General features: G+C 65.9%; 52 protein-coding genes (2 of these 52 cut by a window edge). 23 read left to right on the top strand and 29 right to left on the bottom strand.

Going from position 1 to position 55,278, the window contains the following annotated elements; genetic code table 11:
• Positions 1–19 carry the start of an SH3-like domain-containing protein gene (locus AC1DVR_RS14840; RefSeq protein ID WP_478001368.1) on the bottom strand. It extends 377 nt beyond the left edge of the window, so 19 of the gene's 396 nt are visible here — the first part of the coding sequence; it begins with the start codon at positions 17–19; its stop codon lies off the left edge, out of view.
• Between the two features lie 308 nt (positions 20–327).
• Between AC1DVR_RS14840 and AC1DVR_RS14835 the strand changes: the two genes are divergently transcribed.
• The gene (locus tag AC1DVR_RS14835; protein ID WP_478001367.1) at positions 328–1,302 is read left to right on the top strand and encodes an alpha/beta fold hydrolase; all 975 of its coding nucleotides are present in this window, start codon (positions 328–330) and stop codon (positions 1,300–1,302) included.
• 171 nt (positions 1,303–1,473) lie between these two features.
• On the opposite strand, the gene AC1DVR_RS14830 is transcribed toward AC1DVR_RS14835, so the two are convergent.
• The 3 genes from AC1DVR_RS14830 to AC1DVR_RS14820 are packed head-to-tail and all read right to left on the bottom strand — an operon-like array spanning position 1,474 to position 4,000.
• On the bottom strand, positions 1,474–1,947 hold the full coding sequence (locus AC1DVR_RS14830) for a DUF983 domain-containing protein (protein WP_478001366.1): 474 nt from the start codon (positions 1,945–1,947) through the stop codon (positions 1,474–1,476).
• Positions 1,944–3,140, bottom strand: coding sequence for an MFS transporter (locus AC1DVR_RS14825; RefSeq protein WP_478001365.1), 1,197 nt, complete (start codon positions 3,138–3,140; stop codon positions 1,944–1,946). The genes AC1DVR_RS14830 and AC1DVR_RS14825 overlap by 4 nt, the downstream gene beginning before the upstream one ends.
• A 35-nt stretch (positions 3,141–3,175) precedes the next feature.
• Entirely contained in the window at positions 3,176–4,000 is an 825-nt protein-coding gene (locus AC1DVR_RS14820; protein ID WP_478001364.1) for an alpha/beta fold hydrolase, read from the bottom strand.
• Positions 4,001–4,330: 330 nt separating this feature from the next.
• Between AC1DVR_RS14820 and AC1DVR_RS14815 the strand changes: the two genes are divergently transcribed.
• On the top strand, positions 4,331–5,512 hold the full coding sequence (locus tag AC1DVR_RS14815) for a PAS domain-containing sensor histidine kinase (RefSeq protein WP_478001363.1): 1,182 nt from the start codon (positions 4,331–4,333) through the stop codon (positions 5,510–5,512).
• A gap of 22 nt (positions 5,513–5,534) precedes the next feature.
• On the opposite strand, the gene AC1DVR_RS14810 is transcribed toward AC1DVR_RS14815, so the two are convergent.
• On the bottom strand, positions 5,535–5,909 hold the full coding sequence (locus tag AC1DVR_RS14810; RefSeq protein ID WP_478001362.1) for a response regulator transcription factor: 375 nt from the start codon (positions 5,907–5,909) through the stop codon (positions 5,535–5,537).
• 218 nt (positions 5,910–6,127) lie between these two features.
• On the opposite strand from AC1DVR_RS14810, the gene AC1DVR_RS14805 reads away from it, so the two are divergent.
• Positions 6,128–7,801 carry an FAD-dependent oxidoreductase gene (locus tag AC1DVR_RS14805; RefSeq protein WP_478001361.1) on the top strand — a complete coding sequence of 558 codons (1,674 nt, stop codon included), beginning with the start codon at positions 6,128–6,130 and terminating at the stop codon, positions 7,799–7,801.
• A gap of 16 nt (positions 7,802–7,817) precedes the next feature.
• Here the strand turns inward: AC1DVR_RS14805 and AC1DVR_RS14800 are convergent, their stop codons facing one another.
• From AC1DVR_RS14800 to AC1DVR_RS14780, 5 genes are all read right to left on the bottom strand, one after another.
• Positions 7,818–9,506 (bottom strand): cation:proton antiporter domain-containing protein, encoded by a 1,689-nt coding sequence (locus AC1DVR_RS14800; RefSeq protein ID WP_478001360.1) that lies wholly within the window; start codon positions 9,504–9,506, stop codon positions 7,818–7,820.
• A 58-nt stretch (positions 9,507–9,564) separates the two neighbouring features.
• Entirely contained in the window at positions 9,565–9,957 is a 393-nt protein-coding gene (locus AC1DVR_RS14795; protein WP_478001359.1) for a c-type cytochrome, read from the bottom strand.
• Positions 9,958–9,968: 11 nt separating this feature from the next.
• Positions 9,969–12,191 carry a xanthine dehydrogenase family protein molybdopterin-binding subunit gene (locus tag AC1DVR_RS14790; protein ID WP_478001358.1) on the bottom strand — a complete coding sequence of 741 codons (2,223 nt, stop codon included), beginning with the start codon at positions 12,189–12,191 and terminating at the stop codon, positions 9,969–9,971.
• A 10-nt stretch (positions 12,192–12,201) separates the two neighbouring features.
• Positions 12,202–12,651 carry a (2Fe-2S)-binding protein gene (locus tag AC1DVR_RS14785; RefSeq protein ID WP_478001357.1) on the bottom strand — a complete coding sequence of 150 codons (450 nt, stop codon included), beginning with the start codon at positions 12,649–12,651 and terminating at the stop codon, positions 12,202–12,204.
• A gap of 141 nt (positions 12,652–12,792) precedes the next feature.
• A complete protein-coding gene (locus AC1DVR_RS14780) occupies positions 12,793–14,208 on the bottom strand; it encodes an aldehyde dehydrogenase family protein (protein WP_478001356.1) in 1,416 nt (471 codons plus the stop codon).
• Between the two features lie 93 nt (positions 14,209–14,301).
• Between AC1DVR_RS14780 and AC1DVR_RS14775 the strand changes: the two genes are divergently transcribed.
• Complete coding sequence (locus AC1DVR_RS14775) at positions 14,302–15,201, top strand: LysR family transcriptional regulator (protein WP_478001355.1); 900 nt, start codon at positions 14,302–14,304, stop codon at positions 15,199–15,201.
• Between the two features lie 14 nt (positions 15,202–15,215).
• On the opposite strand, the gene AC1DVR_RS14770 is transcribed toward AC1DVR_RS14775, so the two are convergent.
• On the bottom strand, positions 15,216–16,229 hold the full coding sequence (locus AC1DVR_RS14770; RefSeq protein ID WP_478001354.1) for a zinc-binding alcohol dehydrogenase family protein: 1,014 nt from the start codon (positions 16,227–16,229) through the stop codon (positions 15,216–15,218).
• Between the two features lie 106 nt (positions 16,230–16,335).
• On the opposite strand from AC1DVR_RS14770, the gene AC1DVR_RS14765 reads away from it, so the two are divergent.
• On the top strand, positions 16,336–16,752 hold the full coding sequence (locus AC1DVR_RS14765) for a winged helix-turn-helix transcriptional regulator (protein WP_478001353.1): 417 nt from the start codon (positions 16,336–16,338) through the stop codon (positions 16,750–16,752).
• A 19-nt stretch (positions 16,753–16,771) separates the two neighbouring features.
• Here the strand turns inward: AC1DVR_RS14765 and AC1DVR_RS14760 are convergent, their stop codons facing one another.
• A complete protein-coding gene (locus AC1DVR_RS14760; protein ID WP_478001352.1) occupies positions 16,772–17,506 on the bottom strand; it encodes a cysteine hydrolase family protein in 735 nt (244 codons plus the stop codon).
• Positions 17,507–17,651: 145 nt separating this feature from the next.
• The gene (locus tag AC1DVR_RS14755) at positions 17,652–18,557 is read right to left on the bottom strand and encodes a LysR family transcriptional regulator (protein ID WP_478001351.1); all 906 of its coding nucleotides are present in this window, start codon (positions 18,555–18,557) and stop codon (positions 17,652–17,654) included.
• A gap of 127 nt (positions 18,558–18,684) precedes the next feature.
• On the opposite strand from AC1DVR_RS14755, the gene AC1DVR_RS14750 reads away from it, so the two are divergent.
• Positions 18,685–19,434, top strand: coding sequence for an SDR family oxidoreductase (locus AC1DVR_RS14750; protein ID WP_478001350.1), 750 nt, complete (start codon positions 18,685–18,687; stop codon positions 19,432–19,434).
• Positions 19,435–19,482: 48 nt separating this feature from the next.
• Here AC1DVR_RS14750 and AC1DVR_RS14745 read toward each other — a convergent pair whose 3' ends face one another.
• The 5 genes from AC1DVR_RS14745 to AC1DVR_RS14725 all read right to left on the bottom strand — a co-directional run bounded on the left by AC1DVR_RS14745 (position 19,483) and on the right by AC1DVR_RS14725 (position 24,631).
• The gene (locus AC1DVR_RS14745) at positions 19,483–20,268 is read right to left on the bottom strand and encodes an SDR family oxidoreductase (protein ID WP_478001349.1); all 786 of its coding nucleotides are present in this window, start codon (positions 20,266–20,268) and stop codon (positions 19,483–19,485) included.
• A gap of 52 nt (positions 20,269–20,320) precedes the next feature.
• Positions 20,321–21,271: a sugar-binding transcriptional regulator gene (locus tag AC1DVR_RS14740; protein WP_478001348.1), complete on the bottom strand. Its 951-nt coding sequence runs from the start codon at positions 21,269–21,271 to the stop codon at positions 20,321–20,323.
• 36 nt (positions 21,272–21,307) lie between these two features.
• A complete protein-coding gene (locus AC1DVR_RS14735) occupies positions 21,308–22,762 on the bottom strand; it encodes an FGGY family carbohydrate kinase (protein WP_478001347.1) in 1,455 nt (484 codons plus the stop codon).
• A 76-nt stretch (positions 22,763–22,838) separates the two neighbouring features.
• Positions 22,839–23,810, bottom strand: coding sequence for a transketolase family protein (locus AC1DVR_RS14730; RefSeq protein ID WP_478001346.1), 972 nt, complete (start codon positions 23,808–23,810; stop codon positions 22,839–22,841).
• Positions 23,810–24,631, bottom strand: coding sequence for a transketolase (locus AC1DVR_RS14725; RefSeq protein ID WP_478001345.1), 822 nt, complete (start codon positions 24,629–24,631; stop codon positions 23,810–23,812). Before AC1DVR_RS14725 ends, AC1DVR_RS14730 begins: the two co-directional genes overlap by 1 nt.
• A gap of 204 nt (positions 24,632–24,835) precedes the next feature.
• Between AC1DVR_RS14725 and AC1DVR_RS14720 the strand changes: the two genes are divergently transcribed.
• From AC1DVR_RS14720 to nagB, 6 genes are all read left to right on the top strand, one after another.
• Positions 24,836–25,810, top strand: coding sequence for an ABC transporter permease (locus AC1DVR_RS14720; protein WP_478001344.1), 975 nt, complete (start codon positions 24,836–24,838; stop codon positions 25,808–25,810).
• Positions 25,811–25,918: 108 nt separating this feature from the next.
• Entirely contained in the window at positions 25,919–26,854 is a 936-nt protein-coding gene (locus tag AC1DVR_RS14715; RefSeq protein WP_478001343.1) for a substrate-binding domain-containing protein, read from the top strand.
• A gap of 27 nt (positions 26,855–26,881) precedes the next feature.
• Positions 26,882–28,369 carry a sugar ABC transporter ATP-binding protein gene (locus tag AC1DVR_RS14710; RefSeq protein ID WP_478001342.1) on the top strand — a complete coding sequence of 496 codons (1,488 nt, stop codon included), beginning with the start codon at positions 26,882–26,884 and terminating at the stop codon, positions 28,367–28,369.
• Between the two features lie 27 nt (positions 28,370–28,396).
• Positions 28,397–29,185: an SDR family oxidoreductase gene (locus AC1DVR_RS14705; RefSeq protein ID WP_478001341.1), complete on the top strand. Its 789-nt coding sequence runs from the start codon at positions 28,397–28,399 to the stop codon at positions 29,183–29,185.
• Between the two features lie 130 nt (positions 29,186–29,315).
• Positions 29,316–29,720 carry a RidA family protein gene (locus AC1DVR_RS14700; protein ID WP_478001340.1) on the top strand — a complete coding sequence of 135 codons (405 nt, stop codon included), beginning with the start codon at positions 29,316–29,318 and terminating at the stop codon, positions 29,718–29,720.
• Between the two features lie 10 nt (positions 29,721–29,730).
• Positions 29,731–30,510 (top strand): glucosamine-6-phosphate deaminase, encoded by a 780-nt coding sequence (nagB, locus tag AC1DVR_RS14695; protein WP_478001339.1) that lies wholly within the window; start codon positions 29,731–29,733, stop codon positions 30,508–30,510.
• Here nagB and AC1DVR_RS14690 read toward each other — a convergent pair.
• From AC1DVR_RS14690 to AC1DVR_RS14665, 6 genes are all read right to left on the bottom strand, one after another.
• Positions 30,468–31,220 (bottom strand): copper homeostasis protein CutC, encoded by a 753-nt coding sequence (locus AC1DVR_RS14690; RefSeq protein WP_478001338.1) that lies wholly within the window; start codon positions 31,218–31,220, stop codon positions 30,468–30,470. The genes nagB and AC1DVR_RS14690 overlap by 43 nt on opposite strands.
• The gene (locus AC1DVR_RS14685) at positions 31,217–32,491 is read right to left on the bottom strand and encodes an MFS transporter (protein WP_478001337.1); all 1,275 of its coding nucleotides are present in this window, start codon (positions 32,489–32,491) and stop codon (positions 31,217–31,219) included. Before AC1DVR_RS14685 ends, AC1DVR_RS14690 begins: the two co-directional genes overlap by 4 nt.
• 2 nt (positions 32,492–32,493) lie before the next feature.
• Positions 32,494–33,927 carry a M81 family metallopeptidase gene (locus tag AC1DVR_RS14680; protein WP_478001336.1) on the bottom strand — a complete coding sequence of 478 codons (1,434 nt, stop codon included), beginning with the start codon at positions 33,925–33,927 and terminating at the stop codon, positions 32,494–32,496.
• A gap of 60 nt (positions 33,928–33,987) precedes the next feature.
• Positions 33,988–35,889: a beta-N-acetylhexosaminidase gene (locus tag AC1DVR_RS14675; RefSeq protein WP_478001335.1), complete on the bottom strand. Its 1,902-nt coding sequence runs from the start codon at positions 35,887–35,889 to the stop codon at positions 33,988–33,990.
• A gap of 7 nt (positions 35,890–35,896) precedes the next feature.
• On the bottom strand, positions 35,897–36,667 hold the full coding sequence (locus AC1DVR_RS14670; RefSeq protein WP_478001334.1) for an SDR family oxidoreductase: 771 nt from the start codon (positions 36,665–36,667) through the stop codon (positions 35,897–35,899).
• Positions 36,668–36,739: 72 nt separating this feature from the next.
• Positions 36,740–37,651 (bottom strand): MurR/RpiR family transcriptional regulator, encoded by a 912-nt coding sequence (locus AC1DVR_RS14665; RefSeq protein ID WP_478001333.1) that lies wholly within the window; start codon positions 37,649–37,651, stop codon positions 36,740–36,742.
• Positions 37,652–37,840: 189 nt separating this feature from the next.
• On the opposite strand from AC1DVR_RS14665, the gene AC1DVR_RS14660 reads away from it, so the two are divergent.
• The 10 genes from AC1DVR_RS14660 to AC1DVR_RS14615 all read left to right on the top strand — a co-directional run bounded on the left by AC1DVR_RS14660 (position 37,841) and on the right by AC1DVR_RS14615 (position 48,529).
• Positions 37,841–38,347 (top strand): hypothetical protein, encoded by a 507-nt coding sequence (locus tag AC1DVR_RS14660; protein WP_478001332.1) that lies wholly within the window; start codon positions 37,841–37,843, stop codon positions 38,345–38,347.
• A gap of 2 nt (positions 38,348–38,349) precedes the next feature.
• On the top strand, positions 38,350–39,864 hold the full coding sequence (locus AC1DVR_RS14655) for a M81 family metallopeptidase (protein ID WP_478001331.1): 1,515 nt from the start codon (positions 38,350–38,352) through the stop codon (positions 39,862–39,864).
• Position 39,865: 1 nt separating this feature from the next.
• Positions 39,866–40,954: a D-TA family PLP-dependent enzyme gene (locus AC1DVR_RS14650; RefSeq protein WP_478001330.1), complete on the top strand. Its 1,089-nt coding sequence runs from the start codon at positions 39,866–39,868 to the stop codon at positions 40,952–40,954.
• 5 nt (positions 40,955–40,959) lie between these two features.
• The gene (gene nagA, locus AC1DVR_RS14645; RefSeq protein ID WP_478001329.1) at positions 40,960–42,075 is read left to right on the top strand and encodes an N-acetylglucosamine-6-phosphate deacetylase; all 1,116 of its coding nucleotides are present in this window, start codon (positions 40,960–40,962) and stop codon (positions 42,073–42,075) included.
• A complete protein-coding gene (locus AC1DVR_RS14640) occupies positions 42,072–42,995 on the top strand; it encodes an ROK family protein (RefSeq protein WP_478001328.1) in 924 nt (307 codons plus the stop codon). The genes nagA and AC1DVR_RS14640 overlap by 4 nt, the downstream gene beginning before the upstream one ends.
• A gap of 155 nt (positions 42,996–43,150) precedes the next feature.
• A complete protein-coding gene (locus AC1DVR_RS14635; RefSeq protein ID WP_478001327.1) occupies positions 43,151–44,308 on the top strand; it encodes a Gfo/Idh/MocA family protein in 1,158 nt (385 codons plus the stop codon).
• A gap of 3 nt (positions 44,309–44,311) precedes the next feature.
• A complete protein-coding gene (locus AC1DVR_RS14630; protein ID WP_478001326.1) occupies positions 44,312–45,196 on the top strand; it encodes a carbohydrate ABC transporter permease in 885 nt (294 codons plus the stop codon).
• Positions 45,197–45,201: 5 nt separating this feature from the next.
• The gene (locus AC1DVR_RS14625; protein WP_478001325.1) at positions 45,202–46,074 is read left to right on the top strand and encodes a carbohydrate ABC transporter permease; all 873 of its coding nucleotides are present in this window, start codon (positions 45,202–45,204) and stop codon (positions 46,072–46,074) included.
• A gap of 27 nt (positions 46,075–46,101) precedes the next feature.
• Entirely contained in the window at positions 46,102–47,319 is a 1,218-nt protein-coding gene (locus AC1DVR_RS14620) for an ABC transporter substrate-binding protein (protein ID WP_478001324.1), read from the top strand.
• Between the two features lie 88 nt (positions 47,320–47,407).
• Complete coding sequence (locus tag AC1DVR_RS14615; RefSeq protein WP_478001323.1) at positions 47,408–48,529, top strand: ABC transporter ATP-binding protein; 1,122 nt, start codon at positions 47,408–47,410, stop codon at positions 48,527–48,529.
• 209 nt (positions 48,530–48,738) lie between these two features.
• Here the strand turns inward: AC1DVR_RS14615 and AC1DVR_RS14610 are convergent, their stop codons facing one another.
• Positions 48,739–50,001: an adenylate/guanylate cyclase domain-containing protein gene (locus tag AC1DVR_RS14610; RefSeq protein WP_478001322.1), complete on the bottom strand. Its 1,263-nt coding sequence runs from the start codon at positions 49,999–50,001 to the stop codon at positions 48,739–48,741.
• A gap of 287 nt (positions 50,002–50,288) precedes the next feature.
• Here AC1DVR_RS14610 and AC1DVR_RS14605 point away from each other — a divergent pair, with 287 nt between their 5' ends.
• A complete protein-coding gene (locus tag AC1DVR_RS14605) occupies positions 50,289–52,019 on the top strand; it encodes an adenylate/guanylate cyclase domain-containing protein (protein WP_478001321.1) in 1,731 nt (576 codons plus the stop codon).
• Between the two features lie 112 nt (positions 52,020–52,131).
• Here AC1DVR_RS14605 and AC1DVR_RS14600 read toward each other — a convergent pair whose 3' ends face one another.
• The 4 genes in view from AC1DVR_RS14600 to AC1DVR_RS14585 are tightly spaced (at most 57 nt apart) and all read right to left on the bottom strand, a layout consistent with a single transcriptional unit that may run on beyond the window.
• A complete protein-coding gene (locus AC1DVR_RS14600; protein WP_478001320.1) occupies positions 52,132–52,719 on the bottom strand; it encodes a DJ-1/PfpI family protein in 588 nt (195 codons plus the stop codon).
• Positions 52,720–52,776: 57 nt separating this feature from the next.
• The gene (locus AC1DVR_RS14595) at positions 52,777–53,739 is read right to left on the bottom strand and encodes a substrate-binding domain-containing protein (RefSeq protein ID WP_478001319.1); all 963 of its coding nucleotides are present in this window, start codon (positions 53,737–53,739) and stop codon (positions 52,777–52,779) included.
• Between the two features lie 41 nt (positions 53,740–53,780).
• A complete protein-coding gene (locus AC1DVR_RS14590) occupies positions 53,781–54,767 on the bottom strand; it encodes an ABC transporter permease (protein WP_478001318.1) in 987 nt (328 codons plus the stop codon).
• Positions 54,764–55,278, bottom strand: the final stretch of a protein-coding gene (locus AC1DVR_RS14585; RefSeq protein WP_478001317.1) for a sugar ABC transporter ATP-binding protein. 1,048 nt of this gene lie beyond the right edge of the window; 515 of the gene's 1,563 nt are visible here — the last part of the coding sequence; the start codon falls outside the window, past its right edge — the gene reads right to left on this strand; the stop codon is at positions 54,764–54,766. Before AC1DVR_RS14585 ends, AC1DVR_RS14590 begins: the two co-directional genes overlap by 4 nt.

The raw sequence follows: 55,278 nt of genomic DNA, 5'->3' as shown, positions 1-55,278 counted from the left end.
TCTCCGGCCGTTCGCTCATTCCCGCTTCACCCATCAGGTCATGCCTCCGATCCTGTTCAGGACCCATGATGCCGGATCGGCCAAAGCCGCTCCATTGCACGAAGGGGAGTGGCGCCCATACCGAGGTCTGCCCCGGCACCGGCCCCCCTTCCCTACCCCGGTATGGCCAAAAGCCCGCCCGCGTATGATTTCCAGACGGGCAAGCCGCCGCTATCCAGAAGACAGAGCTGCCGCAGCCCCAGCCCACCAAACGGTGCGGGGATCTGGCCCCGAAAGGCCCGCGGCAGGCTTTGCGCGACACCCACAAGCAACAGCCAAGGGGTTGAAATGACAGACGATACCAAAGCGTTCCCCACCCGGCGCGAGACATTGTTCTGGGCCGCTGGCCTTGGCCTTGCCGCCTTCGCGCCGCCGGTTTTCGCCTCTCCCACCACGCCGGGAAAATCTGATCAGAAAGGATCCGACATGTTGAACTATATCGAAGCCGCAGAGGGCGTTCACATCTTCTACAAGGACTGGGGCCCGCGCGATGCGACACCCCTGGTCTTCCACCACGGCTGGCCGCTGACGGCGGACGAGTGGGACGCCCAGATGTTCTACTTCCTCGACAAGGGCTACCGGGTGATCGGCTTCGACCGCCGCGGCCATGGCCGCTCGTCGCAGACCGACCACGGCAACGAGATGGACACCTATGCCGCCGATGTCGCCGCCCTGACCCATGCGCTGGACCTGAAAGGCGCCGTCCATATCGGCCATTCCACCGGCGGCGGCGAGGTGGTGCATTACGCTGCCCGTGCCAAGCCGGGCCGGGTGTCGAAGCTGGTGCTGATCGGGGCGATCCCGCCGGTGATGGTCAAGAAGGAGTCCAACCCCGAAGGCACGCCGATCGAGGTGTTTGACGGCTTCCGCACCGCGCTGGCCCATGACCGCTCGCAGTTCTACCTGGATCTGGCCTCGGGCGGGTTCTACGGCTTCAACCGGCCCGGCGCCAAGGTCAGCCAGGGTCTGATCCAGAACTGGTGGCGGCAGAGCATGGTCGGCAGCGCCAAGGCGCATTACGACTGCATCAAGGTCTTCTCGGAAACCGACTTCACCGAAGACCTCAAGAAGATCTCCTATCCGACGCTGGTGATGCATGGCACCGACGATCAGGTGGTGCCCTACAAGGATGCTGGCGTCCTGACCGCCAAGATCATGAAGAACGCCACGCTGAAGCTGTTCGAGGGCTATCCCCACGGCATGGCCTCGACCTTCCCCGATGAGATCAATGCCGAGATCCTGGGCTTCCTGAAGACGGCGTGAGGCCCGGAGCTTCAGGGCCACCCGGCGCGTCCCCGCCTTGAGGGTCCTGCCCTGAAGTCGCTTCTGGTGGTGGACGCTCCCGCCACCACCAGAAGCCCTTTTTCGGCGCAAATGGCACAAGGCCCGCCGGTCCCTGCGACCGGCGGGCCTTTGGTTTCCGGGCAGAATGGGTCAGAAGCCGTGCAGACGTTGCGCCCATTGCAGGGCGATCAGCATGCCCTTGAGGCGCGGCAGCAGGATCAGCGAGGCGACAATCGCAAAGGCCGAGGCGCCCAGCGCCAGGGTCAGGGGCGCGGGATGCCAGCGCTCGAAGCTGACGGTCAGCAGGAGGCCCGTCAGATGCCCGACGATCAGGATGGTCAGATAGGCCGGGCCATCATCGGCGCGCTGGTGGAACAGCTCCAGCCCGCAGGCGGGACAGATGCGGTTCACCCGCAGATAGCCTGCGAAGAGATGCCCCTCCCCGCAGCGCGGACAGCGCAGCCGGATCCCCTTGCGCAGGGCGGGCTTCAGGGGACGCTCGGGCAAGGCCTCGTCGCCGGTGTCGGCGCGTGTCTCGTCGTGGCTTGCAAGGTCAATATCGGGGCCAATCTCGGGGCCTGTCCCGGTTCGGGCCGCACTCTGGGTAAGCGGATTGTCCTTCATCGGGGGGCGCGCGGGTTCAGCCGCAGGGCCGCAAGCTCGACCACGGCGGCGCAAAGGCCGATCGCCCAGACCAGGTTCCACGACAGGATGACCGCCCCGACCCCGCTGCCGACCGAAAACCCCAGATACATGGTCGAGGTGTTGAGCGCGAGCGTGACCGAGGCTTGCGCAGGGTCGACCGCGACGAGCCGGGCCATCTGAGCGGGAAAGAAGCTCCAGACCGTGAAGCCCCAGACCGCGATGGCCGCGAGAACCGAATAGACGGCAAGGCCGAGCGCGATCTGCGTGCTGAGCGCAAGGGTCAGAAAGGACAGGCCCAGAAAGACCAGCGACCAGCGCACCACCGGACCCGCGCCGATCCGGTCGCTGAGGGCGCCGCCGCTGATCACGCCAATCGCGGCGCAGGCGCCCCAGATCGCGATGCTGGCGCCGATCTCGGGCGGGGTAAAGGCCAGAACCTCCTGCAGATAGATCGCGACATAGGGATAGGCGGTATAGGCCCCGACCGCCCAGAAGAAGGTGACCAGAAGCAGACGGCGCAGCCGCGGCTGGCGCAACACGGCGAACCTTTGCGCCAGACCCGGCACCTTTCCAGCCCTTCCTGAGGCCCGCGGGATCCCGGCCAGGATGCCGAGGATCGCCACCGCCGACATCACCGCCACGCCGAGAAAGGTCGCGCGCCAGCCGAAGGCATGGCCGATCAGCGCCCCGAGCGGCAGGCCCAGGGCGATGGCAATGGTCATGCCCCCGCTGACGATGGCCAGGGCCCGGCCGCGCCGCGCGGCGCTCACCAAATTGCCGGCCAGCGCATTGGCCCCCGGCGTGTAAAGCCCCGCCGCCACCGCCATCAGGACCCGCGCCGCCATCAGGGTGGCAAAGTCGGGCGACCAGGCCGCCAGAAGGTTACCGGCCAGGAACAGCCCAATCGCCATCAGCAGACAGTCGCGCCGGTTGAGCCGCGCCGTGGCGACCGTGGTGAAGGGCGAGGTCAGCGCCAGGACCAGCGTGAAGACCACGACCAGCGTCGCAACCTGCGGCACCGGCATGCCGAAATCGCGCGCCATGTCGGGCAGAAGGGGCGCGATCATGAAGCCCTCGGCCCCGATGGCGAAAGTCCCCAGCGCCAGAAAACCCGCCGGAATCAGCGAGCCTGGGCTTGCGCCCTGCGCGGTTGAAAGTCCTGAAGCCGTCATCCGATCCTGTCCTTCTCTGGCCCCTTCCGCCCGCGTCAGGCGAGGAAGCGGTTCACTTCGGCGGTAAAGTCATCGAGGTACTGAAACAGGAAGCCGTGGCCGGACTTCGGATAGACCACCAGCTTGGCCTCCGGCGCCTCTTGCGACAGGATCCACGACCGGTGGGTCGGGATCATCACATCCGCCGCGCCATTGGCCACCAGCATCGGCAGGGCAAGCTCGGACAGGCGCGGCCGCACCCCGGGCCAGCGCGCGATCGCCTGCATCTGGGCCATGAAACCGGCCGTCGTGGTCGGCGGCCCCTTGGGCTCCACCGCCGCGATCCGGTCGATCGAAGCCTGACCCAGCGTGCGGCCGATGCCCTCCTCGGCATAAAACAGGAACAGGAAATCCCCCGCTTCATTGACGCCGCGCGCCATCCTTGCCGGGACGCGCGGGTCCATCTGCGGCCCCTCGGGGTCGGGTCCGAAGCTGGAGCCTGCGATCACAAGGCGGCGCACCAGGTCGGGGGCGGCCAGCGTGACCTCCAGCGCCACGGTGCCGCCCAGTGACCAGCCGAGGAGGTCAAGCCGGCTCAAGCCCAGGGCGCGGGCGAAGGCTACCGCGACCTCCGCCATGCCGGGGATCGTGTCGGGGACGCTGCCCGCGGTCCGACCGATGCCGAGGTTGTCAAAGCGGATGACGCTGCGGCCCTCGGCCAGGCGGGCGATGAAGGCCGGGTCCCAGTCATCCATCGTGCCGCGAAACCGCTGGGTCAGCAAAAGCGGCAGGCCGGGCCCGTCGCCGTCGATCCGGCAGACGATCTCGCCAAAAGGCGTCGGGACAAGGTGGATCTCCTGGCGCGTCAGATCAGAAAGCATAGCGGTTCCCCAAGGTTGGTGTCTGGTGCCGGAAGGGGCGGTGTTCGGCCCTTCCCCCCTGGGGTGAGGATAGGCTGAAGCCCGCAGCTGCGAACGATCTACGAGGGTAATCCGGAGAGATACCGGAGTATGGGGCCACCCTTCCCCCCCGGGCCGCCCGACCCCCATACCCAGGTCTGCTTGGCTGCAACCCCGTGCTCCGGCTATGCTTTCCGCGATTCTTCAGCGCGGGAATCAGGACGTGAACATGGGTTTTGACCGCCGGGCCCCGGCCCTGTGGCAAAGCAGAGGGATTGCGCGATCCGGCTCTGGCCGGACCAGAAGGGATGCGTGATCAGACTGGAGCATTCGGACCTCTTCCACGTCTCGCCCCTGCCGATCCTGTGCGAGGATTGGTCGCAGGTCCGCCTGCGCGTGCTTGAGGTGCTGGCCTCGGGCGTCACCGATTTCGACGCTTTCCTGCGCGACAACCCGAATTTCGCCCATGAGGTGCGCAAGGTGCACCGCGTGGTGGATTCCAACCCGGCCACGCAAAAGGCCTTCGGCGTCGACAGCCATGCCGCGCTGATGGACCTCGTGCCCCGCCTGCTGCCCGCCAACCCGGCCAGCAACAACCAGGTCCTGCGGGCCATCGCGCGCGGCGAGACGGAGTGCCGCGGCGAACGCATCCTGACCGGGGAAAACGGCAGGCGCATCCCGATCCTGTGGCGCACCCGCCTGCCCGCGACGCAGGAGGGGTTTGACCGGCTCTACTTCTTCGCCATCGACATCACCGAACAAAAGCAGGTCGAACAGGACCTGAACGAGGCCCGCGCCGCGCTGCACCACGCCGGGCGCATTTCGATCGTGGGGGAGCTTGCGGCCTCGCTGGCGCATGAGATGACCCAGCCGCTCAGCGCGATCATCACCGATGTCCACACCTCCTCCAGCTGGCTGGCGCGGGCGGAACCCGACGTGAGCCGCGCGCTGGCCCTGATCCAGCGCATCGGCAAAAGGGCCGGGCATGCGGTCCAGACCGTGCGCAACATCAAGAAATTCAGCCAGACCAAGACCGCCGCCTTGGCGCCAAGCGACATCTACGAGCTGATCCGCGAATCCATCTCGCTGGTCGAACACAGCGCCATCCGCAGCAAGGTGGCGATCGACATGCAGGTCAGCCCCGACCTGCCGCGCGTGATGTGCGATCCGGTCCGCATCCAGCAGGTTTTCGTCAACGTCATCCTGAACGCGATCCAGGCGATCGACGGCGACGCCCGCGCCAGCCGGGTGATCCGCCTGTCGAGCGCGCTGCAGGGCGGGTGCTGGATCGTCTTCACCATCTCGAACTCGGGCCCGGGCATTCCGCCGGACTCGCTGGAGGCGATCTTCACGCCCTTCTTCACCACCAAACCGGAAGGCGTGGGCCTGGGCCTCGCGATCAGCAAGCGCATTGCAGAGGATCACCAGGGCCATCTCTGGGCCGAAAACACCCCCGAGGGCGCCGAGTTCCACCTGCGGCTGCCCATCCTCTGACCGGAGCGGCCCCGAGAGGTCCTCAGCGGCCGCCCGCGATGCCTGCGGCGATCACCGCCAGAAGCTCGACCGGGTCGAAGGGCTTTTCGATCAGCCGATAGACCGACAGGCGGTCGGCCTGCCGGCGGATCGCCTCGGTCGCAAAGGCCGAGATCAGGATGACCGGGATCGCGACGCCCTGGTTCACCAGCTTGCCGGTCATCTCCAGACCGCTCATCCGGGGCATCTGGATGTCGCTGACGATGCAATCGCAGTGCAGATGCATCGGGTCCTTCAGGAAGGCATCGGCGCAGTCATAGACCTGCACCTCATAGCCCGAACTCATCAACAGATCCCGCAGGGATGTCCTGACGCCTTCATCGTCATCGACCACGGAAATCAGGCGCTTGAACTGCACAGGCATATGTCCTGAATGACGGCGGGTCGTGCCGTAAACTACATAAGAAACCGCGCGCGAAGGCAAGCATACCCGGGTATCCTTCCCGAAATCCCGGCCCTGCCCCGCGCCCCTTGCAACCTGAAGCAGTGCGCGTGCGAAATCATGCCCTACCCGGGTAGGGTTCGCCGGAAGGCGCGCCACCTTTTATACTGCCAGCTGTCAGATCCGGAGCAGCCATGGCAGAGCCTTTCCCCCTTCACCCGCGCGAAACCCAGATCTTTCCGCGTCTGGGTGCCGACATGATCCAGCGCATCCAGCCCTTCGGCAGGGTCGAATCACCCCCCGAGGGCAGCTTGCTCTTCGCGCGCGGCGACACGGCCGCCGACTTCTTCGTCGTGCTGGAAGGTCAGGTCCAGCTGCTGGATGACGCTGACCCCGAAGCGCCCTCAGCCTTGCGCAGCTATGGCGCGGGGGAGTTCACCGGGGAGCTGCATCTTTTCAGCGAGCGCGCGCTTCTGGTCTCGGGTCGCGCCGGTCCGGGCACCAGAGTCTTGCGGGTCCGGCGGCAGGATTTCCGGCAGATGGCCGCGACCCAGGCCGATCTGAACGAGCTTTTGATGCGGGCCTTCATCCTGCGCCGGATCGAGCTTCTGGCGCTGGGACTGGGGGGCTGCGCACTGATCGGCGCCGCCCAGGATGCCGAGGTCCACCGGATCCGCACCTTCCTGAGCCGCAATGCCCATCCGTTCAAGCTGTTCGACCCGGTGCAGGACCAGAACGGCCGGGACTTCGTGCAGGCCCTGAGCCTTGCGCCCTCCGATCTGCCGGCGCTGGTGCTGACCAGCGGCGAGGTACTGCGCACACCCCGGACCACCGAGATCGCCGATGCCCTGGGCCTGTCGGGCGCCGGGCTGGAGGAACAGGTCTTCGACCTTGTGGTGGTGGGCGCAGGGCCCTCCGGCCTTTCGGCGGCGGTCTACGGCGCTTCGGAAGGGTTGCGCACGCTGGTGGTCGAACGCGACGCCCCCGGCGGGCAGGCCGGGACCTCCAGCCGGATCGAGAATTACATGGGCTTTCCGACCGGAATCTCCGGTCAGGCCCTGGCGAACCGCGCCCTGATCCAGGCGCAGAAATTCGGCGCCCAGTTCGCCATCTCGCGCGGGATGGTGGAGTTCGACTGCGCCCGCCTGCCCTATGCGTTGCAACTGGAGGGCGCGGCCCGGGTGCGGGCCAAGGCGGTGGTCATCGCCACCGGGGCGCGCTACCGCCGCCTGTCACTGCCCGACTATGCCAGGTTCGAGGGCGCGGGGATCTATTACGCCGCCACTTCCGCAGAAGCGCAATTGTGCAAGGATGCCACCATCGTCATCGTCGGCGGCGGCAACTCCGCCGGGCAAGCGGCGGTCTTCCTGTCGCAGTCCTGCCGCCATGTCCACATGCTGGTCCGCGCCGAGGGTCTCGCCGCCAGCATGTCGGACTATCTGGTGCAGCGCATCATGAACTCGCCCCATATCACCCTGCATCCTTGCAGCGAAATCATAGAGTTGCGTGGCGAAGCTCATCTGGAACATGTGGTGTGGAAGAACCTGCGCAGCCAGGAGGTCACCGTGATGCCGGCCCATGATCTGTTCGTGATGATCGGGGCCGATCCGAACACCGAATGGCTGAACGGCTGCGTGCCGCTGGACGACAAGGGCTTCATCCGCACCGGCGAGGGTCAGGCCGCCTCGCCCTTTGCCACCACCCTGACCGGCGTCTTTGCGGTGGGCGATGTGCGGTCCGGCTCGATCAAGCGGGTGGCCTCGGGCGTGGGCGAAGGGTCGGTCGTGATCGCGGCGGTGCATCGCCATCTGGCCGCACTGCAGGAGGCCGAATTGCGCGAGGCCCCCCCCGCTTCGATGCGGGCCTGACCCGGCTGGCAAGGGATTACGCGGCCAGATCGGCGCCCTGCAGCTTGTCGGCCTCCCAGGCGTCGATCTCCGCCTCGGGCAGGCCCAGCGCCTGCAGCACGGCGCGGGCGACCTGCGTACGCCCGCCGGTCCCGCTCTCGACGATGGGCACCAGACCCAGCGCCGACAGTTCCGCCGCGGCCAGATGGTCGGGCACCACGGCAAGGGTCTGCAACTCCGCAAAGCGGCGCCGTGCAACGGGCGCCAGCTGTGTTACGGCCTCCATGTTCGGTTCGGCCAGCAACAGCACCTTGCGCCCCTCCATCGCCAGTGCGGCCCAGATCCGCGGGTCGCGCAGATCGCCGAAATAGACCTTGTAGCCATCGGCCAGGGCCTCGCGGAAGCGCGCCGGCGCCTCATCGATGCCGGCATAGGCGATGCCCATATCCTTCAGGGCATCGGCCACGCTGCGGCCCTGCCGGTTCATGCCGAAGATCAGGACCGGACCTTCCAGCTCAAGCGGGACCAGCTCTGCCTCGACGCGTTTGGTGCGCAGGGCGCGCAGGCGGCCGGCGATGGTGCGGCCAAGGTCGGCGACATTGGGCGTGGCGGCCAGCGTCAGCGTCACCGCCGCGATCAGGACCGAGGCCGCCTCGACCCCCACGACATGGCGCACCGCCGGCAGGTTGAAGATGACCAGCGCAAACTCCGACCCCTGCGACAGAAGGAAGGCGATCTGCAGCGACCCCGGCACCGACCAGCGGAAGAGCAGGCTCGCCCCGGCATTGGTGGCGATCTTGACCAGGGTCAGCGCCAGCGCCACCAGCAGGACAAAGGGCCAAAGCCGCGCCAGCGTCGGCACGTCCAGCGACAGGCCGACCGAGAAGAAGAAGAACCCCAGGAGCAGGCCGCGAAACGGTTTGACCTCGGACTGGATGATCGGGCGGTAGGGCGTGTCGGCCAGCATGGCCCCGCCGAGGAAAGCGCCCAGCGTCACCGAAAGCCCGATGGTGCCCGTGGCCCAGCCCGCGCTGAGCGCTACAAGAATGGCGATGGCCGTAAAGACCTCTTCATTCTGCGAGCGGAAGATCAGATGCAGCACCGGCTTGACGACATAGGCCGCCAGCAGCATCGAGATCCCGAAGGCCGCCCCCGCCTTGGCCAGCGCCATGAGAACCGAGGGCAGCAAGGCGTCGCCGGTCTCCAGCGAGCCTGCGACGATCAGGATGAAGATGGCGACGATATCCTGAAAGATCAGGATCGAAGTGGCGGTCAACCCAACCGGGCAGCCCTGCTGGTGCCGGGCCGCGATCAGCTGCGCCACCACGGCGGTTGAAGACAGGGCGAGCGTGGCGCCCACCAGAACCGCAGGTCCCGCCGCGATGCCCGCCAGAAGCGCCACCGCGCTCAGCGCCGCGGTGCCCGCCACCACCTGCGCCAGGCCGAAGCCGAGGATATCCCGCGCATGCGCCCGGATCTGGCCGAAGGAAAAGTGCAGGCCGATGTCGAACAGCAGGAACAGGACACCCAGCTCGGCTAGGATCTGGATCGTGCCTTCGGACGGGCCAACGCTGATGCCCAGCACCCGATAGGCCAGACCCAGCGCCAGATAGCCGACGATCGGGCTGAGCCGCAGCACGCGCGAGGCGATGGCGGCCAGAATGCCGAAGGCCAACAGGAAGTTGACCGGCAAAAGCGCATCCAGAAGGTGCTGGGTGTCATCCATGCCGGTCATCCTGTCTTGCGGCGTGAGGGGCTGTCAAGCAAGGCCGCGTCTGCGGCGCTCAACTCCCCGAGGCGCTGGCCAGATAGGCCAGAACATCGGAAATATCGGTGTCTGACTTCAGCCCGGCGAAGGTCATCTTGGACCCCGGCCGCGCCGTCTTGGGGTTGGCGAGGAAGGCGCCGAGGCTGGTCGCATCCCAGACCTCGCCCGTGGGCTGCAGGGGCTTGGAGTATTTGAAGCCCGGGACAGAACCGATCTCGCGCCCCATCAGGTTGTTGAGTTCGGGGCCGATGCCGTTCTTGGCGCCCGCGCCCACCTGATGGCAGCTTTTGCACTTCTTGAAGACATTGGCGCCGGCGGCGGCATCGCCGGCGTCCTGCGCGAAAGCGGTGGTCGCGGTCAGAAGCCCGGCGAGCGCGAGCGCCAGGGCAGAACGAAGCGGAAGGGTCATCTTGGGGTTCCTTAAGAGAATGACATGTTGGCAAGCGGCAGGCTGCGCGGGCGGGTGCCGGTCAGGGCCGCCACCGCATTCACCACGGCGGGGGGCACGCCGGGCAGGCCGGGCTCGCCCACCCCGCCCATCGGCGCACCGCTTTCAACGATGCTGACATGGACCTTGGGCATGTCGTCGCGGGTCAGGATGCGGTAGGTGTCGAAGTTCTGGTCGCGGCGCAGGCCCTTTTCATAGACCACCTGCTCAAAGAGCGTCGCCGACAGGCCCAGCGCCGCCGCCGATTCCACCTGCCGCGCGATGATCGCCGGGTTGACGATGCTGCCCGGATCGAAGGCCACCCAGATGTTGTGGACCTTCACCGCGCCCTTCTGCAGCGAAACCTCGGCAATCGTCGCGGTTTCCGACCCGAAGGGCGAGGCCATCGCCACACCGCGCGCATAGGTCACGCCGTCTTTGGTGTAAGGTCCGCGCTGCCAGCCTCCCGAAAGTTTCTCGACCGTTTCCAGCAGCTTGAGGTGGCGGGGCGAGTCCTTGACCAGCGCCTTGCGCAGCGCGAAGGGGTCCTGCTTGCCGGCATCGGCCATCTCGTCGAAGAAGCCTTCATAGAAGAAGTCGTTCATCGAATGCCCGACCGAGCGCCAGAAGGCGATGTTCACCGGATGCGGCACCTTGCCATAGGCCACGCGGCCATGGGCGATGGCATAGGTTTTGGCCACGATCCCCTCGACGGCGGAACTGTCCACCCCGGCCTTGTCCAGCCCGAAGTAGCGGCCGATCGGCCCTTCGCCCACCGTCAGCACATCCAGCGCGACGGGCATGCCGTCCTTGTCCAGCGCTGCGCGGAATTTCGAGGTGCTGAGCGGGCGCAAGGCGTCGTTCAGGAACTCTTCCTCGCGCGACCAGACCACCTTGACCGGTTTGCCCGTGGCCTTGGCCAGAAGGATCGCTTGCGGGAAGGGGTTGGCCGGGCCATAGATGAAGTGCCGGCCGAAGAAACCGCCGAGCATGGGGGAGTGGATCTTGACCTGCCCCGCCTCCAGCCCCGCGACCTTGGCCGAGACGGCCTGAAAGAACTCCGGCATCTGGTTGGGCAGCCAGACATCCAGCGTGCCATCGGCATTGAAGCGCGCGGTGGCCGAGGGCGGCTCCAGCTGGCCATGGGTGAGGTAGGGCGCGTCATAGCGCGCCTCGACCACGGTGGCGGCCTTGGCGAAGGCCGCCTCGACATCGCCCCTGGTCTCGGCGGGCACCGTGACGCCGCTGTAGTCGGACAGCGACTTCAGCATGGCGGCGTTGCTGTACGCCTCCGAGATCGTGTCGAGCCCGGTGGCGGCGGGTTTGGACCATTCCACCTCGGCCGCCTCTGCCGCCATGCGGGCGCGCCACCAGCTGTTGGCGCAGACCGCCACGGCATTATCGAGCAGATGGACCGAATGCACCCCCGGCATCGCCTTGATGGCGTCCTCGTTGGTCAGGCTCAAAGGCTTGGTGCCGAAATACTTGCCGTGCTGGACAGCGGCAAAGAGCATGCCTTCGACCGCATGGTCGATGCTGTAGCGCGCCTTGCCGGTGGATTTGTCGCGCACATCGAGCCGGGCCATCGGCTGGCGGATGTACCTGAAACTCGCCGGGTCGCGGAGGGCGACATCCTTGGCCGGTTCCAGCGCGAAGGCTTCGGTGGCGACCTCGCCATAGCCAAGGCTCGCATTGGTCGCGGCATGGAGGATCCTGCCGTTCTCGGTCGAAAGCTCCGCCTGCGGCACCTTCATACGGGCCGCCGCGGCGCGCAGCAGCATCTCGCGCGCGGTAGCGCCGAGCTGGCGCATCACCGGATAGCTCGACCGGGTGGAGAAGCTGCCGCCGGTCATCCTGATGCCGCCGACCACCAGATAATCCGGCCCGGGCGGGGCACAGACCACCTCGAAGCTCTCGGGGTCGACGTCGAGCTCTTCACCGACGATCTGCGCCATGCCGGTGGCGATGCCCTGCCCGCCTTCGACAAAGGGGCTGAGGAGGCGGACATGGCCCTCGGGCGAGATTTCCAGGAAGGCCGGGATCCTTGTGCCCGGCACGACTGCGGCGGTCTCGGCCATGGCCGGGCCGCGGCCAACGGGCAGCATCACCGACAGGGCCAGGGCCCCGGCGCTGACGCCCAGAAAGCGGCGGCGCGACATGTCGGTCAGTTTTTGCGGTTGGGCCAGTTTTTGCGGTTGGGCTTGATTGGTCTGCATCGCGGCCTCCTTACAGCTCGACCTGACGGATCGCGTCAGCGATGAAATTATAGGTGCCGCAGCGGCAGAGGTTGGTCATCGCCGTGGCGATATCCTCATCCGTCGGATGCGGGGTTTCCTTCAGAAGCGCTGTGGCCGCCATCACCTGCCCGGACTGGCAGTAGCCGCATTGCGGCACTTGAAGGGAGACCCAGGCCTCGACCACCTTGGCGCCCACCGCGTCCTCCTCGATCGCCTCGATCGTGGTGATCTTCGCATCGGCAATCGCATCGACCGTCAGCTGGCACGACCGCACGGCCTGGCCATCGACCAGCACCGTGCAGGCGCCGCATTGCGCGATGCCGCAGCCGTATTTGGTGCCCACCATCCCCAGCGTGTCGCGCAGCACGAACAAGAGCGGGGTCTCTGCCTCGACATCGACGGAGGTCATCTGTCCGTTGATCGAAATCTCGTATCCCATGTCGGAACCTTTCCGGTTGCAGTCGATTTGCCCCAGTGTGCCGCCAATCGCCCCCGCAGGGACAGTCATACCACCGTATAAACCTGTGATGCCGATGGTAGGTCTTGGCCCTGCGGGGGCGAGAGGCCGGGGCGGCGTGGTTCAGCCCAGAATGGCGCGCGGCTCCAGATGGGCCTCCAGCCCAAAGACGCCGTATTCGCGCCCGAGACCGGAGTGCTTGACGCCGCCAAAGGGCGCCAATGGGTCATGGGGCGCGCCGTTGATCACCACCCGGCCGGAGTCGAGCCGCGCGGCCAGCGCGGCGATCCGGGCCGGGTCGCCTCCGTGGACATAGGCCTGCAAGCCATAGGAGGTGTCGTTGGCGATCGCCACCGCCTCGTCGTCGCTGCCATAAGGGATGACGACCAGCACCGGGCCGAAGATCTCCTCCCGGGCGATCCGCATAACGTTGGTCACGTTGGAGAAGATCGTGGGCCGGGTGAACCAGCCGCGCGTCATGCCCTCGGGCCGGCCCGGACCGCCGGTCACCAGCGCGGCGCCCTCCGCGAGGCCAAGCGCGATATAAGACTGCACGCGGTCAAATTGCTTCTGGCTGACCATCGGGCCGATCATCGCACCCGGCACCTCGGGACCGCCCACACCAAAGGCGCTGATCCCCTGGCGGAGGCGGGCCAGAACCTCCTCCAACCGGGCCCGCGGCACCAGAAGGCGGGTGCCCGCCACGCAGGCCTGCCCGCTGTTGACGAAGCCCGCCAAAAGCGCCGAGGGGATCGCCCGGTCCAGATCGGCATCGTCGAGGATGATGTTCGGCCCCTTGCCACCCAGTTCCAGCGTCACGCGCTTGATCGTCTCCGCCGCCGCGCGCAGGATCTGTTTGCCGACGGCAGTCGATCCGGTGAAGCTGACCTTGGCGACATCGGGATGGCGCGACAGTTCCGCCCCCACCACCTCGCCCCGCCCGGTCACGATGTTGAACAGGCCCGGCGGCAGGCCCGCTTCATCCAGCGCCTCGCTCAGAACCCGGGTCTGGAGCGCGCTCATCTCGCTGGGCTTGATGACAAAGGTGGATCCTGCGGCGAGGGCTGCGGCCATCTTGCCGGTGATGAAGCCGATATTGCTGTTCCAGGGCGTGATCGCCGCCACCACGCCATGCGGTCGCATCGTCACCCGAGAGGTGCCGATCCGGCGGTCGAAGTCGTAATCCGCCAGCACCTTGGCCATGGTCGTGAAGTTCGCGGCGGCGGCCTGAGCCGAAAAGTCGAGGAAATAGCCCGGCGCGCCATATTCCTCGGCCATCGCCGCCCGCAGGTCCGTGGCGCGGCGGGTGACGGCGCTGGCCAGGGCGTGCAGCATCGCGATCCGCTCGGCCTTGGGGCTGCACGAGAAGGCGGGGAAGGCGCGGGCGGCGGCGGCGATGGCCTTGTGCGCGTCGACCTCATTGGCCAGGCGCACGGTGCCGATCACCTCTTCGGTGGCGGGGTTGGTGAGGTTGGCGACCTCGGTGCCTTCGGGGGTAACGAAAGCGCCGTCGATATAGATCTTGTCGATGGTGTTCATGGTATTTCTCCGATTGACCAAGCCGATCTAGTCCCGCAGGATTGCTTTGATAATTCGGTCAATCCTGCACGTGCTGATAAGGAAATGCGGACAATGCTCCGTGGCAATCTGGCAGAGCTGGAGGCGGTGGTGGCCGTCGCAAACCACGGCGGCTTTCGGGCGGCGGCGCGTGAGATGGGGATTTCCTCGTCTGCGATAAGCCAGGCCATCGCGGCGCTGGAGGCGCGGCTGGGGGTGCGCCTGTTTAACCGCAACACCCGCAGCGTGACACTTTCGGCGGCCGGAGAGCAGTTCCTGTCCGAGATCGGTCCGGCCCTTGGTTCCATCCGTGGCGCGATCGAGGGGGCGGGTGAGCATCAAGCCACCCCGGTCGGCACCTTGCGGCTGAACATGGCGCGGGGGGCGGCGGTGCGTCTGCAACCGCTGATCACCGCCTATCTGCGGCAATATCCGCAGATGACGGTGGAGGTTGTCACCGAAGACCGCCTTGTGGATGTGAATGCGCAGGGCTTTGATGCCGGGGTGCGGCTGCGCGATGCGGTGCCGCTCGACATGATCGCGGTGCCGGTCGGCGGCGAGATCCGCTCGGTCATTGTCGGCACCCCGGCCGTTCTGGCGGGCCGCCCCCTGCCCCGGACGCCCGCCGATCTGGCTGGCTTCCCCTGCATCCGCTACCGGCTATCCAGCGGGGCGATCTACCGGTGGGAGCTGTCGCGCGGGGCCGAGACGCTGACGCTGGATGCGCAGGGCCCTCTGGTGCTGGACGACAACGACCTTGTGCACCGGGCCGTGCTGGACGGGCTGGGCCTGGGCTATCTGGTCGACTGGCTGGTCGAAGGGGATCTGGCCGCGGGCCGCCTGATCCAGCTTCTGCCGGAGTGGACGCCGCCCTTCCCGGGCCTGTGCCTTTACTACCCCGGGCGCCGGCATGTGCCCGCCAAGCTGCGCGCCTTCGTGGCCCTGGTGCGGCAAGGCCTGCCGCACCAGGGCTGAGGGGGCATCCGGGATCAGAAGCCCGCGATGACGATCTTGCCGCGCGCCTTGCCGGTCTCGATCAGGGCATGGGCCTGTTTCAGGGTCGCCGCGTTGATCGGCGACAGGACCTCGGTCACGGTGGTCTTGACGCGGCCTTCGTCCACCAGTTTTGCCACGGCGTTCAACAGCTTGCCCTGTTCGTCCATATCCGGCGTGGCAAACATCGGGCGGGTGAACATCATCTCCCAATGGATCGACACGGCCTTGCGCTTCAGACCCATGATGTTCAGGCTTTCCGGGTCGTCGATCAGGCCGAAGCGGCCTTGCGGGGCGATCAGCGCCGCGATTTCACCGATGTGACGGTGGGTTTCGGTGGTGGAAAACACGAAGGCCGGCGCTCCAAGGCCCAAAGCCTCGACCTGAGCCGCCAGAGGCTTGCTGTGGTCGATGACATGATGGGCGCCAAGTTCGCGGACCCAGTCCTGCGTCTCGGGCCGCGAGGCGGTGGCGATCACCGTGAGGTCGGTCAGGGCGCGGATCAGCTGGATCGCGATGGAGCCGACCCCGCCTGCCCCACCAACCACCAGGATGGCATTGGCCGCACCGGGCACCGGGCGGCGGATGTCGATGCGGTCAAACAGCATCTCCCAGGCGGTGATCGCGGTCAGCGGCAGGGCTGCCGCCTCGGCAGGGGAGAGGGTCGCGGGCTTCCGGCCGACGATGCGGGCATCGACCAGGTGGAATTCGCTATTGGCCCCCGGCCGGGCGATCGAGCCGGCATAATAGACCTCGTCACCGACCGCAAAGCCCGTCACCTCGGCGCCGACCTCGACCACGCGGCCCGCGACATCCCAGCCCAGGACCTTGTACTGGCCCGCCTCGGGCGAAGCATTGCGCCGCACCTTGGTATCCACCGGGTTGACCGAGATCGCCTGCACCGCGACCAGAAGATCATGGCCCGACGCCACCGGGCGCGGCAGTTCGATATCCTCCAGCGCCTCGGGACGGTCGATCGCGCCCGCGGATGTGTAACCAATCGCTTTCATCTGGCTTCTCCATTTCGCCTGTTGCTGCGGAGAGATCTGTGCTTAGATACGCTTCGACGCAATACAGACAAAAACTGTATATAGTATCGAAAAGGATACCGTAAAATTGGCCAAACCGAGGTTCTCGCGCTTTGACTGCAATCCGGGCTGTTCGGTCGAGGCGGCGATCGGCCTGATCGACGGCAAGTGGAAGTCGATCATCCTCTGGCACCTTCTGGCCGGCACGCTGCGCTTCAACGCGATCCGCCGCGAGACGCAGAACTGCACGCCGCGCATGCTGACCAACCAACTGCGCGAGTTGGAACAGGACGGGCTGATCACCCGCAAGGTCTATGCCCAGGTGCCACCCAAGGTGGAATACAGCCTCTCCGACCTTGGTCGCAGCATGGAGCCGATCCTGCGGGCGCTGAAGACCTGGGGCGATGCCAATATCGGGCTTTACGGCAAGCCGGACGGCCATGACCCGCGCGCCATGGCCGAGGTGCCGGGGGCTGCCCTCCTCGCCGGGGAACAGCCGGTTTAGGCCGGGCCCGCGCGGCGCCTTACCGGGCTGCGGCGGGCCTTGGCTGCGCCAGGGCCTCGACCGCCTGAGCCGTGGTCCACAAGCCATTGGCCAGCCAGCGGAAATTCAGCAGGGCCGCCGCATAGGCATCGCCTTCGGGAATTTTGCTGCCCGCCGTGGCGTCACGGATCACCACGACCTCGAAGCCCTGTTCGACAAACTCGCGCAGATGCGATTCCACGCAGAAATTCGCCGCCATCCCGGCCAGGATCACCTGATCCACCCGCTTCTTGCGCAGCTGGAAGATCGTGTCATTGGTCTGCGGCCCGGCGATCTTGTGGGGCGAGCAGACGATGGTCTTGCCGTCCTGGATGATGTCCTTGAACTCGGGCATCCAATCGGCGCCCGAGCCGTCGAAACCCTCCAGCGACAGGGGATCGCGGGGGTCGAACATCCGCAGCTTGTGCATCAGCTGTTCGCCGGGGGCGGCGAAATCCCAAGCGTGGTCGTGTTTGTAGTAATAATGCGGCGAGATCACCACCGGGATATCCGCCCGCTTGGCCGCCAGAAACAGCTGCAAGAGGTTGGGAACGGTGCCGATCTCCTCGATGCTCGCGCCAAAGGCGCCATAGGCCGCCCCCTTGGGGCTGAGGAAGTCGATCTGCGGATCGGTCACGACCAGCGCTGCCCGCGAAAGATCCAGCCGGAAGGTGGAGGGCGGCAATGCGGGGTTCTCGGGGTCTGCATAGGCCGATGTGCCAGAGAGGGGTGCCATTGCAAGGGTCTCCTGAAGGGGTGCATGAAAAGGCGGGCCTGCCATGCCCGGCGCTGCCCAAAATGCCAGCCCCGCGCCGCCGCTCAAACAATACAGCGGTATCGCGCCGGGACCGGAATGTATGGGGCCATGACACAAACGTCGGTCAGGCGGCGTCCCAGGGCGGAACCCCTTTGAAGGCATCGGCGAGGTAATCGACCATATGCCGCACCTTGGCCGACAGATGCCTGCGGCTGGGATAGACCGCCAGAATGTCGATGTCCGGCAGGTGGTAGCCGGGCAAGAGCGGCACCAGCCGGGCCTGGCGCAGATCCTCGCCGATCAGGAAGGTCGGCTGCCAGATGATCGCCTGCCCCGCGAGCGCAATCGCCCGCGCCGTGTCGCCATTGTTGGTGCTGGACCTTGTGCCGACATGCACCCGATGCTCGCGCCCTTCGGCGTCTTTCAGCGTCCATTCCTCGGGGGTCAGGCCAAGGCTATAGGTCAGGCAGCGATGCCGGGTCAGGTCTTGCGGCACCTGCGGCACGCCATGGCGCGCGAGATAAGCGGGTGCTGCACAAAGCACATTGCGCGAGGTCGCAAGCTTGCGCGCCACATGGGTCTGCGAGCCGCCGCGCGAGATGCGGATCGCAAGGTCCACGCCCTCCTCTACCAAGTCCACCACCCGATCCGACAAGGTGATTTCCAGATCGACCTCGGGATGCAGGGCCATGAAACCGGGCCAGAGCGGCGCCAGGTGCTTGATCCCGAAACTCAACGGCGCGTTGATCCGCAGCCGGCCGCGCGGCGTGCCGCTGGCCGAGGCCGCAGCCTCCGCCTCGGCAATGTCGTCGAGCACGGTTTTCAGCCGGTCGTTGAGGTCGCTGCCCGCGTCAGTCAGCGAAATCCGCCGCGAGCTGCGGTTCAAAAGCCTGGTGCCCAAATGCGCCTCCAGCTCGGCGACATAGCGCGTCACATTGGCCGGCGAGGTGCCCAGTGCCTTGGCCGCCCGGGCAAACCCGCCGCGGGCGACGACGGCGGCGAAGACCTCAAAGGCGCGTAACCGATCCACCCCAATGCCTCAATTCAGGAAAGCTGAACATAACACGCATGATTGTGCCATTGGTGCCAGTTTCGGACAAGACCATGTTCCTGACAGCCAACAAGATTGGCGCCACATCGCAACAGGAGTTTCCAAAATGGCACGACTTCACAGCAAGACCGCCCTGATCACCGGCGGCACCAGCGGCATTGGCCTGGCCACCGCCGAACGTTTCCTCGCCGAGGGCGCGCGCGTCGCGATCACCGGCACCAGGGCCGAAACCCTGGCCGAGGCGAAAGCCCATCTGGGTCCGGATGTCCTGACCATCCTCGCCGACGCCGGCGACGTGGCCGCACAAGCCGGGATCGCGGCACAGGTCGCCGCCGAATTCGGCCATCTTGACGCTCTGGTCATCAATGCCGGCATCGGCGATTTCCGCCCGGTCGAGGGCTTTGACGAGGCCGCCTTCGACCGCTCGTTCGCCGTCAACGTCAAGGGGCCGTTCTTCCTGATCCAGGCGCTGCTGCCGGTCTTGAGCAACCCCGCCTCGATCGTGCTGAACGGGTCGATCAACGCCCATATCGGGATGCCCAATTCCAGCCTTTACGCCGCGACCAAGGCGGCGTTGATCTCGCTGGCCAAGACGCTGTCGGGCGAGCTGATCGGCCGCGGCATCCGCGCCAATGTGGTCAGCCCCGGCCCGATCTCCACCCCGCTGTACGGCAAGCTCGGCCTGTCGGCGGAACAGTTGAGCGGGATGCAGGCGGCGATCTTGAGCCAGCTGCCGGTCGGCCGCTTTGGCGATCCGCGCGAGGTGGCGGATGCCTTCGTCTACTTTGCCTCAGACGAATCGCGCTTCACCGTGGGCAGCGAGCTGATCCTCGACGGCGGCATGAGCAACCTGTGAAGCCGTTGCGCGGCCCCGTCCCCGGGGTCGCGCAAGGCACCGCCCGGGTCAGGACATGATCAGCCCGCCGTCCACATTGACCGTCTGGCCGGTGATATAGGCGGCATCGGGCGAGGCGAGAAAGGCCACCAGCGCCCCGACCTCGGCCGGGGTGCCGGCGCGGCCCATGGGAATGCCCTCGACCCATTCGGCCATCAACTCGCCGGGACCATAGCTGCCCAGCATCTTGCCCCAGACCCGGTCGTTGTAATCCCACATTTCAGTGTGGATGATCCCCGGGCAGATCGCGTTGACCGTGATCCCCTCGCGCGCCAGTTCCTTGGCCAGGCTTTGCGTCAGCCCGACGACGCCGAACTTCGAGGCAGCATAATGCGGCGTGTAGATGAAGCCCTGCCGCGCCTGCCCCGAGGCGGTGTTGACCAGGCGGCCCTTGGTCCCGCTGGCGCGAAAGCGGCGCACCGCTTCCTGGCAGCACAGGAAAACGCCCTTGGTGTTGACGTCGAGGTTCATGTCCCATTCGCGCTCGGTCAGATCCTCGACCTTGGCGATGGTGATGACGCCGGCGTTCTGGACCGAGACGGAAAGCGCGCCAAGCTTCGCCTCGGCCTCGCCATAGGCCGCCTGGATCGCGGCGGCGTCGGTCACGTCGAGCACGAGGCCCAGCACCTCGGCTTCGGTTTCCTCGGCCAGAGCGCGGGCCACGTCGGGCGTGTCCTTGTCGATGGCCGCGATGGCGATCCGGGCGCCCTCCTGGGCAAAGCGCGTGGCGATGCCGCGCCCGATGCCCTTGTTGCCGCCGGTCACAAAGACGGTCTGGCCTGCAAATCGTTTCATGGTCTTCTCCCTGTTGCGCGGCATAGGCGCTGGCCCGTCCCCGCAGCAGGGATCAGGCCGTCAGCCGTGCCGCCGTGAATTTGTCGGTCACCAGCACGTTGATGATGCCCAGTCGCAACGCCCCCGCGATCGCCGCGGTCTTCGAAGCGCCGCCCGCCAGCGCCATCACCCGGTCGGCCTTGCGCAAGTCTTCCAGCGAGATGCCGATGACCCGGTCGTTCAGCGGGGTTTCCACCGGCTTGCCGGCCTGATCGAAGAAGCGGAACGAGATTTCGCCCACCGCTCCGGCCTCGTTCAGCATGGCCAGTTCCTGCGGCGAAAAGACATTGCCCGACCGGGCGAGCAGTTCGGAAGGCGCCACCGCCCCGATGCCGATGATCGCAAGGCTCAGCCGGCTGAACAGATCCATCGTGCCGCGCACCACCGGATCGGCCAGCATCACCAATTTCGCCTCGCGCGAGGAGGTGACGCCCTGCACCAAGAGCAGGCGGGATTGCGCGCCGGTCAGCTTGGTCAGCCGGGCGATCAATTCGGTCGCATGGGTCTGGACCGAGGATTCGCCCATGCCGCCCAGAATCTGCACGACATATTTCGCCTTGGCGCTGCGGAACGGGTGGATGTTGTCCACCATGCGCAGGATGGTCTGGCTCCAGCTGGAAACGCCGATGATCTCGTCCGATTGCATCGTCACTTCCAGGAAATGCGCCGCCGCCTCGCCGATCCGCGCCATGATCGCGCCGTCGCGGTCCTCCGAACAATCGACGACGATGGCTTCGGTCAGGCCATAGCGCTCGCGCAGGGCGGTCTCGTAATCGGCGAAGGTGCCGGGCGGCGGGATCACCGTGGTCCGCACGATCTCTTCCAGCTCGGCGCGCTTCAGCATCCGCGACACCGTCGCCTGCGACATCCGCAGGATTTCGGCGATCTCGGCCTGCCGCTTGCCCTCGCTGTGGTACATCTGTGCGACCCTCGCAATCAGACGCAGTTCATTGATCCGACCCATTTCTCGCTCCGGCGTGCATGTTTATTCACCCCTAGTTCAGCGAATCGCCAGTGTCGAGCGTGTGATTGCCGCGTTCCATACGGCGAGCCGTTCGGATCGGTCGCTGGGGCGTGGCTGCAACGTTTTCACCCTGCGCGGCAGGGCCGCAATGGCGGCCAGATCCGGCCAGACCCCGAGCGTGAGCCCGGCGAGATAGGCCGCGCCCAAGGCCGAGGCTTCGGGCGCATCGCACTGGATCAGCGGATGGTCCAGGATGTCGGCCACGCGTTGCATCAGGAAGTCGTTCTTGCTCGGCCCGCCATCGGCGAAGAGCCGGCCCAGCGGCGCCGGCGATTGTGCCGACATGACGGCAAAGACGTCATGGGCCTGAAACGCCATCGAATCGGTCACCGCCCGCGCCATCTGCGCCCGTGTCGTGGTGAAGGTGATCTCGGAAAACAGCGCCCGCGCATCGGCCTGCCAATGCGGCGCACCAAGGCCCACGAAGGCCGGCACGAAGCCCGGCCCGCCCGGCTCTGCCTGTGCTGCAAGGTCGGTCAGCGCCTGCACGTCCTTCAGCCCGAGGATTTCGACCATCCAGGGCAAGGCCGCGGCCGAGACCAGGATATTGCCCTCGAAAGCATAGGTCGGCTTGCCGCCCAGGGCCCAGGCGATGGTCGTGGTGATGCCGTTTTGCGGGGCGATGAAGGCGGGCAGCGTCGTCATGATCGAGGAGCCGGTGCCGAAGGTCACCTTGCCATCGCCCGGGTGGAAAGCGCCGTGCCCGAAAAGCGCGGCATGGCTGTCGCCGATCGCGGCACAGACTGGGATGCCGTCCGCCAGCCCCGCCACATTGCGCGTCACGCCGAAGTGCGAGGCGGAATCGCGCACCTCGGGCAGGCAGGATCTGGGGACGCCGAACAGGGTGCACAGCTCATCGCTCCAGCACTGGCGGGCCAGGTCGTACAGCTGGCTGCGCGCCGCGTTCGAGGCGTCGCAGGCATGAACCACCCCGCCGGTCAGGCAATGGATCAGCCAGGCGTCAATCGTGCCAAGCCGCACCTGATGCCCCGCCGGGATGCGGTCGAGCAGCCATTTCATCTTGGGGCCGGGGAACATCGGGTCGATGGGCAGGCCGGTCAGTTCCTGCACCCGGGGCGCATGGCCCGCGGCGGTCATCTGCGCGCAGACCCCCGCCGTGCGGCGGCATTGCCAGCTGACCACCGGACCCAGCGGCAGCCCGGTCTCGGCATCCCAGGCCGTGACCGATTCCCGCTGGTTGGAGATGGCGATACCGATGACGCTGACCTCCGGCCCGGCCTTGAGGCAGGCCGCGATGGCCTCCTGAACCGAGGCCCAGATCCGCAGAGGGTCCTGTTCAACCCAGTCGGGATGCGGATGGGCAAGGCCAACCGGGCAAGAGCCGCGCGACAGGATCTCGCCGGTGTCGGAGACCAGAACGGCCTTGGAATTGGTGGTGCCCTGGTCAATCGCAAGAATGGCGCGGGTCATGTCGGCTCCGGTCTTTTCAGGTGGTGATGGGGGGCGTGTGCCGCGCGATCGGCCCGCGCCCCGGTTCTGCGCAGGCCTATCTGGCGCGGCCCGACTTGCGCGATATCAGGGCCTTGGCGGCTTCGGCAATGGCGGCGGGCGCCATGCCGAACTCGTCCAGCAGGTATTCCGCCGAACCGGTCGGGACGAATATCCCGGGGACGCCAAGGATCTTCATCGGCACCGGCGCCTCGGCCACGACAACCTCGGCGATGGCAGAGCCGAGACCGCCGTAGACCGAATGTTCTTCGGCCGTCAGGATCGCCCCGGTGTCCTCGGCGGCTGCAACGACGGCTTCCACGTCGATCGGGCGCACGGTTGCCATGTTCAGAACCCGCGCCTCGATGCCTTCGGCGGCCAAGAGGGCCGCGGCCTTCAGCATCCGGTGGGTCAGCGTGCCATTGGCGATCAGCGTCACCGCGTCGCCATCGCGCAGGAGGTTCGCCTTGCCGGGCTGGAAGACATGGCCGACCGGCAGCAGATCCGGCACGCCCACCCGCGACAGGCGCAGGAAGACCGGGCCTTCATAGCCCGCGGCCCATTCGACCGCGGCGGCGGTCTCGATCGAATCGCAGGGGGCGATCACCGGCAGGTTCGGCAGCACCCGGGTCCAAGCGAAATCCTCGGTCGAGTGGTGCGTCGGCCCCAACTCGCCATAGGCCATGCCCGAGGAGATTCCGATCAGCTTCACATTGGCATTCGAATAGGCAATGTCGGCCTTGACCTGTTCCAGCGCCCGCCCGGTCAGGAAACAGGCCGCCGCACAGACGAAGGGCAAGAGCCCGCCATTCGCCAGACCAGCGCCAACGCCGACCATGTTCTGCTCGGCAATGCCCACATTCACCAGACGCTCGGGAAACTTGGACTTGAAACCGCCGAGCTTGGACGAGCCCACGGAATCGTTGCACACCGCCACGACCTGCGGGTTTTCGGCGCCGAGCCGTTCGAGGACGGCCACGAAGGCATCCCGGCAATCATGCAGCTTCGGAGGGGTCATCACCAGGTCCATCACACGCCCTCCGCCAGCTCTGCGAGCCCGATCTGAAATTGTTCGGCACTCGGCACCTTGTGGTGCCAATCCACCTTGTCCTGCATGAAGGAAATGCCGTGGCCCTTGTTGGTATGGGCCACGATGCACAGCGGGCGCGGGCCGCGCTGTTGCAAGGCCGGGATGATCTCGGCCATGGCGTTTCCGTTGATCTCGGTCACATCCCAGCCGAAGCCTTTGAACTTTTCCGGGAAGGGCGCCAGATTGTTGGTGTCGGCCAGGGCCGCGCCCTGCTGAAAGCGGTTGTGGTCGATGATCAGGGTCAGGTTGTTCAGACCGAACTGCGCCGCCGCACTGATCGCCTCCCAGTTGGAGCCTTCCTGCATCTCGCCGTCGCCGGTCAGGACATAGGTGTGATAGGAGGCCCCGGTGATCTTGGCGGCCTTGGCCATGCCCACGGCCACCGGAAGCCCGTGGCCCAGCGGTCCGGTATTGGTCTCGACCCCCGGCACCTTGTTGCAATTGGGGTGGCCGTTCAGGCGCGACTTCGGCTTGAGGAAGGTGCTGATCTCCTCCTCGGGCAGGAAGCCGCGCTTGGCGAGGGTGATGTAGAGCGCGAGGGCGACATGGCCCTTCGACAGCACGAACCGGTCGCGCCCCGGGTGCCTGGGCTGGTCGGGATAGACGCGCAGGACGCGGAAGTAGAGCGCGGTCAGGATGTCGATCGCGGACATCTCGCCGCCGATATGGCCGGCGCCGGCCTCGACAACGGCCTGAAGATCGCGCCGGCGAATCTGGCGGGCGATCCGCTCCAATCCGGGAATTGTGGTGTTGTCCTGCACGGCGACCTCACGAGAATAAATATGCAAGACTAAAAAATCGTGCACAACGTCGAGCCTGTCAAGCCGAAACTCGCCGATTGACCGAAGGGATGGCGCAAAAAAGGGAATTGACACGGGTCAATTTCCGGACGTAAGAATTTATGAACTACATTGAATAATTATTCCTATCGTGACCAAGGTCGCGGAAGTCTGGGAGGATCGGGGATGGAGAGGTTGACCGCAAGCGGGGCAAATGCGCCGGGCAACCCGTTGAAGGCGCTTGGCGGCGCCACGGGGCCCCTGATCGGCCTGGTGCTGCTGTGCCTGTTCCTGACGGTCTGGACCGACACCTTCTTCTCGATGCGCAATTTCCTGAACATCCTGGATCAGGTCACCGTGCTGGGGATCATGTCGGTGGGCATGACGCTGGTCATCCTGATCGGCGGGATCGACCTTGCCGTCGGATCGGCGCTGGCGCTGACGATCATGGTCCTGGGCTACCTCAACGTCCAGATGGGCGTGCCGATGGGTCTGGCCATCCCGCTGTCCTTGGGCGCTGCCGCCATCAATGGGCTGATCGCCGGGCTTTTGATCACGCGCTTCAACGTGCCTGCCTTCATCGCGACGCTGGCCATGATGTCCGTCGCGCGGGGTCTGGCGAACATGATCACCAATGGCCAGCAGATCATCGGCTTTCCGGCCTGGTTCAACATGTCGGCCATCACCCGGTTTGGCGGCTTTCTGACCTCGACCGTGGCGGTGATGCTGGTGGTCTTTCTGGTGGCCCTGCTTTACCAGCGCTACCGCTTCGGCGGGCGCACGCTTTATGCCATCGGCGGCAATGCCGAGGTGGCGCGGCTGGCCGGGATCAATGTCAAGCGCGCCACGGTTCTGGTCTATGTCGTCTGCAGCATGCTGGCCGGGCTTTCGGGCATCGTTCTCGCGGCGCGGCTGGACTCGGTGCAGCCCTCCTCCGGGGTGGGCTATGAGCTGGATGCGATCGCGGCGGTCGTCATCGGCGGCACCTCGCTGTCGGGCGGCACCGGCGGGATCGGCGGCACGATCATCGGGGTCCTGATCATCGGGGTCCTGCGCAACGGCCTCAACCTGCTCAGCGTTTCGCCTTTCGTCCAGCAGGTGGTGATCGGGCTGGTCATCGTCCTGGCCGTGATGGCCGAGACCTTCCGCAAACGGAATTGAGAATTCGCCGGGACGACCGTCCCGCGAAGCGAGCGGCCTGCACGGGGGCAGGTCACACAAGCGGCGCCCGGACCCTCGGGCAAGCCGCAGTCACAGAGGAGGAATGAGATGAACATCAGAAAGGTGCTACTCGCTGCCACAGCGATCGCCCTGGCTTTGCCGACCATGGGTTCTGCCGAAGGTCTCAAGAAGATCGGCCTCGCCGTGCCGAACCTTCAGGCCGACTTCTTCAACCAGATCAAGATCGGCGTTGAAAACTACGGCAAGGAAAAAGGCATCGAGGTCATCGTCGTTGACGCCAAGAACGACACCGCGACCCAGGTCAGCCAGGTGCAGGACATGCTGACGCAGGGCATCGACGCCTTCATCTACATCCCCGCCGGCGCCGCCGCCGCAGCGGTTCCGACCCGTCTGGCCCGCGCGGCCGGCATTCCGGTGATCAACGTCGACCGCGTGCCCGATGGCGCGCCGGGTGACACGTTCATCGGCGGCGAAGGCGTCGAATCCTCCTATGCCGTCTGCAGCACGATCATCGAAAAGGCCGGCGGCAAGGGCAACATGGTCATCATCCATGGCCAGAAGGGCACCACGCCGGAAGTCGACCGCACCGCCGGCTGCATGCGCGCGCTCGGCGAACATCCGGACGTCAAGCTGGTGGACGAGCAATGGTCCGAGCGCTGGTCCGCCGACGAGGGCTTTGCCATCACCCAGAACATGCTGACGGCGCATCCCGACATCACCATGATCTTCGGTCAGGCCGACGGTCTGGCGATGGGTTCGGCCAAGGCGGTCGATGTGGCGGGCCTCTCCGACAAGATCACCATCGGCGGCTATGACGGCGACGGCAGCGCGCTGGAATATCTGGCCAAGTGCAAGGGTCCCTTCGTCGTGACCGCCACGCAAAGCACCCGTCACATGGGCGTTCTGGCCGTGGACTCGGCCATCGCTGTCGCCGCGGGCCAGAAAGTGCCGGAGCGTCAGGTGTCGAACGCGGTTCTGACCACCTGCGAGAATGCCCCGGGCTTCGTGGCCAACCACCCGTAATCCGGACGGGACCTGAAAGGCAGCACCATGACCCAGACCTCACCGATCCTGACCCTGCGCAACATCCGCAAATCCTATGGGCCGATCGAGGTGGTGCGCGGGATAGACCTTGCGGTCTATCCCGGCGAGGCCGTGGCGCTGCTGGGTGAAAACGGTGCCGGAAAATCGACGGTCTCGAACATCATTTCCGGCACCGTCCAGCCCTCTTCGGGCGAGATGAGCTGGCTTGGGGCAGCCTATGCCCCGGCCTCCCCGCGCGATGCGATGGACCTTGGCGTCGGTATGATCCACCAGGAGCTGAAGCTCTTGCCGCAGCTGTCGATCGCCGAGAACATCTTCGTCGGCCGCTATCTGATGAAAGCCGGTCGCATCGACCGGGCCGCGATGGAAGAACGCGCCTATGCCGGCCTGCAGCGCCTGGGGCTGGACATCTCGCCCCGCCGCAAGGTCGAGGGCCTGTCCACCGCGAACCAGCAGTTGATCGAGATCGCCAAGGCCCTGACGCTGAACGCGCGGCTTTTGATCCTTGACGAGCCCACAGCCGCGATCGGCGGCGAGGAGACCCAGCTTCTGTTCCGCCAGATCGAGCGGCTGAAGTCGGAAGGCGTCGGCATCATCTATATCTCGCACCGTCTGGAAGAAATCCGCCAGATCGCCGATCGGGTGGTGGTGATGCGCGACGGCGCCAAGGTGCAGGAGTTCGACAGCGGCCAGGTCGCCATCCGCAACATCGTGGAATCAATGGTGGGCCGTCCGCTCGACCGGATGTTCCCCGCCATGCCCACCCCGCAAGACAAGATCACCCTCGAAGTCGCAGGCCTGACCTCGGCTGCGGGCGCCTTTCGCGACATCAGCTTTTCGGTCCGCAAGGGCGAGATCTTCGGGATTGCCGGCCTTGTCGGCGCCGGCCGCACCGAACTGGTGCGCGCCATCACCGGGGCAGACCCGATCGCTGCGGGAAGCGTGCAGCTGGACGGGGCCGATATCACCCCGCGCCGCCCCTCCGAAGCGATCAACCGCGGCATCGTCCTCGTGCCCGAGGACCGCAAATATCAGGGCGTCATCCTGGACCATTCGATTGCCGAGAACATCGGCTACTGCAACCCCGAGGCCATAGGTACCCACGGCTTTGTCAGCGCGCGCCGCCTGCGCGACTTTGCCGCCAATGCCATCGGCCGCTTCGGCGTCAAGGGCACCGGGCGGCAGAAGGCGGGCGAGCTGTCGGGCGGCAACCAGCAAAAGGTCGTCCTCGCCAAATGGCTGGCGCGCGACCCGCGCGTGGTGGTGCTGGACGAGCCGACCCGCGGCATCGACGTCGGCGCGCGCTCCTCGATCTATGAAATCATCCGTGACCTTGCCGCCGAGGGGCGCAGCGTGATCGTCGTAAGCTCCGATCTTGAAGAGGTCCTGGGCGTCTCTCATCGCATCATGGTGATGGCGCATGGCCGCCAGGCCGGCATCCTCGCGCGCAGCGAAGCCAACAATGTCTCCGTCATGGAACTTGCCACCAGTTGAAGCCACCAGTCGAAAAGGGACTTTCCGATGTCTGCACTCTCTCTTGATGCCCCCAAGCTCTTTGATCTCGCGGGCAATGTCGCCCTGGTCACCGGGGCCGGCAGCGGCATCGGCCAGCGCATCGCAATTGGCCTGGCGCAATGCGGTGCCGATGTGGCGCTTCTGGACCGGCGCAGCGATGACGGGCTGCAACGGACGGCGGACTACATCGCCGCCACCGGGCGCCGCAGCCTGCAGATCGCGGCCGACGTGACCTCGGGCGCCGCGATGAACGAGGCGGTGGCCCGCACCGAGGCCGAGCTTGGCCCGCTGACCCTGGCCGTCAACGCCGCGGGCATCGCCAATGCCAACCCGGCTGAAACGATGGAGGAAAGCCAGTTCCAGACCATGATGGACATCAACCTGAAGGGCGTCTTCCTGTCCTGTCAGGCCGAGGCCCGCGCGATGCTGAAGAACGGGCGCGGCTCCATCGTCAACATCGCCTCGATGTCGGGCGTGATCGTGAACCGCGGCCTGATGCAATGCCATTACAACGCCTCCAAGGCCGGCGTGATCCACATGTCGAAGTCGCTGGCGATGGAATGGGTCGGGCGCGGCGTTCGGGTCAACACGATCAGCCCCGGCTATACCGCGACGCCAATGAACACCCGGCCCGAAATGGTCCACCAGACCAAGCTGTTCGAGGAACAGACCCCGATGCAGCGGATGGCCAGCGTGGACGAGATGGTCGGCCCCGCCGTCTTCCTTCTGTCGCAGGCCGCGACCTTTGTGACCGGCGTGGACCTGCTGGTCGATGGCGGCTTCTGCTGCTGGTGAGGTGGTGGGGCGCCACCGCGGCGCCTTGTGAAATAGAATTACAGACTTCGGGCGGATTCGCATGGATTCGCTTGAAGAACCCCTCCGTCTGCAGGTAGCTTGAAAAAAATTACCGAGATGGAGCTTCCCCATGGCCGAACCGACCGCACAGACCCGTCTGATCCGCTATGGCATCGCGGATGCGCAGGCCGGGGGGCAGAAGCGCCCCTTCGCCAAGGCGGTGCGGGCGGGGGATTATGTCCATGTCTCGGGCCAGGTGCCCACGGTGGCGGGCGAGGTCGTGGTGGGCGGCATCGTGGCCCAGACCGAACAGGTGATCCAGAACATCAAGGCCGTGCTGGCGCTGGCCGGTTGCGGGCTGGAAGATGTGATCAAGGTCACCTGCTGGCTGGATGATCCGCGCGACTTCTCCAGCTTCAACGCGGTGTTCGAGAAGCATTTTATCGACCACCCGCCGGCGCGGTCCACCGTGCAGTCGCGGCTGATGGTCGATGCCAAGGTCGAGATCGACGCGCTCGCCTGGAAACCGCTGTAAGGGGTCCGCCATGAAAGTTCTGATCCAGCGCGATGCGGAGACCGCCGTGGCCTGTGTGGCCAGTCTGATCACGGCGCGGGTGCGGCGGGTTCCGGCCTCGGTCCTGGGGCTGGCAACCGGGGGGACGATGGAATCGGTCTATGCCCGGCTCATCGCCCTGCATCAGGCTGGCGAGGTCAGCTTCGCCCGGGCGCAGAGCTTCAACCTTGACGAATATGTCGGCCTCGCCCCCGATCACCCCTGCTCTTATTGGCGCTACATGCGGGCGCAGCTGTTTGATCATGTCGATCTGCCCGCCGAGGCAGCCCTTCTGCCGCGCGGCGATGCCGCGGACCCCGAGGCCGAGGCGGATCGTTACGAAGCCGCAATCGTGGCGGCGGGCGATATCGGACTGCAGCTGCTGGGCCTTGGCGCCAACGGCCATATCGGCTTCAACGAGCCGACTTCCAGCCTCTCCTCGCTGACCCGGATCAAGACGCTGACCCGCTCCACCCGCGCCGCCAACGCCCGTTTCTTCGCGACGCCCGAGGAGGTGCCGCGTCTGGCCATCACCATGGGCATCGGCACGATCCTGCGCGCTCAGGAGGTGGTGCTGCTGGCGCATGGCGCGGCCAAGGCCGCCGCCGTGGCCGCGATGGTCGAAGGTCCATTGTCGGCGGCCTGCCCCGCCTCGGCCCTGCAACTGCACCGCAAGGTGACCGTCGTGCTGGATCAGGAGGCCGCAAGCGGCCTGGCCTTGCGCGAATATTACGAGGACGTCCACCCTGCGGGCCGCGACGCCGCGATCTGATCCAAGGCATCCCGCAACGCGCGCACCGCCTTGGCATCGGTCCCCCGCGCGACCTGCGGCTGAAAGCCGAACTGCGTGATGCGCGGATCCTCTGGCGCGGCCAGCAGGGCTGAGCAGGAAGCATGGATCTCGGTCAGGGGCAGGCGTGCTGCGAACAGCGCCGCATTCCCGGCATTCACCCCGCCGCCCGGCATGACGGTCACGCCGGGCCGGACCATCGCAGCCAGCCGGTCTATCCCGGCCAGCGCCGTCAGCGCCCCGCCCGAGGACAGGACCCGCTTGATCCCGAGCCGCGCGCAAAGCGCCAGCGCCTCTGCCACATCGGGCACAAGGTCGATCGCGCGGTGCAGGGTGATATCCAGCCCCTGCGCCTCGGCCACCAGCTCCGCCAGCACGTCACCGTCCAGTCGGCCATCCGGAAAGGACGCGCCGATCACCACGCCGGCCAGCCCTGCGGCGCGGGCGGCGGCGATCTCGGACCGCATGGCGCGGACCTCATCGGCGCTCCAGACAAAATCGCCGGCCCGGGGGCGGATCATCGCCAGCGCGGGCAGCGGGCTATCGGCGGCCAGCGCCATCAGCCCGGCGGAGGGGGTCAGCCCCCCCAAGGCCAGCGCGGAACAAAGCTCGATCCGGTCGGCACCACCCCCCGCTGCTGCGACAAGACCCGCCGCATCGTCGACGCAGATTTCCAGAATGATCGGGGTCATGGACGCCTCCGTTCCATAAAGATCAGCAGGCTTGCGCCCAGGGTGCCGCAAAGCCCGCTCAGCATGGCGGCGGCGGGATAGCCGCCCAAACTCGTGCCGAGGGCAAAGACGCAGGCGCCCAGGCCGCCCCCGGCAAAGGCATTCACCGCGATGAGCGAGGCCGACAGGCCCGGACGGTCGCGGATCATGTCCAGAAGATAGGTGATCGGCAAGGAAATCATCCCCGCCGCGGCAAAGCCCGCAAGCCCGCTTGCAAGGTAAACCTGCCATGGCGCCGTGGCCCAGGCAATCGCGGTCAGGTAGCCCAGGTACAGGACCGCGCAGATCAGCAGCGCCCGGGGGATGGCGAGGCGGCGGCTGGCCCAGGTCCAGAACACCATGAAGACCACCTCCAGCACGGCGACGAGGCCGACCAGAAAGCCCACATCCTCGGGCTTTCCCTGCGCCGATCCGGTCACGATCAGCGGCAGCACCGTGCCATTTGTGTTGAGCATCTGGCTGATCAGCGCCACCCCCAAGACCCGGATCAGCAGCCCGGGCTGCAGGATCAGCCCGATGTCGGCCCAAGGGGCACGTGGTTTGACCGCGGGCGGCGGGCCCAGCTCGGCCTCGGCCAGGGCATTGGGCAGGGTATTGGGCAGGGCTTCGGGCAGAACCTCCGGCATTTCGGCCAGGGGCTGCGCATCAGGTTCCAGCCCGAAGGTCACCGTCAGCAGGATGCCGCAGGCGACGAGGGCGGCGATCAGATAGGCCGCCATCATGCTGCTTTGCCCGCTCAAGACCAGGCCCACCACGCCGGGCATCACCACCCAGGACAGCGAAATCATCATCCGCATCAGGGCGTTGGAGATCCGCGCTTCGTCGGCGTCGAAGCGGGCGGAATGGGCGCTGACATTGCCGAAGAGCATCGAGTTGATCGAATGGAACAGCGCCAGCGGCCCCAGAGTCGCCAGCGCGAAGGTCGGCACCGAGGGCAAGACCCAGACCATGCCATAGCCGAGAATGCCAAAAAGGCTGACAAAGATCAGCGGCCGCCGGTAGCTTTTGAACCGGTCCGAGATCATGCCCACGCCGATTGCCATCACCACATAGGCGAGCGAGGAACAGAGTGCCAGCACGGCATAGCCATGGTCGCTCATCCCCAGCTCGCGGATCGCGATCATGGATTGGTAGGGCGAGGTGGCGGCCCCGGCAAAGCCGTAAAGGAAGATCGCCGCCGCCGAGGCGCGCACCACCCGGTGACGGCGCAGGATGTCGAGCCAGGGGCCCATGATCAGGCCGGGAACCGGGACGAGACCTGCGGTTCAGGCACGAATGCGGCGCGGGCCTCGAAAGGCAAGGTGCCACGGGCTCGGTGCAGGTTGGCCAGACGCGGGATGTCCTGATTGACCACGCCATCGCTCAAGGCCATCAGGTTGGGGTTGGCGATAGGGGCAAGCTCGGGGGAGAGATAGCCGGATTTGACCACCAGAAGCCGGACCTTGGCTGGGTCGAGGCCCAGCAGGGTGAAATCGGCCAGGTTGTGATAGGGCCTGCGCCGCGCGGCCAGAACCAGCGTGATGCCCTGGATCCGCACCACCGCCTGACGCTCGGCCAGATTGTCGCCGGGCGCGAGGCGGATCACCTCGGCCTCGGTAAGAACCGAGACACCTGCGGGATCAAGGCTCGCCCCGATGGTGAGGGGCAGACGCGCGCCCACTCCCGCGGCAAAGCAGGCTTCAACCGCGGGGCGGTCGGTGATGCCCGCCACCAGCGCGTCCTGCCAATTCCGCGCGATCAGGTCTGCCAGCACATCGGCCCGGTCGCCCACACCGCCGCCGGTCGGGTTGTCGCCGCTGTCGGCGAGGATGATCGGGGCGGTGGTCGTGGCCTCGGCGATATTCAGCATCTCGGCCAGGGGGCCGGTGACGGGGCCAAAGCGGAAGGCGTCGCGGGCGTCCCAGAAGTCTTGCGCGATGCGGCTGGCGGCGGCCCTGGTCGCGGCAAGATCGGTGCCGGTGACCACGGCGCAGGCGGTGGCGCGCGGCTCGTCGGCCCAGACATAGCCAATCATCAGATCGGTGCGCCAGACGCCCGGCCCCTCCAGCCCCGGCAGGGCGGCGTAGAGGCTGCGCGCCGGTTCATCCTCGGTCGAGGAGCGTTCGCCGGGCAGGAGCAGCGGCACCGGCACGCGCACGACGCCGGGGCGCACCCCGGTTTCCAGCGCCGTGAGCAGCATCCCATAGGCCGCCGCCATCGTCGCGGCCACGTCGATATGGGGCGCGGTGCGGTAGGCCGCGAAAATGTCGATCTGGTCGATGATCCGGGCCGAGACATTGCCGTGCAGATCGTAGCTGGTGGCGATCAGCATGTCGGGGCCGACAGCGGCGCGGACCGAGGAAATCCAGTCGCCCTCGGCATCCCACAGGCCTTCGACCTTCATCGCACCATGCATGGCAAGGTAGACGGCATCGAAGGGTTTGGCCGCTTCCAGCCTTTGCAGGAATTCGGCCTTCAAGGCGTCGTAGGTGGCGCGGGAGACCGGGCCGCCCGGCACGGCGCGGGCGTGCAGAAGCGGCGCCACCTCGGCCTGATGCGCGCCTAGAAAGGCGAAATACTCGTGCGCGGTCAGCTCCGCCCCGCGTAGCACGCGGAAGTCTTCGACCTGCATCAGGACGGGGGAATAGGTCGAGCATTCGGTGTGGATGCCACCAACGGCGATGCGCATGGGTCTGTCTTTCAGAGAGGTCAGGATGGCAGGGGCACCGGGGCGCCCCTGCCCTTTTGGTCACAAGGTCGGGTGCAGCCGGACTTGTGCGGCAAAGCGCAGCCAGTCCTTGTGGGCGCGCTCGGTCCAGGCGGCTTCGGCCACGGCGGAAAGACGCGGGAAGACGAGGTCGTTGAACCAGTCCACGGTGGTGAAATGCTCCGACCAGATGCAGGCCTGAACGCCGCGCATCCGGGGGCGCAACTCCTCGGGGAAGTCGCCCTCGGCCTCATAGGCGTAGGTCTTTTCGGGCGGCACCGGCCCGGCCCAGCCAGCGCCGTTTTCCAGCCAGTCCGGCCCCTGCACCATGTCGAGGTAATAAGCCTGCCCCGGCGTCATCACCACGTCATAGCCCTCAAGCGCCAGGTCGATGCCGACCTGCGGGTTCTCCCAGGCCATCAAAAGCGTATCCTCGGGCGGAACACCGCCGCCGTGGGCCACCTCGTTCCAGCCGACCAGAACCTTGCCGCGCGCGGTCAGCATGTCCTTGATCCGCTTGAGGAACCAGCTTTGCAGCTCGAAAGTGCCCGACAGGCCCTCGCGCTGCATCAAGACCCTTGCGCGCGGGCTTTGCAGCCAGGCATTGCGCGCCACCTCGTCTCCGCCGATGTGGAAATGGCGCGAGGGGAAGATTTCGCAAAGCTCGTCGATGATGGTTTCAAGGACGGTGAAGGTCTCCGGAATGCCGGGGTTCCAGGAGTTGTTGGGGAAGCCCTGCACCGGGTAATAGCTGTTGGGCGTCTCGTCGGGATCGACGAGGAAGGGCAAAGCGGCCACGACGCAGGAGGCATGGCCGGGGGTCTCGACCTCAGGCATCACCTCGACACCAAGGGCGGCCGCATGGGCCACCACGGCGCGCATCTGGTCTTGCGTGTAGTAGCCGCCCGAGGTCTCCGGCCCGTCGCCCAGCTGCGGCAGCATGGCAGGGGTATCGGCAGATCGGTGCGCACCCGCCTCGGTCAGCGCGGGGTAAGCGCGGATCTCGGCGCGCCAGCCCTCGTCATCGGTCAGGTGCCAGTGGAACAGGTTCATCTTGTGCCAAGCCATCAGATCGACCACGCGCTTGACCTGTTCAAAGCTCCAGAAATGGCGGGAGACGTCGAGGTGGCAGCCGCGCCAGCCATAGCGCGGGGCATCGGTGATCTGGCCGGTGGCGGGGAACTTGTAGGCATGGTCGGTGAAGGTGCCGTGCAGCATCTGGGCCAGCGACAGAAGGCCAAAGCGGCGACCGGCCTCGGTGCTGGCACTCAGGGTGATGGTTTCGGCAAAGGTCAGGCGGTAGGCCTCGGCGGCGAGGGTCGCATCGGTGGCAAAGGCCAGGGCGCGGCTGCCGGGCACGGCGGTCAGCTGGAAGAGCTTGCGGGCGGCGGGGAAGAGGCGGGCGTGCAGCGCATCGACCGAGAGCATCAACCGCAGGTCGGCCAAAGCGGTGCCGGGGGCGGCGTGGAGGATCACCGGTGCCGGGCCGGGCTCGGCGCCGATCTGGTTCGGCCAGGGCAGCAGGGCGAAGGGCAGCGTCAGGCGGCCTTCGGGCAGGCGCGGCGGTGGCAGGGGGGGTGCGGCGTCGGCATGGGTCAGATCGCCGACCTGCACCGGCAGGACGGTGCCACCCATCGTGACCCAGGCCGACTTCGCCGCATCATTGCGGTGGAAGGGCGAGCGGTTCAGCCCCTCGGCCCGCAGGGTCCAGCTGGCACCGGGGGCGAGGCGGACGCCCTCATCCGGGGCAAATTCGTGGAAATTCGCGGTGCGGCGCAGCAGGCGGCCGCCTTCGATGAAATGCTCGGGCAGGACACGGGTAATCGTCGTCACCGACAGGGTGAAATCGGTCAGAGTCGTGTCGGACAGATTGGTCAGGCGCAGGGTCCAGGTGCCCGCCGGCGCAGGCTCCAGCGCCCAGGAGTTTTCGAGAAACAGGGTCATCAAGTCCTCAATAGTCAGCGGATTGCGAGAAGGTGCGGGCCAGCGCGGGGATGCCCGCCGTCAGCCCGCAGTCGACCGGCAGGCAGACGCCGGTGATCGCCTGGGCGAGGTCGGAGGCGAGGAAACCCACCGCCTCGGCCACATCCTCGGCCCTTGCGATCCGGCCCAGGGGATAGTGGGCGGCGGCTTCGGTAAAGACATCGGGGTTGGCAGCGGCCCGCGCCTCCCAGGCTTGGGTGCGCACGGTGCCGGGGGCGACCGAATTGGCGCGGATGCCGTACTTGCCGTATTCCACGGCGATTTGCCTTGTCAGATGGATCATCCCCGCCTTGGCCGCGGAATAGGCCGGATGGCCGAAGACGCCGAGGCCGTTGACCGTGGCGATGTTGATGAGGCTGCCCTGGTTGGCCTTTAGTTGCGGCGCCAGGGCCGAGAAGACGAGGAAGACGGCATCCAGGTTCAGCGCCCGGTCCGCCGTCCAATTCTCCAGCGTGGTGGATTGCAGGCTGCCGGCTTGGGCGGCACCGGCGTTGTTCACGAGGGTCTGGAGCGATCCCAGAGCCGCCACCGTTTCGGCGAAAGCCAGACAGGCCTGCGGATCGGTCACGTCGAGCTGGACCGGCACGAACCCCGCGCCGAGGTCTGCCGCAGCCTTTTCCGCCGCGGGCAGGTCGCGGTCGGCCAGCACCACCACGTCATGATCGCGGCGCAGGCGCTTGGCGATGGCCCGGCCGATATCGCCGGCAGCCCCGGTCACAATGGCAAGACGTTGCCCCATGGGTCGTTATCCTTTGCGGCAGGTCAAAATCCGAAAGCCGGGGCTGCCGCCTGCGCCCCCGCCCCCGAAAGGTCAGTCGCCCAGCAATTGGCGGTCGTCGCCGTCGCGGTGCATGACCAGTTGTTCCTTGATGCCGCGCAGGATGCGGGCCGCGCGGTCGCGGTCGGCATAGGCGACCAGATTGGCCACGATGTCGACAGCCGCCAGAAAGGCGAAGCGGGTGGAGGAGGCGCGGAAGATGTTCTTGCCCTCGGGCAGATCGACCGCGATCACCACATCCGCCGCCTCGGCCACCGGCGAGCCGCTTTGCGTCAGCGCGATGGTCGGGATGCCCCGGTTGCGCAGCAGGCCAAAGCAGCGCACCAGTTCCAGATTGCGCCCAGTGAACGACGACCCGAACACCACCGTGCCGGGCTGGGCGGCTGCGGCCAGCATCAGGCTCATGCCATGGTCATTGCTGGCCGAGATGCGCAGGCCGAAGCGGAACAGCCGGTTCTGCAGCTCGTTCACGATCATCGAGGAATTGCCGCCCGAGCCGAAGGCATAGATCATGTCGGCCTGGCTCAGAAGCCGCACCGCCGCCTCCACCGCCGCAAGATCGAGGCCCCGGTGCATCTCGAACAGCGCGTTCTGCGCCTTGGTCACGATATCCTCGGCCACCTCGACCGCGTTGGAGGTCACCGACTCGGGCTTGAGGTACCGCAGGCCGACATAGATGCTGCGGGCGAGCTGCACCTTGAAATCCGAGAAGGAATTGCACCCGAGGCGCCGGCAGAACCGCGTCACCGTCGGCGGCGACACCCCTGCCCTTTCGGCGATTTCGGTGATCGAGGCATTGGTGGCAAAGTTCACATCCGCCAGAACCGAAGCGGCAAGCCGCTTTTCCAGCGCGGAAAGCTTGCCCTCGGCGTCGCTCAGCGCAATGATGAGGTTCGGCGCCGCCTGGGGCGCGGGCTCGCGTGCGTTCTCTTCAGCTTTGATCATGACGCTCCCGTCCGGCAAAAGGCCTGCGCGCGGGGGTCCTCCGCCCGAGACCTGAAGTGATCGCTTGGTCCGGCATTTGGATGAATCCCGAAATTCATTTTCTTGCCACCTTGACATTTAGCCATATGAGGCCCGAATATTCCAGCAGATATGCAAGTGGACTGAAATTTTTTTCATGGGACGCATGAAATGACGGCAGAGCGTGATCCGTTCAAGACCCCCTTCCCGGCGGATGACGCCGACCGCAACGCCATCTGGCAAATGCTGGTGCCGCGCGACATCGACGCTTTCGTCAGCGCCGACTGGGAGGCGGTGGCCGGCGATTTCATCGCCGAGAATTTCACCGGGATCAGCGGCAATTTTCAGGGCGATCCGGATGGCTACACCCTGGCCTTCCCGACGCTGGAGGCCTACCGCACCGAATGGCTGCGCCAGGCCGCCGATTTCGGCGCCGCCAAGGCCGCCGGCGCCTTTGCCGGCGACCCGCGCGACGGCATCTATGCCGCCACAAGGCTTGAGGTGATCGAGATCACCGGCGACGCCGCGATGGTGCGCAAGAAGTTCGATGGCCGGCTCGCCAAATCCGACGGCAGCTTCGAGCGGATGAACTGGCAGACGCTTTACATCTGCCGCAAAGAGGCCGGGCGCTGGAAAATCGCGGGGTTTGTCGGCTACCTGCCGCATATCAAGGAGTGATCATGCCCTCTCAGTCCTCGAAAGGCCCGAAGCGCATCTTCGTCGCAGCCCTTGCGACGGAGACCAACACGTTTTCGCCGATTGCGATTGACCGCAAGGGGTTCGAGGATTCGCTCTATGCTGCCCCCGGCCAGCACCCGGTGACGCCGACGCTGTGCACCGCGCCGATCCCGGTCGGCCGCAAGGTCTGCGCCGCCAAGGGCTGGACGCTGATCGAGGGCACCGCAGCCTGGGCCGACCCGGCGGGGCTTGTGGCGCGCTCGACCTATGAAGGTTTGCGGGACGAGATCCTGACCCAATTGCAAGCGGCCCTGCCGGTGGATGCCGTGGTTCTGGGCCTGCATGGCGCGATGGTGGCGCAGGGCTACCTCGACCCCGAGGGCGACCTTCTGACCCGAGTGCGCGGCATCGTGGGCCCCGATATCCTCGTCTGCGCCGAACTGGACCCGCATTCCCACCTGACGGCCAAGCGGGTGGCTGCGGCGAATTTCTTCGTGGTCTTCAAGGAATTCCCCCATACCGATTTCGTCGACCGCGCCGAAGACCTCTGGCGCATCGCGGTGGACACGCTGGAAGGCCGGGTGAAGCCGGTGATGTCGGTCTTTGACTGCCGGATGATCGACGTCTTCCCCACCTCGCGCGAGCCGATGCGCGGCTTTGTCGACCGGATGATGGCGCTGGAGGCTTCCACGCCGCATCTGCTGTCCCTTTCCGCCATCCACGGCTTCATGGCGGGCGATGTGCCGGAGATGGGCACCAAGATGATCGCCGTCACCGATGACGATGCTTCCCTCGGCGCCGAACTGGCCGAACGGCTGGGGCGCGAACTTTTCGCCAATCGCGGGCGCCACATGATGCCGCAGATTGATGAGAAGGCCGCCGTGGCACAGGCGATGGCCGCGCCGAAAGGCCCGGTGGTGATCGCCGACATGTGGGACAATCCCGGCGGTGGGACGGCGGGCGATGCGACGGTGGTCCTGAAGGAACTGCTGGCGCAGGACGCGCGCGGTGTCGCCGTGGGGACGATCTGGGACCCGGTCGCCGTGCAGCTCTGCTTTGCCGCCGGCGAAGGGGCCGAGATGCAGCTCCGCCTTGGCGCGAAATCGGCGCCGCTGACGGGCGAGCCTCTGGATGCCCTCGTCCGCGTGATCAAGCTGGAAGCCGAGGCCGCGATGGTCTTTGGCGAAAGCGTCGTGCCCTTCGGCCCTGCGGCGCGGATCGCCCTTCTGGACGCGGCAGGCGCAGAGACCGGGATCGAGGTCATCCTCAACACGGTGCGGGCGCAAAGCTATGACCCCTCGCTGTTCACCGCGCTGGGGATCGACCCTCTGGCGCAGAAGATATTGGTGATCAAGTCGACCAACCATTTCTACGCCGCTTTCCAGCCGATCGCCTCTGAAATCCTGTACTGCTCGGCCGGCAAGCCCTATCCCAATGATCCGGCGACCAATCCCTACCGGCTGGTGCGGCGCGATATCTGGCCGCGCATGGCCTCTCCTTTTGGCGAAGGCAACTGACATGGCGTTTCCCTGGCCCGAGGTGGGCAGCAAGCTCAGCGACGTGATGACCCCGATGCCGGTGATCGACGAGGCGCGGCTCGCGGCCAACATCGCCCGGGCGCAAGACTATATGACCGCGCAGGGCCTGGCCTTTCGTCCCCATATCAAGACCCACAAGATCCCCGCCGTGGCGCGCCAGCAACTGGAGGCCGGGGCGAAAGGCATCAACTGCCAGAAGCTGACCGAGGCCGAGGTCTTTGCCGAGGCGGGCTTTGACGACATCCTGATCACCTATAATCTTCTGGGCACCGCCCGGCTTCAGCGGCTTGCCGCGCTGAACGCCCGGATTTCCGGCCTGAAGGTCGTGGCCGACAGCGACGTGACGGTGGCGGGACTGGCATCCGCCTTCGCCCCTGACCGCCCGCTGACCGTGCTGGTCGAATGCGACACCGGCGCCGGGCGCTGCGGGGTCCAAAGCCCGGCGGAGGCTTTCGCCCTCGCCCGGCAGATCGCGGCCCAGCCCTCCTTGCGCTTTGGCGGCCTGCTGACCTATCCGGCCACGGGCGGGGCTGCGAAGGTCGAGGCGTTTCTCGCCGCGACGATGGCCCTTCTGGCCGAGGCGGGCCTGCCCTGCCCGATCCGGTCGAACGGCGGCAGCCCGGACCTTTGGAAGGCGCATCTGGTGCCGAGTGCGACAGAGCATCGCGCCGGGACCTATGTCTACAACGACCGCTCAATGGTGCGGGCCGGGGAATGTGGGCCGGGCGATCTGGCGATGCATGTGCTGGCAACCGTCGTCTCATGCCCGACGCCTGCCCGGGCGGTCTTGGATTGCGGGTCCAAGGCGCTGACCTCGGACCTTCTCGGCTTTGCCGACCATGGCGAGATCGAGGAACTGCCCGGCGCCCGCATCGTCTCGCTCTCCGAGGAACATGCCGTGGTGGATCTCAGCGCCTGCACCGCGCCAAGGCCCGAGGTTGGCGCAAGGGTCCGGGTCATCCCGAACCACACCTGCGTCATCAGCAACCTTTACGACCGGATGGTGTTTCACCGCGACGGCGTGGTGACCCGGGTCGAGCCTGTCGCCGCGCGCGGCACGGTCTGGTGAGCGCAATGGCGGAGGGTCTCTTTCACGCCGAACGGATTTTCGACGGGACGCGCTGGCACGAGGACGCCGGCCTGCGCGTGTCGGCGGGTCGCGTGGTGGAGATCCTGCCCGGTTCCGCCGGGGCGGAGCCTGTGCCGGGCTGGATCGTGCCGGGCCTCATTGACCTGCAAGTGAACGGCGGCGGCGGGGTTCTGTTCAACAACGACCCGAGCCCCGCCGGCATCGCCGCGATCTGCGCCGCCCATGCGGGATTTGGGACCACCTCGGTCATGGTGACGCTGATCACCGATGCGCCCGAGGTGACCAAGGCCGCGATCAGCGCGGCGGAAGGGGCCACGGCGCCGGGCCTTCTGGGCTTGCATCTGGAAGGCCCGCACCTCGACCCCGCGCGCAAGGGTACCCATGATGCGAACCTCATCCGCCCGATGGAGGCCGCTGACCTTGCGCTGATCCTGCAGGCCGCTGGCACATTGAAGCATCTGATCTGCACCGTGGCGCCGGAAGCGGTGACGCTGGCGCAGGTCCAGGCACTGGCTTCGGCGGGGGTGGTGGTGAGTCTCGGCCACAGCGACTGCACCGCCGCCACCGCAAGCGCCTATGCCGCGGCGGGCGCCTCGATGGTCACCCATCTGTTCAACGCGATGAGCCCCCTGTCGCACCGCGCCCCCGGACTGGTGGGTGCGGCGCTGGATGATGTGCGGCTTTCAACCGGCCTGATCGCCGATGGCTTCCATGTCGAGAATACTGCCCTGCGCGTGGCCCTGCGCGCCAAGGCGGGGTGCATCTTCCTAGTCTCGGACGCGATGAGCACGGTGGGCAGCGACCTGACCGGGCTGGTGCTGAACGGCAGGCAGATCTTCCGGGCGGGCGGGCGGCTGACGCTGGCCGATGGCACACTGGCCGGCGCCGATATCGCGCTGATCGACGCGGTGCGCCATGTGCATCTGGCCTTGGGCCTGCCCTTGGAGCAGGCCGTGCAGCTGGGCTCTGCCGCCCCTGCGGCAGCGCTTGGCTTGGCCGACCGCGGCCATCTGCGCCCCGGCGCACGGGCGGATTTCCTCACCCTGACATCCGACATCCGCGCCAGCGCCACCTGGATCGGCGGAGCCCGCGTGGCATGATCCTGTGTTTCGACATCGGCGGCACGGCGATCAAGGTGGCCGAGGCCTTCTCCCCCACCGACATCCGCCCACAAGGGCGGGTGCCGACCCCGGCCCAGGATTATCCGGCCTTCGTCGCGGCGCTGAAGACGGCGGTTGATGCGGCGTCCCTGCGGCCCGAGCGGCTGGCCTTCTCGATTGCCGGGGTGATCGACCCCGACACCGGGCTGGCCACCGTGGCGAATATCCCCTGCCTGACCGGACGTCGCCTGCAAGCCGATCTTGCGGCCGACCTCGGCCTGCCCATCGACCTCGCCAATGATGCCGACTGTTTCGCCCTGGCCGAGGCTGCGGTGGGGGCCGGGCGCGGGCATGACGTGGTCTTTGGCATCATCCTCGGCACCGGGGTCGGCGGCGGCCTCGTGGTGCGGGGTGAACTCATCAACGCGGGCGGTGGCTTTGCCGGCGAATGGGGGCACGGGCCGGTGGCACAGCGCATCCTCGGCAATCCCGAAGTCACCCTGCCCGCCTTTCCCTGCGGTTGCGGCCTCAGCGGCTGTCTCGATGCCGTCTGTTCCGCCCGCGGGATGGAGCGGTTGCACGCCTTTCTGCACCCGGGGCAAGAGGCGGACAGCGAGGCCATCGTCGCAGGCTGGATGGCGGGCGAGGCGGCAGAGTCGCGCAGCATCGCGATCTGGCTGGAGCTTTTGGCCGGCCCGCTTGCCATGCTGGAAAACACGCTCGGCGCCGGAATCATGGCGGTGGGCGGCGGTCTTTCCAACGCCTCCCCCCTCATCGCGGCGCTTGACCGCGAGGTGCGCGCCCGCACCCTGCGCCGCTTTGACCGGCCGCTGGTGGTGCCCGCCGAATGCACCATCGAGCCCGGCCTGATCGGCGCCGCGATCCTGGGCCTGGCGCGGCAGGGCCGCCGCCCGCTCTGAACGCGGCACCTTGGCATTTTCGGACGCCTTTGCCCGATTTCAGACCAATGGTGAAAACGAATTACACAAAACATTCGTTGATGTGAAAATTTCTTGACGCATTGCCCCGATCTGCGCATGATCCAGAAAAAGAATTTCTCCGCTGGGAGCGCAGGATGCGAGTCGCGATCATCGGCCTTGGCTACCGTCTTGGGTATCTGGGCCACGTCTTCAACGAGATGGACCCGGATTTTCAGATCGTGGGCTACCACGATCCCGCCCCTGCCGGGATGGAAGTGCTGGACCGGCACGGCATCTCGGCCGGCAAGGCCCATGACACGGCCGAGGATCTGGTCCGGGCCGGCGGCTTCGATCTTCTGATGGTTGGCTCGCCCAACCATCTGCATCTGGATCACATCCGGCTGGGGCTGGAAGCGGGGGTCAAGGTCTTCTCCGAAAAGCCGATCGTCTCGACCATCGAGGACACTTACAAGATGGCCGCCCTGATGGGCCAATATGGCGCCGACCGTCTGCTTGTCGGGCTGGTGCTGCGCTATGCGCCGCTCTACCGCGACCTTCTGGCGGCGCGCGATGCCGGGCAGCTGGGCAAGATCGTTTCCGTCGAGGCCGCCGAGCACATCTTCCCCTATCACGGCGCCTTCTTCATGCGCGACTGGCGCCGGTACGAAAAATGGTCCGGCAGCTTCATGCTGGAAAAGTGCTGCCACGACCTTGACCTCTACAACGGCCTGATCGGTGCGCGGCCCGAACGGGTCGCCTCCTTTGGCGGGCGCAAGACCTTCATTCCGGCCAATGACCCGCGCAATGAAGGCGTCAATGACCTGAGCCTCTATCACCGCAAGCCCTCGGGCTGGAACGGCTCGGACAAGGTCTTTGACTCGGATGGCGACATCATCGACTATCAGGTGGCGATCATCGAATACGCCAACGGAGTGGGGATGAACTTCCACACCAACCTGAACGCACCCGACCAGTTCCGCCGCTTCGCCGTCTTTGGCACCAAGGGGCAGGCCGAAGGCGATTTCATCCGTGGTTTCCTGAAGGTGACCGATGTCGCCTCGGAAAAGCGGGTGACCGAGGTGGAGTATCAGGCCACCGCCCTGTCGCAGCATTATGGTGCCGACGAGAAGATGGCCGCGGGCGTCGTGGCCAATGTGATGCAGGGCGGCCCGGTGCCGGTTTCGCCTTTGGATGCGCTGGAGGCCGGGATCCTGGCGCTGGCCACCGACGAGGCGCGCCGCGCACGGCAGGTCGTCGATCTGCGCCCGGTCTGGGACCGTTACGACAACGCTTTTGTTCGCAAGGTGGCCTGAGACATGATCAAGTCGCGCGCCAGCATGATCTTTGCCTGGGCGCTTCTGGCCCCGGCCATCCTTTATGTGCTGGTCATCGTGGCCTGGCCTTTGGTCGAGACTTTCCGGCTGTCCTTCACCAATGCCTCCCTCAGCAAGGTGACCGATTACGTCGGCTGGCGGAACTACGGCAAGATCTTCAACGACACGTTCCTGACCGTGATCACGCGGACCTTCACCTGGACCTTCTTTTCGGTGCTGTTCAAGATGGTGATCGGTACCTTTGGCGCGGTGCTTCTGAACTGCGCCATTCCGGGCCGCAACCTGTTCCGCATCCTGACCATGCCGCCGTGGATCGTGCCGATGGCGATTGGCATCTTCATGTGGGGCTGGATGTACAATGGCCAGTTTGGCATGATCTCGGGCCTGTTGCAGAGGTTCGGGCTGGTCGATGGTCCGGTGGCCTTCCTCGCCTATGGCCGCCCCGCCTATTGGGCCACGATCATCACCGACGTCTGGATCGGCGTGCCGATGGTGACGATCTATTTCCTGGCCGCGATCCAGTCGATCCCGAAGGATCTGTACGAGGCCGCCTGGACCGATGGCGCCAGCCGCTGGACCCGCTTTCGCCGCATCACCCTGCCCCTGATGATGCCGGCCATCATCACCATGTCGATGCTCTCGCTGATTGCCACCTTCAACAGCTTTGACATCATCTGGATCCTGACTCAGGGCGGCCCCTCGGGCGAGACGACGACCATGATCATCGACACCTACCAGACCGCGATCGGCTCGAAGAAATATGGCGAGGGTGCCGCCCGGGCCGTGGTGATCTGCATCTTCCTGTCGCTGTTCTGTATCGCCTATTTCAACGTGACCCGCCGCCTTGCGGCCACCGAAAAAGCGTGACGCACATGGCACAGAGATCCCAGGACACCCGCGCCATGATCGACCGCTACCGCTGGTGGGAGCTTATTGCGATCTATGCCGGGTTGTTCGTCTTCCTGTTCTTCCTGTTGTCGCCCTTCATAGAGGGCTTCCTGGTCAGCCTGAAGCCCATCGCGCAGCTCTTCTCCTCGCCCTACAGCTTCTGGCCGAAGAACGGCAGCTTCAATGCCTATTTCACCATGTGGGACACGGTGCCGGGCTTTGCGCGCTATGTGCTGAACTCGTTCCTGATCTCGGTCACCTCGACGGTGATCGTGCTGTTGCTGGTGGTGCCCGCCGCCTATGCCTTCGCGCGGTTCGACTACAAGGGCATGGGACTGGTGCTGGGCGGGTTCCTCGCCGTGTCGATGTTCTCGGGCGCGGTGCTTCTGATCCCGCTCTTCCGGCTGATGCGGACGCTTGGCCTTCTCAACACCTATTTCGCGATGATCATCCCGGGGGCGGCCTTCCTGATCCCCTCGGCGATCTGGCTTCTGCGCACCTACATGATGCGGATCCCGACCGAGCTGAACGAGGCGGCCTACATGGACGGCGCCAGCCAGTTCTACACCTTCCGCCGGGTGATCCTGCCCATTGCGCGGCCGGGCATCATCGTGGTGGCGATCGTAACCTTCATCGGGGCCTATTCGCAGCAGTTCATCTTCGCCCTGACCTTCAATTCCAAGACCGAATACATGCCTCTGCCGATTGGCCTTTACGCCTATTTCGGCAAGCAAGAGGTGATCTGGAACGAGCTGATGGCCGCAAGCTTCGTGGGGATTGCGCCCGCGATGGTCCTCATCTTCTTCCTGCAACGCTATCTCGTCGGCGGGCTGACCGCAGGCGCGGTGAAACAATAACAACATTCACAACCGGGAGTATCTGACGTGACAACCCTGTTCCACAAAAGCCTGTTGGGCCTCGTTCTGGCCAGCTCGACAGCCTTGCCGTCCTTGGCGGCCGACATCAGCTGGATCTACTGCGGCGATGCGATCGACCCTGTGCACGAGAAATACATCAAGGCCTGGGACGAGAAGAACCCCGACTTCCAGATCAAGGTCGAGGTCGTGGGCTGGGCCCAGTGCCAGGACAAGGCCACCACGCTGGCCGCAGCAGGCAGCCCGGCGGCCATGGCCTATGTCGGCTCGCGCACGCTGAAGGAGTTTGCCAAGAACGACCTGATCGTTCCGGTGCCGATGACCGACGCCGAGAAAGCCTCGTACTATCCGCACATCGTCGACACCGTGACCTTCGACGGCACCCAGTGGGGCGTGCCTGTCGCCTTCTCGACCAAGGCCTTCTACTGGAACAAGGACCTGTTCAAAGCCGCTGGCCTTGACCCGGAAAAGCCGCCGACGACCTGGGCGGAAGAGATCGCCGATGCCAAGGCCATCAAGGAAAAGACCGGGATCGCGGGCTATGGCCTGCCCGCCAAGACCTTTGACAACACGATGCACCAGTTCATGCATTGGGTTTACACCAACAACGGCACCGTGATCGACAAGGACGGCAAGATCACGATGGACAGCCCGGAAGTGCTGGCCGCCCTGCAGGCCTACAAGGACATCACCCCCTATTCGGTCGAAGGCGCCACCGCCTACGAACAGAACGAGATCCGGGCGATCTTCCTCGACGGCAAGGTGGGGATGATCCAGGGCTCGGTCGGCGCCGCCTTCAAGCTGAAGGACACGCCGATCAACTGGGGTGTCGCCAACCTGCCGCTCGGCCCCGCCGCCAGCGCGCCCGGCACGCTCTTGATCACCGACTCGCTGGCCGTGTTCAAGGGTTCGGGCGTCGAGGAGAAGGCGACCGAATTCGCCAAGTACATCACCTCGCCCGAGATCCAGGAAGCCTATGAAGGCGGCGGCCTCGCCGGTCTGACGCCGCTGCGCCCCGGCCCGGCGGTGGATGCGATGGTTGCGGCCAACCCCTATTGGAAGCCTTTCATCGATGGCATCACCTCGGGCGGGCCCGAGCCCCTGTTCACCGATTACAAGGGCTTCCAGAACGTCATGATCGAGATGGTCCAGTCGGTCGTCACCGGCAAGGCCGAGCCGCAAGCCGCCCTGACCAAGGCCGCTGCCGCGCTCGAAGAATACAAGTAAGACCCAAGGCCGGCTGCCCTGACGGGTGGCCGGCTTTCTCTTTCCGAACCCTGCTTTCTGACCGCCGTCCCATCCAAGGAGACCCCGCTTGGGCCAGCTTTCCCTCAAGACCGTGATCAAGACCTTCGGCGACATCCAGGTCGTCAAAGGCGTCTCGCTGGACGTGACAGAGGGCGAATTCGTCGTCTTCGTCGGCCCCTCGGGTTGCGGGAAATCGACCCTGCTGCGGATGATCGCAGGCCTTGAACATACCAGCGCCGGCGATATCGTGATCGACGGCAAGCGGGTCAACGACCTGCCCCCGGTCAAGCGCGGCATTGCGATGGTGTTTCAAAGCTACGCCTTGTACCCGCATATGACGGTCTACGAGAACATCGCCTTCCCCCTGCGGGTCGAGCGCGCCTCCGAGGCGCATATCCGCAAAAAGGTCGAGGCTGCGGCCGCCATCCTGCATCTGGAAACCCGGCTGCAGCAAAAGCCCGGCCAGCTCTCCGGCGGCCAGCGCCAGCGCGTCGCCATCGGCCGCGCAATCGTGCGCGAGCCCGAGATCTTCCTCTTTGACGAACCCCTGTCGAACCTCGACGCCGCGCTGCGCGCCGACATGCGGCTGGAACTGACCCGCCTGCACAAGCAGCTGGGCGCCACGATGATCTATGTGACCCATGACCAGGTCGAGGCGATGACCATGGCCGACCGCATCGTCGTGTTGAACGGCGGCTACATCGCCCAAGTCGGCGCACCGCTGGAATTGTACCACAAGCCGCAGAACAGCTTCGTCGCGGGCTTCATCGGCAATCCCCGGATGAACTTCCTGCCCGTCACCTGCACCGGCACTTCGGAAGCCGGGGTCGAGGTGACGTATCAGGACACCAGGGTCGTGATCCCGGTCACCCCCCGCGCCGGGCTGGAAGGTGCAGCCCTGCAGCTGGGCATCCGCCCCGAGCATATCACGCCGGGCCGTGGCGACGTCACCCTGCGCGTCACGCCTTCGGTGGTGGAACACCTCGGCCAGCAGACCATCGGCTATGCCTCCCTCCCCGGCCGGGAGGAGAACTTCTGCTTCGTCCTGCCCGGCACGAAGGTGATCGAGGATGACAAGCCGCTCGACATCGGCTTCTCGGTCGCCGAATGCCACCTGTTCGACGCCGAGGGCGAAGCGCTGGAACGCCGCGTCGACCTCGCCGCCATGTCGGTGCCCCCGGCGCTTTGAGCAGGGCCGTCAGGCCCGCGCGCGGCGCTGACCCGAGAAACCTGTCCCCATCCCGCCGGATCCTGCAGGCACCTGCCCCATCGGGGCCGGCCTCAGAGTTCAATGCCGCAGGCTGCCGCCGCGACAAGCGTGGCCGGCAGGTCTGATCCGCGCTCAGGGCCATCAGGGACCAGCGATCAAGACCTCATGGCCGGAAACACGGGCGTCTGTCAGGGGTTAGCGTCCCCGGCATGTCCGTCAGCGCTCAAAGCCTCTGCATCCAGAAGTGCGAAGACTTCGACGGGCTCCCCCAGCCCCCGCAAGGCGTGAAAGCCAAGGTCCTCAACCGCGGATCGGCAATCCGCCATGTCGACGAAGGCCTTTGACAGCAGGACCGGCCGGCCCACGGTCTTGGTCAGCGTCTCCAGCCGCGAGGCCACATTGACCGCCGGACCGATCACCGTGAAATCGAGCCGGGCGCGCGAGCCGATGTTGCCATACATGACATCCCCCACGTGGACGCCGATGCCATAGCCCAGAGCAGGCAGCCCGCGTTCCAGATTGGCGGCATTGCCGATCTTCAACAGCGCCCGGGCGGAGCCAATCGCCTTCAGAAGGTTCGTGGAGGCGTCAGGGTCGCTCAGCGGAAAGATCGCGAGCAAGCCGTCGCCCATGAACTTCAGGATTTCGCCGCCAAAGCGTTCGATCGGCTCCGCGATGGCATCGAAATAGCCGTTCAGCAGTTCGATGACGTCATCGCGCGGCCATCTGTCCGAAATCTCGGTGAAGTTGCGCAGATCGCAGATCAAGACCGCCGCGCTGACGGTCATCCCGCTGCCGCGCCGCGTTGCCCCGGCCAGAATCTGCGCGCTCGCATGTGGCCCGACGTAGGTTTGCAGCAGGGTGCGCGCCAGCACGTTCTTGATGCGGATTTCACTCACCAGCGCCAGCGCCGGCAGGAGGTCGCGCAGAAGGGCGATATCCTCCGCCGAGAACCCACCCGGGCGATCGGAGGAGAAGGTCACCGAATGGCGTTTCCCCAGCGTGTGCTTGATCGGCCAGGCGATGTAGTCGGTATAGCCTTCCTGCCGCAACTCGTCATAAAGCGGGTAGTTCGGCGCATCGCCGGGCGCATCCTCCAGCCGGCAACGCACCTCTTCGGCGCCCTCGAAAAGCAGGACCATCGGGCTCAGAAGATACTGCTGCGTCCGCTCCACCCCATAATCAATGGTGTTGATCTCCGCCTCGGTCATGCCGGTTTTCCACAGGATGCGCGCGCCCAGCCATTGCGGGTGATGCGTGCTGAAGTAGAGCGAGCCCCGCGCGACCGGCACCCCCGCCGCGACCAGGCGTTCGCAGAGGGCGACAAACACGTTGTCGATGAAACGCTCCTCTTGCGTCCCGGTCACAAGCCAGTCGAGGATGGCACGACGGTGCATCGTCCAGATCCCCTGGTTGGAAATTTCGCGCAGCACGCCACCTGAATCGCCCATTCGTCACCTCAAGACTCCCGCGCGTCGCATCTTGCCGGCTGCCGGGGCCTGCCGCACTCTACCCCCGGGCCCGAGGAACGTCAGCCCCTCGATGGAAGCCCGCGCCGCACCCTGCCCGGACCGGCGAAAGGGGGCGGCAGCGCGGTCCACAGGTGCGTGGCAATGGTGGCCGCCAGCCATTCTTGCCTGGCTTTGCGTCAATCTTGGGATACGCCGCGCGCAAGCGGTGGTATGATCGCGGGACCGTGTCCGGGATAATCTTCACGATATCGACCCTAGGAATTGAAATGTGCGCAGGGAATGTCGAACGTCGGCTGGCTGCCATCCTTGCTGCGGATGTGGTGGGCTATTCCCGGATGATGGGGGTCGATGAAGAAGGCACCCTTGCCGCCCTGAACAGCCATCGGCGCGACTTCTTCGACCCGATGATCGCCAGGCACGGCGGGCGCATCTTCAAGGCCATGGGCGACGGGTTTCTTGTGGAGTTCAACTCTGCGGTCAATGCGGCGACCTGTGCGGTGCAGATCCAGACCGGCATGGCCGAGCGCAACCGGGACGTGGCGCAAGACCGCCAGATCATCTTCCGCATCGGCGTCAATCTGGGCGATGTCGTCGTGGAGGGCGACGACCTGCACGGGGATGGGGTGAATGTGGCGGTCAGGCTGGAAGGGCTGGCCGATCCGGGCGGCATCTTCCTGTCGACCAATGTCCATGATCAGGTCAAGCGCCGCATTGACGCGCAGTTCGATGATCTGGGGCCGCAGACCCTCAAGAACATCGCCGAGCCGATGCGCGTGTTCCGCATCCGGATGCAGGCCATTGAGGCCGCTGCTCCGGCCCTGACCCTGCCCGACGGGCCCTCGATCGCCATTCTGCCTTTCGCGAACATGAGCGCGGACCCGGATTACGACTATTTCGTCGATGGCCTGACAGAAGACCTGATCACCGACATCTCCCGGGTTCCGGGCCTATTCGTGATCGCGCGCAATTCGGTCTTTGCCTACAAGGACAAGGCGATGGACGTGCGCCGGATCGCGCGCGAACTCGGGGTGCGCTATCTTCTGGAGGGTTCCGCCCGCCGCTCGGGCGGCCGGGTGCGGATCAATGTGCAGCTGATCGACAGCCTTGGCGGCGGGCACATGTGGGCCGAGCGGTTTGACCGCCAGATGGAGGATTTCTTCGATCTGCAGGATGAAGTGACCGCCCGCATCCGCACGGCGCTGGTGGGCCAGCTGGTCGCCCCGCCGCCGCGCCACCGGCCCAAGAGCACCGAGGCCTATGATTTTTGCACCCGCGGGCGGGCGCTGCTGGAATCCTCCTTTGGTCTGGCCGATGCGATGCGCGAAGCGATCGTGCTTCTGGAAGAGGCCATCGACCTTGATTCCGACTATGCCGAGGCCTACCGCTGGCTCGCCATGGCGCGCAGCGATGCCTGGAACCACGGCAACATCCCGGTCGACACAAGCCGCGGCACGGTCCTTGATCTCGCCCAGCGGGCCGTGACGCTTGACGCCAACGACTCGCAATGTCACGCGACCTATGCCTTGCTGCTGGATTACGCGGGCCAGTGGGAGGCGTCGCAGCGCGAACACCTGCAAGCCCTGGCGCTGGATCCCAACAATGCCGACGGGATGGTGATGTATGGCGACTTCCTGCTGTTCGCCGGGCAGCATGACGAAGCCGAACAGCTTGTGCATCGGGCCTTGCGGATCAACCCGCTGCCGCCGGCCTGGTACTTCATGGCGAAGGGCAAGGTTGAATATGCCCGGGGCCGCTATGAGGAGGCGGTCAAGACCCTGCGCAACCCGGTCACCTACCGCACCGCCTCGCGCCGCTATCTGGCCGCGAGCCTTGCACAGCTGGGCCAGACCGAAGACGCCCAGCAGGAGGCGGCCCTGTTCATGGCAAGCAACCCCATGTTCACCATCCGGCACTGGGTCTCCTCGACGCAGTTCAAGGATGCGGCGACGCAGGCGCATTTCATCGAAGGATACCGCCTGGCCGGGCTGCCGGAGTAGGCAAGGATCGCGAAAGGTCAATTCTGCCCGGATCACCCGGCGATGCGGAGTTTCGGGGCAGAAACCGTCGACTTTCGCCCCTGCGGCTGGGGCAGCCGCAGGGGCGAATACCTCAGCTGTGCGTGATCTGGGTGCCAAGCACCTTCATGCATTCGCGCATGAAAGCGGCAAGGCCGGTCCAGCCCTTGGCCGAGACCATGGTGCCGTCGACATAGGCCTCATCCGGTTTCACATCGATATAGGTGCCCCCCGCGAGGATCACTTCGGGCTCGCAAGCCCCCAGCGCCGCGACCTTCTTGCCGCGCACCACGCCATCGACCGCCACGAGGATCTGCACGCCATGGCAGATGGTGAAAATCGGTTTCTGCGTCTCATGGAAATGGCGCACCATCGCCTGAATACGCTTGTCGGTGCGGATATATTCCGGGCCGCGGCCGCCGGCACAATAGACCGCATCATATTCGGCCAGCACGACCTCGGAGAAGGTCTTGTTGATCTCGGCGAAATGCCCAAAACGCTCGATATAGGTCTGGTGGCCTTCGAAATCATGCAGCGAGGTCTGGATGCGCTCGCCCTTCTTCTTGTCGGGGCAGATCACGTGGACGGTATGGCCGACGGCTTCCATCCCCTGTTGGAACACAAAGATTTCATACTCTTCGGTGAACTCGCCACAGAGCATGAGGATTTTCTTACCGGGCATTTGGCTTCTCCATTGGATTTTCGAAATGGGGCACCCGGTTGCGGGTGCCCCCGTGGATCAGAAGGGCGAGTCAGGGAAGTAGAACTGACCGGCATTCTCGGGGGTGATCAGCGGCGCATCCAGTTTGAAGTTGCCGCGCATCGGGGCCTGGCCGGTGAACTGGGCGGCGGTCATGTAGATCGCCGACTTGACCATCGACGGCGGATAGGGCGTCGAGATCGGGGTCATCGGGTCCTTGTCCATGACCATCTTGACCACATCCTTCATGCCGTTGCCGCCCAGCGCATATTTGATCTCGGTCCGGCCGGATTGCTTGACCGCCTCGAGCACGCCCAGAAGCATGTCGTCGTCATTGGCCCAGACCGCGTCGATCTGCGGGTATTTCGCCAGATAGTCCTGCATCAGGGAGAAGGCTTCGTCCTTGTTCCAATTGGCGTATTGGATGTCGAGGATTTCAATCTTCGTGCCCTTGATCACATCGGTGAAGCCCTTGATGCGCTCGTCGTCGATCACGGTGGGAATGCCGCGCAGGACGACGATCTTGCCTTCGTTGCCCATCTTGTCGGCCAGCCATTTCGCGGTGTTCGCGCCCACGGCAATGTTGTCGCCCGCCACGTAAAGATCCTGGATCGTCGGATCGGTCAGGCCGCGGTCCACCACGGTGATGAAGGTGCCGTTGGCCTTGACCTGGGCCACCGGCCCGGTCAGCTCTTCCGAGGTGAAGGGCAGGATCACCAGCGCATCCAGCTTCTGGCTGGCCGACAGATCCTCCAGCGCCGAGACCTGTGCTTCGGCCGAGGGCGAGGTTTTCACGATCACATCAATGTTCGGGAACGCCGCCTCGATCTCCTTCTCGGCCTGTTCGGCGTGATAGACCACGCCGCCGGTCCAGCCATGGGTTGCAGCCGGAATGGAGACGGCGATGACCTTCTTGTCCTGCGCCAGCGCCCCCATGGCCGTCAGCGCCATGAAGCTTGCCGCAGTCGCAAGGCCCAGCGCGCGTCTTGTGAGTTTTGTCATGATAGTTCCTCCCTTTGAAAAGCGAGCGTCCCCCCCGGACGCTATTTGATGAAACGATGTGCGAGCATGGCCAGAATGATGATCACGCCCTGGACGGCGGCGACGAGATATTCCGAGACCAGGTTCGACAGCACCATCAGGTTGGCGATGACCTCAAGGATCAGGGCACCGGCGACGGTCCCCCAGATCCGAGCCTTGCCGCCCCGCAAGGCGGTTCCGCCGATCACCACGGCTGTGATGACCTGCAATTCCCAAAGTTGCCCCGTCGTCGGCGTGGCAGCACCCAGACGCGGGATGTAGCAGATGGCGGCGATCGCCACGCAGATGCCCTGGATCACGAAAGCCATGGTCCGGACTTTGGCGACGGACACGCCCGAGAACCGCGCCACCTCGGAATTCGAGCCGGAGGCCATGCAGCGGCGGCCGAATTTGGTGCGGTACAGGATGAAGGCGCCGATCAGGACCACGACCAGGGTCAGGAGCACCGGATAGGGCACGCCCAGGAAGCTGCCGAAATAGACCGGCCGGTAAGGGTCGCGCAGCGCCCGGTCGATCGGGATCGAGCCGCCGTTCGACATCCAGGTGATCAGGGCGCGGAAGATGCCCATGGTGCCGAGGGTGACGATGAAAGGCTCGATCTTGCCCACGGTTGTGATCAGGCCGTTGAGCAATCCGCACAGCGCACCGACCACCAGACCGATCCCCGCGCCGGCAAGAATGGCGCCGGACCCCATCGAAGGCTCCAGCCGGTTCATCACCATGATCATGATGCCGGTGACGAAGGCCATCATCGATCCGACCGAAAGGTCAAGGCCGCCCGAGGAGATCACAAAGGTCGCGCCGACGGCGATGATCGCCACGAAGGCCGAGCGGGTCACGACATTGGCGATATTCGTGCCGCTCAGAAAGCTGGAGTTCATCGTGACCCCGATCAGGATGACCAGAGCGAGGGCGACGAAGGGGCCGGTATCGGCCCAGCGGATGCGGCGCGGGGCTGCGACGCCGGTTGGTGCGATGGTGACTGTCATGGGTGTTTTCCTCCGGCAACATGCGCCTCTGTGCTGGCAGCGGCGTAGACGACGTTCTGTTCGGTGATCTGCGCGCCGGTCAGCTCCGCCACGATCCGCCCGCCGCGCATGACCAGAACCCGGTCGGACAGGCCCACAAGCTCGGGCAATTCGGAGGAGATCACGATGCAGGCCTTGCCCGCACGCACCAGCGCATCGATGAATTCGTAGATCTGGCTCTTGTTGCCGATGTCGATGCCGCGGGTCGGCTCGTCGATGATCACGACGGAGGGATCGGTCAGCATCACCTTGGCGAGCAACAGCTTTTGCTGGTTGCCGCCGGACAGCTGCCCGGCATCCAGATGCACCGAGCGGACGCGGATGTCATAATCGGTCACCGCCTTGCCCAGGGCCGCGGCTTCCTTCTGCCGGTCGAGTGTCACGCGGCGATGCACCGTGTCCAGAGATTGCAGGGTCAGATTGCGCATCAGAGGCTCGTCCATCAGCAGGCCTTTGCCCTTGCGGTCTTCGG

The sequence above is a fragment of the Rhodobacter sp. P2_H5 genome, assembly GCF_056403335.1.
This window is presented reverse-complemented; position numbering and strand designations above follow the sequence as displayed.

What these genes read in the sequence shown, in the direction of transcription:
- AC1DVR_RS14710 (WP_478001342.1), top strand. Translation starts at nt 26,882, where the DNA reads ATGACCCAGACCTCACCGATCCTGACCCTGCGCAACATCCGCAAATCC.
- AC1DVR_RS14675 (WP_478001335.1), bottom strand. Translation starts at nt 35,889, where the DNA reads ATGACCCTGTTTCTCGAAAACTCCTGGGCGCTGGAGCCTGCGCCGGCG.
- AC1DVR_RS14635 (WP_478001327.1), top strand. Translation starts at nt 43,151, where the DNA reads ATGCGAGTCGCGATCATCGGCCTTGGCTACCGTCTTGGGTATCTGGGC.
- AC1DVR_RS14700 (WP_478001340.1), top strand. Translation starts at nt 29,316, where the DNA reads ATGGCCGAACCGACCGCACAGACCCGTCTGATCCGCTATGGCATCGCG.
- nagB (WP_478001339.1), top strand. Translation starts at nt 29,731, where the DNA reads ATGAAAGTTCTGATCCAGCGCGATGCGGAGACCGCCGTGGCCTGTGTG.
- AC1DVR_RS14625 (WP_478001325.1), top strand. Translation starts at nt 45,202, where the DNA reads ATGGCACAGAGATCCCAGGACACCCGCGCCATGATCGACCGCTACCGC.
- AC1DVR_RS14780 (WP_478001356.1), bottom strand. Translation starts at nt 14,208, where the DNA reads ATGAACACCATCGACAAGATCTATATCGACGGCGCTTTCGTTACCCCC.
- AC1DVR_RS14770 (WP_478001354.1), bottom strand. Translation starts at nt 16,229, where the DNA reads ATGAAAGCGATTGGTTACACATCCGCGGGCGCGATCGACCGTCCCGAG.
- AC1DVR_RS14805 (WP_478001361.1), top strand. Translation starts at nt 6,128, where the DNA reads ATGGCAGAGCCTTTCCCCCTTCACCCGCGCGAAACCCAGATCTTTCCG.
- AC1DVR_RS14690 (WP_478001338.1), bottom strand. Translation starts at nt 31,220, where the DNA reads ATGACCCCGATCATTCTGGAAATCTGCGTCGACGATGCGGCGGGTCTT.
- AC1DVR_RS14775 (WP_478001355.1), top strand. Translation starts at nt 14,302, where the DNA reads ATGCTCCGTGGCAATCTGGCAGAGCTGGAGGCGGTGGTGGCCGTCGCA.
- AC1DVR_RS14650 (WP_478001330.1), top strand. Translation starts at nt 39,866, where the DNA reads ATGGCGTTTCCCTGGCCCGAGGTGGGCAGCAAGCTCAGCGACGTGATG.
- AC1DVR_RS14715 (WP_478001343.1), top strand. Translation starts at nt 25,919, where the DNA reads ATGAACATCAGAAAGGTGCTACTCGCTGCCACAGCGATCGCCCTGGCT.
- AC1DVR_RS14685 (WP_478001337.1), bottom strand. Translation starts at nt 32,491, where the DNA reads ATGGGCCCCTGGCTCGACATCCTGCGCCGTCACCGGGTGGTGCGCGCC.
- AC1DVR_RS14665 (WP_478001333.1), bottom strand. Translation starts at nt 37,651, where the DNA reads ATGATCAAAGCTGAAGAGAACGCACGCGAGCCCGCGCCCCAGGCGGCG.
- AC1DVR_RS14785 (WP_478001357.1), bottom strand. Translation starts at nt 12,651, where the DNA reads ATGGGATACGAGATTTCGATCAACGGACAGATGACCTCCGTCGATGTC.
- AC1DVR_RS14610 (WP_478001322.1), bottom strand. Translation starts at nt 50,001, where the DNA reads ATGGGCGATTCAGGTGGCGTGCTGCGCGAAATTTCCAACCAGGGGATC.
- AC1DVR_RS14705 (WP_478001341.1), top strand. Translation starts at nt 28,397, where the DNA reads ATGTCTGCACTCTCTCTTGATGCCCCCAAGCTCTTTGATCTCGCGGGC.
- AC1DVR_RS14760 (WP_478001352.1), bottom strand. Translation starts at nt 17,506, where the DNA reads ATGGCACCCCTCTCTGGCACATCGGCCTATGCAGACCCCGAGAACCCC.
- AC1DVR_RS14750 (WP_478001350.1), top strand. Translation starts at nt 18,685, where the DNA reads ATGGCACGACTTCACAGCAAGACCGCCCTGATCACCGGCGGCACCAGC.
- AC1DVR_RS14600 (WP_478001320.1), bottom strand. Translation starts at nt 52,719, where the DNA reads ATGCCCGGTAAGAAAATCCTCATGCTCTGTGGCGAGTTCACCGAAGAG.
- AC1DVR_RS14835 (WP_478001367.1), top strand. Translation starts at nt 328, where the DNA reads ATGACAGACGATACCAAAGCGTTCCCCACCCGGCGCGAGACATTGTTC.
- AC1DVR_RS14800 (WP_478001360.1), bottom strand. Translation starts at nt 9,506, where the DNA reads ATGGATGACACCCAGCACCTTCTGGATGCGCTTTTGCCGGTCAACTTC.
- AC1DVR_RS14735 (WP_478001347.1), bottom strand. Translation starts at nt 22,762, where the DNA reads ATGACCCGCGCCATTCTTGCGATTGACCAGGGCACCACCAATTCCAAG.
- AC1DVR_RS14830 (WP_478001366.1), bottom strand. Translation starts at nt 1,947, where the DNA reads ATGAAGGACAATCCGCTTACCCAGAGTGCGGCCCGAACCGGGACAGGC.
- AC1DVR_RS14790 (WP_478001358.1), bottom strand. Translation starts at nt 12,191, where the DNA reads ATGCAGACCAATCAAGCCCAACCGCAAAAACTGGCCCAACCGCAAAAA.
- AC1DVR_RS14630 (WP_478001326.1), top strand. Translation starts at nt 44,312, where the DNA reads ATGATCAAGTCGCGCGCCAGCATGATCTTTGCCTGGGCGCTTCTGGCC.
- AC1DVR_RS14825 (WP_478001365.1), bottom strand. Translation starts at nt 3,140, where the DNA reads ATGACGGCTTCAGGACTTTCAACCGCGCAGGGCGCAAGCCCAGGCTCG.
- AC1DVR_RS14740 (WP_478001348.1), bottom strand. Translation starts at nt 21,271, where the DNA reads ATGGGTCGGATCAATGAACTGCGTCTGATTGCGAGGGTCGCACAGATG.
- AC1DVR_RS14670 (WP_478001334.1), bottom strand. Translation starts at nt 36,667, where the DNA reads ATGGGGCAACGTCTTGCCATTGTGACCGGGGCTGCCGGCGATATCGGC.
- AC1DVR_RS14595 (WP_478001319.1), bottom strand. Translation starts at nt 53,739, where the DNA reads ATGACAAAACTCACAAGACGCGCGCTGGGCCTTGCGACTGCGGCAAGC.
- AC1DVR_RS14605 (WP_478001321.1), top strand. Translation starts at nt 50,289, where the DNA reads ATGTGCGCAGGGAATGTCGAACGTCGGCTGGCTGCCATCCTTGCTGCG.
- AC1DVR_RS14795 (WP_478001359.1), bottom strand. Translation starts at nt 9,957, where the DNA reads ATGACCCTTCCGCTTCGTTCTGCCCTGGCGCTCGCGCTCGCCGGGCTT.
- AC1DVR_RS14640 (WP_478001328.1), top strand. Translation starts at nt 42,072, where the DNA reads ATGATCCTGTGTTTCGACATCGGCGGCACGGCGATCAAGGTGGCCGAG.
- nagA (WP_478001329.1), top strand. Translation starts at nt 40,960, where the DNA reads ATGGCGGAGGGTCTCTTTCACGCCGAACGGATTTTCGACGGGACGCGC.
- AC1DVR_RS14590 (WP_478001318.1), bottom strand. Translation starts at nt 54,767, where the DNA reads ATGACAGTCACCATCGCACCAACCGGCGTCGCAGCCCCGCGCCGCATC.
- AC1DVR_RS14820 (WP_478001364.1), bottom strand. Translation starts at nt 4,000, where the DNA reads ATGCTTTCTGATCTGACGCGCCAGGAGATCCACCTTGTCCCGACGCCT.
- AC1DVR_RS14730 (WP_478001346.1), bottom strand. Translation starts at nt 23,810, where the DNA reads ATGGACCTGGTGATGACCCCTCCGAAGCTGCATGATTGCCGGGATGCC.
- AC1DVR_RS14655 (WP_478001331.1), top strand. Translation starts at nt 38,350, where the DNA reads ATGCCCTCTCAGTCCTCGAAAGGCCCGAAGCGCATCTTCGTCGCAGCC.
- AC1DVR_RS14720 (WP_478001344.1), top strand. Translation starts at nt 24,836, where the DNA reads ATGGAGAGGTTGACCGCAAGCGGGGCAAATGCGCCGGGCAACCCGTTG.
- AC1DVR_RS14745 (WP_478001349.1), bottom strand. Translation starts at nt 20,268, where the DNA reads ATGAAACGATTTGCAGGCCAGACCGTCTTTGTGACCGGCGGCAACAAG.
- AC1DVR_RS14660 (WP_478001332.1), top strand. Translation starts at nt 37,841, where the DNA reads ATGACGGCAGAGCGTGATCCGTTCAAGACCCCCTTCCCGGCGGATGAC.
- AC1DVR_RS14680 (WP_478001336.1), bottom strand. Translation starts at nt 33,927, where the DNA reads ATGCGCATCGCCGTTGGTGGCATCCACACCGAATGCTCGACCTATTCC.